Consider the following 53,505-nt stretch of genomic DNA (forward strand, 5'->3'; position numbering starts at 1 on the left):
GGCGAATTCCTGGCCGAGCTGGGCCTTGAGGAAACCGGCCTCGCCCGCGTGATCCGCGCCGGTTACAAGCTCCTCAACCTGCTGACCTTCTTCACCGTCGGCCCCAAGGAAGCCCGCGCCTGGACCGTGCATGCCGGGGCCACCGCGCCGAATGCCGCCGGCGAGATCCACAGCGATTTCGAGAAGGGCTTCATCCGCGCCGAGACGATCGCGTTCGACGATTTCGTCACGCTGGGCGGCGAGAGCAAGGCACGCGAGGCGGGCAAGCTGCGCGCCGAGGGCAAGGCCTATATCGTCCATGACGGCGACGTGATGCACTTCCTCCACAGCTAAGTAGTCACCCCCTAGCCGGGATAGGAGTTTGTTAGGTCCCACCGCCTAACAGGTTGCTTCTACAGAGGAATGTTACCCGATGTTGATGCGTATCTCAGCCGCGGGCCCCGCGGCTGACCCGATAGCCGTGCTTCAGGCCATCGTTTCCGAACATGGCGAGGCGATGGTCGCCAAATTCTACGAGACGCTGATGCGCGATGCGGATGCCGCGCAATTCCTGAGCAACGATGCGGTGCACGGCAGGCTGAGCACATCCTTGCTCGACTGGCTGCGCAGCCTGCTGGACGTCGAGGCGATCCAGGATTCGCCCGCGCTCCAGGAGAAGCAGCGCGTCGTTGGACAGGTGCATGCCCGCATCAAGATTCCCATCCATGTGGTGATGGAGGGCGCGATCATCCTGAAGAAGCAGATCTTCGAGCATCTGCGCGCGCGGGACGACGAAGGCGCGCTCGAGGTGGCCCAGCTTGCCGATGAGCGGATCGATCGCGCGATCATGCTGATGAGCCAGGCCTATGTGAAGGATACGACCGACGGCGCGCGGCTGGACGAGGCCTATCGGCTCTTCTCGCTCGATCAGGATCTGACGAGCGAGAAGGAGGCGCAGCGCGCGAGCCTGCTCGCCTGGAGCCAGAAGTCGCTGTTCGCCCTGCTGCGCGGCGAAGCGCTGGAAAAGGTGAGCGAATCGGAATTCGGCTTCTGGATCCGCCACCGCGCCGAGTTCATGTTCCAGAACTCGGCCCAGTTGCGCGACCTGCTGGCCGAGATCGAAACCATCGATACGACGCTGCTGCCGCAGCTCGCCGCAACGCCGGCCCGCAATACGGACCTGCTGGCCAGCCTGCAGGTTGCGATCGACCGGGTCGGGTTTCTGGTCAGCGAGCTTTTCCAGACGCTCAGCGCGATGGAAGTGGGCCGCGATCCGCTGACCCGCGCGCTCAACCGGCGCTTCCTGCCCGCGATCCTGGGGCGTGAGGTAACCTACGCCAACAGCCACCAGACGCCGCTGTCGATCATGCTGATCGATGTCGATCGCTTCAAAGCGATAAACGACACGCTTGGCCACCAGACCGGCGACGTCGTGCTGCGCCAGGTGGCGCAGGTCATCATGGACAATGTGCGCCCGAGCGATTTCGTGTTCCGCTATGGCGGCGAGGAGTTCCTGATCGTCTCAGCCGAAACCCCGCTTGAGGAAGCGCATGGCATCGCCGAACGCATCCGCGAAAGCGTCGCCGCCCAGCCCTATGACGTGGCGCAGGGCACCCCGCTGCGCGTGACCGCATCGATCGGGCTGGCGGCGCATAGCGGGCACCCCGACCAAAGCTATTTCATCAAGGCGGCGGACGACGCACTGTATCGCGCAAAGGCCAACGGGCGGAACCGGATCGAGATAGCCGGCTAGCCCCGGTCAGCTCTCGAACGCAGCGAGGATCGGGCAGGGCCCCGCCGCGCCGCCGCCGCATTCCTTCGCCAGCTTCCTCAGCGAATTGCGGGCGCGCTCCATCTCGGCAATGCGGGCGTCGAGCGCGGCGATACGCTCGGTCGCCAGTTCGCGGGCGCGGGCGCGGTCATCGGTGGAGTCGAGCGCGAGCAATTCGCCGATCTGCTCCAGCGTGAAGCCAGCCGCCTGGGCCGATCGGATGAAGCGCAGGCGCCGCAGATCGGGATCGCCATAGCGGCGGATCGCACCGAAACGCTCCGGCTCGTTCAGAAGCCCGCGCCGCTGATAATAGCGTATCGTCTCGACCCCCACCCCGCCCGCTTCGGCGAGCTTTCCGATCGTGAGTGCAGCCACGTCTTGACTCCGTACTATGGTACTGGGGCTATAGGATGGGCATGACATCCAAGGCAAAGCATCTGTTTTCCGCGCTCGCGCTGCTCGCACCCGGCATTGCCGCGGCGCAGGACCATTCGATGCACGGCATGCCCGCGTCGGCACCGACTCCCGCCCCGCCGCAGGATCATTCGATGCACGACATGGGCGCCCCCTCGCCCGCGCCTTCCGCTGCACCAGCGCCGCAGGATCATTCGATGCATGGCATGGCCGAAGGCAGCGCCGCCAAAGCTCCCGCGCCGCGCGCTACGCAGGGTTCGGGCACGTCGCTGCTGCCGGGCGCGGAAGGCGCGATGCATGGGCTGCATCTGGCGGCGGGCGACTGGATGGTGATGGCGCACGGGATGCTCAATCTGGTCGCCACCGATCAGGGCGGCCCGCGCGGCGACAGGATGACGTTCGTCGAGTCGATGGCGATGCTGAGCGCCACGCGCGCATTTGACGGCGGCCGGGTAGAGTTTCGCGCGATGGGGAGCCTTGAGCCCGCAATGGGCCAGCGGGGCTATCCCAATCTGTTCGCAACGGGCGAGACCGCGCATGGGCGGCCTTTGATCGACCGGCAGCATCCGCACGACCTGTTCATGGAATTGTCCGGGCGCGTGGAGCTGGACGTGGCGCGGGACACCAGCGTCTTTCTGTATGGCGGCCCGGTGGCGGAGCCCGCTTTGGGGCCGAGCGCATTCATGCACAGGCGCTCGGCGCGCTATCTGGCGCTCTCCCCGATCGCGCACCATTGGTTTGACAGCACGCACATCACCTATAGCGTGGTGACGGCGGGGGTGCGCGGCCCGCTCCTCCAGTTCGAGGCATCCGCGTTCAAGGGGCGCGAGCCCGATGAAAGGCGCTGGAATCTGGACACGCCGAAGCTGGATAGCTGGAGCCTGCGCGCGACGCTGACCCCCTCGCCCAACTGGGCGGTGCAGGTGAGCCATGGCCGGCTGGAATCGCCCGAGGCCGGGCATGCGGGGGCCGATGAGCAGCGCACCACCGCGAGCGTGCATTACGCGCGCGGCGGCTTCTCCGCGATGCTGGCGGCAGCGGCGAAGCGCCGCGTGCCCGGCGACACGCTCACCGCCTTTTCGGGCGAGGCGAACTGGGATCTGGGCGCGCATCACAGCCTGTTCGGACGGATCGAGAATGTCGCCAATGACGAACTGTTTCCCGATCATGCCGATCCGCTGCACGACCGCAAATTCCGCGTGACCCGGTTCGAGGGCGGCTATGCCTATCGCGTGCCGCTGGGCGATGCCGAGCTGGCGTTGGGCGGCAGCCTGGCGGCCTATGCCAAGCCCCGCGCGCTGGATACCACCTATGGACGGGCACCGGTGAGCGCGACGCTGTTCGCCCGCTTGTCTCTCGGGAATTGAGAGACTTTCGCGCGCAATAATCTGGTGCCAGAAGCACGCCATGCGCTGGACTTCCAAGATCGCCGCCGCGGCCCTTGCCGCCCTTCTTCCGCTTTGCGCGATCGCGGCGCTCCCGGCATCGGCGCAGACCGCCACCGTCGAGAAGAAGGCGCCAGTCACGATCCTGATTTCGATCGACGGGTTCCGGCCCGATTATCTCGACCGCGGCGTGACGCCCAACCTGTCGGCGCTGGCGGCGAAGGGCATCAGCGCATCGATGCGCCCGAGCTTCCCGTCCAAGACCTTCCCCAATCACTGGACGATCGTCACCGGGCTGCGCCCCGACCGCAACGGCATCGTCGCCAACAAGATGGAAGACGCCGCGCGGCCGAAGGAAGTCTTCACCATGGCGAGCGACGATCCCTTCTGGTGGAGCGCCGCCGATCCGATCTGGGTGGATGCCGAGAAAGCGGGCATCCGCACCGCGACGATGTTCTGGCCCGGCTCCAACGTGGCCGTGGGCGGCACCAGGGAGCAGGACTGGCCCTATACGATCACCGGCGGCACGCGGCCTTCGGACTGGGCACAGTTCAACCAGGTGATTTCGGACACCCAGCGCGTCAACGGCGTGCTCGACTGGCTGCGGCGGTCGGCCGGGATACGCCCGAAATTCATCACCACCTATTTCGATCTGGTCGACACGATCGGCCATACCTATGGCCCCGGCGACCAGCGCACGACCGATGCGGTGGCCGAGGTGGACGGGAAGATCGGCGAGCTCATCGCCGGGCTCGCCGCGCTGGACCAGCCGGCCAATCTGGTGATCGTCGCCGATCATGGCATGGCGCAGACCAGCAGCGAGCGCGTGGCCCTGCTCACCGATTATGTCGCCAAGGAGGACTTCCGGCTGGTCGAGGGCGGATCCTATGCCAGCCTCTATCCGGCCGAGGGCAAGGAGGCGGCGGTCGAGAAGGCGCTGCTGGGCAAGCACCCGCATTTCGAATGCTGGCGCAAGAGCGAAATCCCCGCGCGCTTCCATTATGGCAGCAACCCGCGCATCCCGGCGATCCTCTGCCTGGCCGAGCCCGGCTGGGAAGTGACCGATCGCGCGCCCAGAAGGGCGAGCGTGGGCGGCGGGCACGGCTATGACCATGAATCGCCCGAGATGGCGGCATTGTTCATCGCCAGCGGCCCCGCCTTCCGCCCCGCCAAGCTGCCGCCGTTCGACAATGTCGATGTCTATCCGCTGCTCCGCGACCTGCTGGGGCTACCCGCCGCTACGGACAAGGACGGCAGCGACGCGGTGTTCCGCGGAGTATTGATCCGGCGCTGATACCGGCTTGCCAAACTCCAGTTTTCATCCGAAACTTACTGCATGCTGTATCTCGAAGACATCTCCGTTGGCATGAAGCGCAGCTTCGGCCGTTACGAAGTCACGCGCGAAGAGGTGCTCGACTTCGCCCGCAAATATGATCCCCAGCCCTTCCACCTATCCGACGAGGCGGCGGCGCAGACCCATTTCAAGCGGCTCGCGGCGAGCGGCTGGCATACCTGCTCGATGACCATGGCGATGTTCGTGGCCGAGATGGAGGCCAATCCGCAGGCGAGCCTGGGCGCGGCGGGGATCGACGAGCTGCGCTGGCTGAGGCCGGTCTATCCGGGCGACGTGCTCCGCTGCGAGACCGAGGTGCTGGAAGTCACCCCGTCACGCAGCCGCCCGGAGATGGGCAGCGTGCGCAGCCAGATGCGGACCTTCAACCAGAATGACGAGCAGGTGCTTGGGTTTGTCTCGATCGGCCTGATCGGGCGGCGGCCCGCAGACCGCAGCTGATGGGTTGCCGGTCCGGCGATCGAGCTTCCTTCCTCCCTCGCTTTAGCGGGGGAGGTGGCAGGCCCGGGCTTGTCCGGGGCTGACGGAGGGGGGCGTAGCCGCGAGCGACACCGCGCGTGGAGAGGCCCCCTCCACCACTTCGTGGTCCCCCTCCCCCGCTGAAGCGAGGGAGGAAAAGTTTAAGAAAGAACCTGACGGGGTGGCTTTCCACACAGCGCCGCCACCCCGCCCGCACAAAGAAAAAGGCCGGGGTTTCCCCCGGCCTTTTCTGTTTCAGCCTGTGCGCGAAGCTCAGTGCTTCACTCCTTTCCAGACGGTCCGGTACGCGCCGAAGGCGAGTGCCGTTGCGAAGAGCAGGAACAGGATGACGGCGAAGCCCGCTGCCTTGCGGCTCTGGGCGTGCGGTTCGGCGGTCCAGACCAGGAACGCAGCTACGTCCTTCGACATCTGATCCACCGTGGCGCGCGTGCCGTCGGCATAGGTCACCTGGCCCTCGCCGGTCAGCGGAGCGGGCATCGAGAGGTTCAGGTTCGCGAAGTACGGGTTGAAGGCCATGCCCTCCGCCGGCTTCGCGAATTCCGGGAACTTCTTCAGCGCTTCGGCCGAAGGCTTCTCGTCATAGCCGGTCATTAGCGAATAGATATAGGCGCCGCCATTGTGGCGAGCCTTGGCCATCAGGCTGAGATCGGGCGGCGTGCCGGTGCCGGCATAATAGACCTTCGGGAAACGATCCGAGGGAAGATTGTCGCGCTCACCCCAGGTGCCGGCCTTATCGTCGAACACGGGCTGCTTGGTGGCCCAGTCCTTGGCGATCTTCTTTACCTCGGCTTCGGAATAGCCAAGCTGGCCGAGCTCGCGGAACGAGACCAGATTGAGCGAGTGGCAGACTGCGCAGACTTCCTTGTAAACCTGGAAGCCACGCTGGAGCTGCGCGTTGTCGAACTTGCCGAAGACGCCGTCCGAGGCGAGCTTCAGATCCTTCGGATGCTTGTGCATCGCGTGTTCGGCGGTCTCGGGCTCAGGCTCGGTGATGGCGGTCTTGACCGTGCCGAACAGCGCGAGGCCGAGCACGAAGACGAACGCGCCCCCGATGAGGAACTTGATCGAGCGGATGAAGAGCGGAAGCATTGTCCTGTTTTCCCCTTACGCGCTCAGCGCCGTCTCGGTGACCTGCGAGCCACCCTTTTTCGCCAGCACAGCCTCGGTGATCGAGTTGGGCAGCGGCTTGGGCTGTTCGAGGCGCGAGATGATCGGAACGATGATCAGGAAGTGCGCGAAATAATATGCGGATGCGAGCTGGCTGGTGATGACGATGCCGGGCGTTGCCGCCGAGCCGCCGCAATAGCCGAGGATCAGCACGTCGACGACGAGGACCCAGAAAGCGATGCGGTACATCGGACGATAGCTTGCCGAGCGCACCGGCGACTTATCGAGCCAGGGCAGGAAGAACAGGATCAGGATCGATCCGAACATCGCCACCACGCCCCACAGCTTCGCTGCGATGATGAAGTCCGCGGTGAAGGCGCGCAGGATCGCGTAGAACGGCCAGAAATACCATTCGGGCACGATGTGCGCGGGCGTCGAGAGCGGGTTGGCGGCGATATAGTTATCCGCATGGCCCAGATAATCCGGCGCGTAGAAGATCAGGATCGAGAAGACGATCATGAACACGCCGACGCCGAAGCCGTCCTTCGCGGTGTAATAAGGATGGAACGGAACGGTATCCTGCTCCCCCTTCACTTCCACGCCGGTCGGGTTGCCCGAGCCGGGGATGTGGAGCGCCCAGATGTGCAGGATGACTGCGCCCAGGATCACGAACGGCAGCAGATAGTGGAGCGAGAAGAAGCGGTTCAGCGTCGCGTCGTCCGGCGCATAGCCGCCGAGCAGCCACACCTGGACCCACTCGCCCACCACGGGAACCGCGGTGAAGAAGCCGGTGATGACCTGCGCACCCCAGAAGCTCATCTGCCCCCAGGGGAGCACATAGCCCATGAACGCGGTTGCCATGGTCAGCAGGAAGATGACCACGCCGAGCAGCCACACCATCTCGCGCGGCGCCTTGTACGAACCGTAATAAAGGCCACGGAACATGTGGATGTAGATGACCGTGAGGAACATCGAAGCGCCGTTGGCGTGCGCGAAGCGGAGGAACCAGCCTGCGTTCACGTCGCGCATGATGCCGACATTGACCGATTCGAAGGCGCCGGCGGCGCTCGAATGGAAGTGCATCGCCAGCACGATGCCGGTGACGATCTGGCAGACCAGTGCCACCCCGGCGAGCACGCCGAAGTTCCAGAAATAGTTCAGGTTGCGCGGCACCGGATAGCCCGCGCCGACCGCGTTATAGACGAAGCGCGGAAGCGGCAGCTTCTCGTCGAGCCACTTCATTAGCGGCTGCTTCGGTTCGTAATGCTTTGCCCAGGGGAAGCTCATGTCTCGCTACCTCAACCGACCACGACGACAGTGTCGGACGTGAATTCATATTCCGGAACGACCAGGTTCGTCGGGGCCGGACCCTGACGAATGCGGCCCGCAGTGTCATAGGCCGAGCCGTGGCACGGGCAGAAATATCCGCCGAACGGGCCGCGATTCTCGCCTTCGCCCGCGCCCAGCGGCACGCAGCCGAGATGGGTGCAGACGCCCATCGTGATCAGCCAGTTGCGCTTGCCTTCCTTGGTGCGGTCCTCAAGCGTCTGGGGATCGCGCAGCGAAGATGCGTCGACCTTGTCGGCCTCCGCGATTTCCGCAGCGGTAAGGTTGCGGACGAACAAAGGCTGCTTGCGGAAGCTGGCCTTGATCGCCTGACCCGGCTCGATCGCCGAGACGTCGATCTCGGTGCTCGAAAGCGCGAGCACATCGGCCGACGGGTTCATCGAATTGACCAGCGGCAGCACCACGACGCCCGCGCCCACGGCCGCGACCGAGACCGCAGCGTAGTTCAGATAATCGCGGCGGCGCGGATTCTCGAGGACATCGCCGCCCGGGGCGATCGTCATATCGGGGGGAACACCGTCTTGCATTGCCATGCTTGAGCCCTTGCACTTCGAAACTTGCCGCGACGGATGCGCGGATACGGACGTAGAGCCGCCCGGTTGCCCCCGGTGGCTTCGGGCGCTGATAGACGCGGGGGAAGCCGTTTGCCAACTCCATTTTGACGCTCTTGTTAGGCGGAGCGCGAGAGCGCTAGGGGACGGGGATGCGACTAGCCCTTTTCCAGCCCGAGATTGCGGGCAATGTCGGTGCCGTTCTGCGCCTTGCGGCATGCCTGGGCGCGGGGGTCGATCTGATCGAGCCGATGGGCTTTCCGTGGAGCGACAAGCGCCGCAAGCGATCGGCGATGGACTATGAAGATCATGTCGAAATCACCCGTCACGCCGATTGGGATGCCTTTTCGGCGCAGGTTCCGGGCAGGCTGATTCTGTTCAGCACCAAAGGGAATACGCCGCTGCATCAGGCGGGATTCGAGCCGGGCGACACCCTGCTCTTCGGTTCGGAGAGCGCGGGCGCGCCCGAACACGTCCATCAGCGTGCCGATCTGGTGGTGCGCATTCCGCTTCGCCCCGTGGTGCGCTCGCTCAATCTGGGCGTCTCGGCGGGAATCGCACTGTCGGAAGCGCTGCGCCAGACGAACGGCTGGCCCGAATGATCCTCCCCGGCACGGGTGGGACATTCTGTCCGCTCGACTTGGGGCCGCCCCAGCGGATAGGGACGCGGACATGAAACCGCTCGACACCCAGCAAGACGTCGCCCGCATCTGGTTCGAATCGCTGCGCGACCAGATCTGCGCCGAATTCGAGAAGATCGAGGCCGAGGCCGGATCGGACGCGAAGTTCGATTATCTGGCATGGGACCGCATCGATCCTTCGGGCGCGCCGGGCGGCGGCGGCGTGCGCGGCGTGATGAAGGGCAAGGTGTTCGAGAAGGTCGGCGTCAACGTATCGACCGTGGGCGGCACCTTCGAGGGCGATTTCGCCCGGACCATCCACGGCGCGGGCGAAGACCCCCATTTCTTTGCCACCGGCATCAGCCTGGTCGCGCACATGGCGAACCCGCACGTGCCCGCCGTGCATATGAACACGCGCTTCCTCGTCACCACGAAACGCTGGTTCGGCGGCGGCGCAGACCTCAATCCCCCGATTCCGTATGAAGAGGATACGGCCGAATTCCACGCGGCGTTCAAGGCCGCGTGCGATGCGCACGACCCCGATCATTATCCGCGCTTCAAGAAATGGGCGGACGATTATTTCTACATTCCCCACCGCAAGGTCCATCGCGGCGTGGGCGGCATCTTCTACGATCATGTCGAGGGCGATTGGGACGCGAACTTCGCCTTCACCCAGGATGTGGGCCGCACCTTCCTCGACATCTTCCCGCGCATCGTGCGACGGCGGATGGGCATGGAATTCACGGCCGCGGAAAAGCAGCAGCAGCTCGAATGGCGCGGCCGCTATGCCGAATTCAACCTGATCTATGACCGGGGCACGCTGTTCGGGCTGAAGACGGGCGGCAATATCGACGCCATCCTGATGAGCCTGCCGCCGGAAGCGACTTGGAGCTGAGGCGGCTCTCTTTGCGCCAGCCCCGCGAAACGGGGTTCGCCGCATGGGGCTGACGCCGGTTCCGGGCGATCAGCTCGCCGCGGTCAGCACCGCGATGGAGATGGTCGAGCGGCCGCGCCCCCGGCCCCTGCCCCCCTCGCCGTTCCGCCTGTCGCATTGGGTGGCACCGGAGAGCGAACCCTATCTGGCGCTGTTCCGCCGGGTCGGCGCACCCTGGCTATGGTATTCGCGGCTGGCGATGGACGATGCGCGACTGCGCGTGCTGCTCGATGATCCGAAGATAGAAATTTATGCCGCCGTCGATCGCGCAGGGATCGAAATCGGCATGATCGAGCTCGACTTCCGCGTCGAGGGGACGTGCGGGCTGGCTTATTTCGGGCTGGTGCCGGAACTGACCGGCAAGGGCCATGGCAATTGGCTGATGGCGCATGCGCTGGCCTTTGCGTGGCGCAAGCAGGTTCGGCGCGTGTGGGTGCATACGTGCACGCTGGACCACCCCAACGCCCTGCCCTTCTACCGCCGCCACGGCTTCGTGCCGACCAAACGCACGCTGGAAACCTTCCCCGATCCGCGCCTGCTGGGCTTGCTGCCGATGGACACGGCGCCTCAGATCCCGGTGCTCGGCTCCGTGCGTCGATAGGCAGAGACGCGGATCAGCACCAGCGTCACCCACGCAAAGCCGCCGAGCAGCGCGATCAGCACATAGCCAGCCATCTCGATGAACTGGTTGTCCCCCGCCGCCATCACCAGCAGGCCAAGCAGCAGGCGGCTGGCGAGCAGGATCGCGACCGCGGCCGTCAGCACCGTCATCGCCATTGCGGCAAGCAGCACCACCCAGCGGAACCCGAAGCTGCGCTGCCACCCCTGCCGAAAGGCGCCGAGGATGCCCTGATCCGGATTCGCCGCCAGCGCGGGCGCCGCGAGCCATGTCCGCCCGAAGACGAACAGCCCAGGCAGCACGAACAGCGAGAAACCGATCCCGAACAAGATCGAGCAAAGTACATCGATCACGACGAGGGGCAGCAGCCGCCGCAAGGCGAGCGTCATCGTCTCGCCCAGCGTCCGCGTGCCGGGCTGGAGGAACAGAATGAGGATCGTGAAGGTGCCGAAATCGATTAGGAGATTGGCGAGCAGGAACCACAGGAGATTGTCTTCGTAGAATTTTCGCACGGCTTCGTTGAGCTTCACCGGATCGGGATCGGTGGGCAATCCGCTCTGCGCCATCAGGAACAGGATGCCGAGCATCGGCACGACGAAGAACACGCCCGCAAGCGCGCTCAATATATCGCGTTGGCTGCGCCACATCGCTCCGGCGTCGGCGAACACGCCGGAAAGGGAGAGGGTCATGCGCGGGCCGGACTTTCGCCGAGGCCGGCAGCCGCGGTCAGCGCGAGATAGAGCTTCGACGTGAAAACCGGGATCAGCATGGTGAAGCCGGTCTGCACCGCAGCGACGACGATCGACGTCAGCACGCCAGAGAGCGTGACTCCGGCGCGGTCGCCCCCGGCGATCAGCGCGAACACGCTGCCGAACACGGTGTTCGCGGCGAGGATCGCGACCCAGGACAGCAGGGCGAAAAGGATGATCACCCCGATCACCCGCCAGGTGATGCCATGAGTGAGCTTCCACGACTGGCGCAGCGAGCCCAGCCATTTGCCCTCGCGCACGATCACCGGGGTAACGACGATCAGCCGCGCGCACAGCCACAGCGAGAAGCCGACGGCCAGGATCAGATAGATTGCGACGAAGCTGGCGACGCCCGAGGGCAGATCGAAATTGCGGCCCTCGGCAATCGCCATCACGTCAACGCCGCTGGCGCTCAGCACTGCGGGGATCGGTGCCATCAGCAGGAGCAGCCCGGCAAAGGTGACGAGCGTGACCACCAGCGCCGCCGGCAGCCGCTGGACCGCAACCCGGCCGGCATGATCGCTATCGGCATTTTCAAGCGCCATCGCGGTCAACGCCAGCATCCCCCAGACCGTGAGCACGCCAAATGCCAGCTGGATGAGCTGCAGCGACAGGATCAGCCCACGGCTCGCCCCCTCCATCACCGCGTGGAAATTGCCCTCGATCGAAGCCGGGACGAAGAAGGCCAGCAGCGCGATCGGCAGAATCGTCGCGATATTATCGGTCAGAAATTCCGCCGTCCGATCCCAGACTGTGCCCATCTTCACCATTGCCAGCCCTGTCCTCATCGTCTTCGCGAGCCGTGTTAGCCGCCGCGCAATCCCTTGCCAATGCTTGCGCATTGCCGTGCAACGGCGCAATCGGCGCGGCGATGGATACCGATATCGAATGGCGCGTCGAACGCGAGCGGATCGACTATGGCGAAGCACTGGCGGCAATGGAAGCGCGCGCAGCGGCGGTGACCGCGCATCAGGCGCGGGAGCTGATCTGGCTGCTGGAGCATCCGCCGGTCTATACCGCCGGCACCAGCGCCAATGACCCCGCCGAGCTGCTCGATCCCCGCTTCCCGGTGCACCGCACCGGGCGCGGCGGGCGCTACACCTATCATGGGCCCGGCCAGCGCATCGGCTATGTCGTGCTCGACCTGCGCGAGCGGAAGCGCGACGTGCGCTGTTATGTCCATGCGCTCGAAGGCTGGGTGATCGCGGCGCTGGGCACGTTCGGCATCCAGGCTTATCGTGCGCCGGGCCGGATCGGCATCTGGACGCTGGACGCCCAGGGCCAGGAGGCCAAGATCGGCGCGATCGGGGTGCGCATCCGCCAATGGGTGACGCTCCATGGTTTTGCCGTCAACCTGAACCCTGACTTGACCCATTTTGGCGGAATCGTGCCCTGCGGGATCGCTGAATTTCCCGTCACCAGCGCCGCCGCGCTGGGGCTGGACGTTACGGCATCCGCCTTTGACGACGCCCTTTCCGCCACTTTCCCGCCATTTTTGGACTCGTTGGGCGTCGAAATGTCAAAATCGTGACTTGAGGCTGGTGCGCGAACCGGTTAATGCCTATCACGGTTTGGGTTATTGACGCGTACTCGTCCTTTCCAAATCCATTATCTAGGGAGCTATTCAATGCGTGCAGTCATTTCCACGATCGTGATCGCCAGCGCGGCCCTCCTGGCCTCGGCTTGCACCAGCAACGAGACCACGAACGTCACGAACACCACCGAAGTCGTTCCGGTTGAGAACGTGACGGCCACCGACACGATGGTCACCAACATCGACGCGGCTGCTCCGGTCGAGAACGTCACCGTCGAGACGACCAACACCACTGGCAACGCCATGTAATCACGCGAAAGCGTGTGTTGGACAAAGGGCCGCCCGGGCAACCGGGCGGCCCTTTTTCTTTTGGAGCAAATCCCCGCTCCGCTCGCCGCATTCACGGGCAGGCGCCCCTGGTGTCCCGAAAAAAGGGGCTTGGGCGTCGAGTCGAAAACCCCTAGTCCGGGCCCACACAGTAGAAATAGAGGGCAAGATGCTCGTTTCGCGTACCCTATTTGCGCTGGCCGCAGGTGCCGGCCTGTTCGCAGCCGCCCCGGCCTCGGCGCAGTTCTTCCTCAAGCCGGCAACGCTGGCCGCTGAGCGTGTAAACGGTTCGGAGCCCGGCATGACTGGCCCCGCGCTGCCCGGCGCCACCGCGACCGAACTGCGCGCCGCACTGGTGTGGAACCTGCGCGCCGCGCTCAACGTCGCCGCGCTGCAATGCCAGTTCGAACCGACGCTGCTGACGCTCGATTACTATAACGCCACGCTGAAGGACCATGCGGCCGAGCTGCGCGATGCCTATTCGGTGCTGGAGAAATATTTCATCCGTTCGGCAAAGACCACCAAGGCGGGACAGACCGAGCTCGATAAGTTCGGCACGCGGGTCTATTCGGGCTTTTCCACCGTGGGCGGCCAGCTTTCCTTCTGCCAGACCGCCGGATCGATCGGCCGCGACGCGCTGTTCACGCGCCCCGGAAAATTCGGCGAACTCGCCGAAAATCGCATGCGTGAGCTGCGCGACAGCCTCCGCCCCTGGGGCGAACAATATCGCCCCGGCGCCCAACGCCCCCCGGTCTTCCGCGTAACCAGCAAGCTTCCGCCCTTCGGCAACGAAAAATGCTGGAAGAAGAACGCTTATGTCGTGAAGAAGTGCGGCCCGCTGCCGCCCCGCGACAGCTAAAGGCGCTTTTCGGCAGAGCGCAATCCGCACCAGTCCGCTCTCCCGCCCGGCCCCGTTGGAATATACTTCCGCCGGATGGCCGGATGGGGACAGGGCTGGTGCCGCATGGCTGAACGCTAGCGCAGCCCCAGCAATTTGTGGGTCTGGAGCGACAGGCGCCACCTGGGCCGCTCCATCGCCAGCGCGAGCGCCGCCTGAACATTCGCCTGCCCCCGGGCATCGTCCATCGGCTGGATGAGGAAATGGGCGAAATCCCAGGTCTCAACATCGTCGATATCGGTGCCGGGCTGCGGCCATACCAGCTTGAGTTCGTCGCCCGACCGCTGGACCACCTCGCTCCCCGCCTTTGGGCTGATGCACACCCAGTCGATGCCGGGATGCACGGGTAGGGTGCCATTGCTCTCGATCGCGATGCGGAAGCCGCGGGCGTGGAGCGCATCGATCAGCGCATCATCGACCTGGAGCATCGGCTCGCCGCCGGTGAGCACCACGAAGCGCCGTTCGTCCCCCTCGCCCCAGTGCCGCCCGGCCGCATCAGCCAGCGCTGCGGCATTGCCGAACTTGCCCCCGCCCAGCCCATCGGTCCCGACAAAATCGGTGTCGCAGAACTGGCAGACTGCCGTCCCGCGATCCTGCTCGCGGCCCGACCACAGATTGCATCCGGCGAAGCGCACGAACACCGCCCGCGCGCCGGCATTCACCCCCTCGCCCTGAAGCGTGAGGAACATCTCCTTGACCGCATAACCCATCGTCAAACCGCCTGGGCGTATCGCGTGGGATCGGCGATCCCGGCGTCCTCAAACCCCTTTGCGCGCAGGCGGCAGCTATCGCACTGGCCGCAATGCAGGCCGCCCGGAGCGGGATCGTAACAAGACCAGCTAAGGCCCGCATCGAGCCCGAGCCGCGCGGCTTCGCGCACGATATCGGCCTTGCTCATATGCTGGAGCGGCGCCTGGATATGGAAGCGCCGGCCCTCGACACCCGCCTTGGTCGCCACCTCGGCCATATCCTCGAACGCCTTGATGAATTCGGGGCGGCAATCGGGATAGCCCGAATAATCCAGCGCATTGACGCCGATATAGATGTCACGCGCGCCCGCCGCTTCGGCCCAGCCGAGTGCGAGGCTCAGGAAGATGGTGTTGCGCGCGGGCACATAGGTGACCGGGATATCGTCGCCCACCCCCTCTTTCGGCACGTCGATATCGTCCGTGAGCGCGGATCCGCCAAACGCGCGCAGATCGAGCGGCATCACGACATGGCGTTCGGCGCCCAGCATCGCCGAAATCCGCCGCGCCGCAGCCAGCTCCACCTGATGGCGCTGATTATAGTCGATCGAGAGCGCGAGCAGCCGATGGCCGTCCTCCTTCGCGCGCGCGGCGCTCACCATCGAATCGAGTCCGCCGGAAACCAGGGCGATCGCAACGCTTTGTGTCATGAAAGGCTCGCTAGACGGCTTTTGCGCCAAAAACAAAATGGCGAATCAAAACGGGCCGCCCGTAAGCGGCCCAAGGTTCAGGGAAAAACCATGCCAGAGAGGAAAGCCCCGGAAAGGGCCACCTTCACCATAGCCCAAGACGCGTGAAGAAAACGTGAAGCTCAGCAGTTGCCGGCCCAACGTCCTTCATATTGATCCGAGAAGGGTGCCCCGTCGAGCACGCCCTGGGTATCGATGGTGATCAGCCTAGGCGTTTCCAGCGTGATCGTAGTGCGGCCATTGCCCCGGCCCGCGCAGGTATAGCGAATGGTCGCCGAGCGTGGGCCGTTGTCCATCAGGACATGCTGGCACTGCGCTGCGCCGTGCTGGATCTGGAGGAGCTTGGCGGGCTCGGTCAGGCACAGCTTGCGCGCGGAGCCCTCCAGTTCCTTGAGAACCCACTGGCCGGGCTGTATCGCGCGCACAACCACCATCTGATCGCTGCGCTGCGCGGATGCGCCGCCACCGCCGAACAAGAGCAAGCCGCCGGCAATGGCCGGACGCATCATACGTCTGACACTCATTTTCCAACTCCCGCCCCCGGGGTAAAACGGCACGGCATTGCGGCCGAATCATCGGCGTACATGCCATAAAGTCCCGCGAATCGCGAATTACAACGGCGGCGAAACGAAGTCAGCAGCCGGAACGGGGTATTGCCGCGAGCAGAAAGCGCAATCGACCGAGATCACGCCATTCTCATCAGCCATCGTTGCGCGGTCGGCTTCGGGGAACTTCGCCAGTACCTGCCGGATATATTCGCCGTCGCAGCGGCACCCGCGCGAGAGCGCGACGCCCGGCAGCACGCGGACTTCGGATTCCTCGTTGAACAGGCGCCAGACCAGCGTTTCGAGCGGAAGGGCCACATCCGCCAGTTCGTCGGCACCCATGGTCGAGGCGAGCGCCGCGACATGCTCCCATTCGGGATGGTCGAGTCGCGCGTGCAGCCGCTCGCGGCCTACCTCACCCTCAGGCAGATGCTGGAGGAAGATGCCGCCGGCAATGCGCTGGCCGTCCGCGTCGCGGCCCAGGCCGATGCGCACCAGGCTGGGGATCTGTTCCGACTGGAAGAAGTAATTCTCCGCCGCCTGCGCGATCGTATCGCCATCCAGCGGCACGATGCCCTGATAGCGCTCCTTGGTCGCCTCCTGGTCGAAGGTGATCGCGAGATAGCCCTTGTTGAACAACGCATAGACCGACGGGTTCTTGCCGAGCTGGGCAAGCCGCTCCGCATCGAACTGCACATAGCCGCGCAACTCGCCATTCCGGTAGTCGCACACCAGCAGGCTGACGATGCCGCCCTTGGTCTGCGCCTGCAGTGTCATCTGGCCGCCCTCCTGCTTGAGCGTGGAACCCAGCAAGGCAGTAAGCGTGAGCGCTTCCGAGAGCAGACGCTCGATCGGATCGGGATAATTGTGCGCGGATAGAATCTGGTTGAGCACCGGCCCCAGCCGCACGATGCGGCCGCGGGCATGGCGCTCCGGCAGGGTGAAACCCACGGTACGATCGAGATCGGTTGCGGGTGCAATGTCGGTCATGTTTTCGTCACCCGGCCAGAGCCAGGTGTCCCTTGCCGCGCGCGGCACATATTGTTGGAAGTTGCCTGAAATGTAGGCGCTCACGCCGCCGAAACAACTCAGGCGCGCCACCCGACCTTTGCCCCCCTCCAAATGCGCGGCTGCTCGGTCCTCAGCCGATCTGGCCGAAACACCAGCGCAGCACCGATTTCTGGGCATGGAGCCGGTTTTCCGCCTCCTGCCAGATCAGCGATTGCGGGCCATCGATCACCGCGTCCACCACTTCCTCGCCGCGATGCGCGGGCAGGCAGTGGAGGAACGCCGCGCCCGGCTTGGCCAGCGCCATCAGCGCCTCGTCCACCTGATAGGGCATCATCGCCGCGAGCTTGGTCTCGGCATGCGCCTGACCCATCGAGATCCAGGTATCGGTGACGATCACGTCCGCACCCTCCGCCGCCTCGCGCGCGCTGGCAACCACATGGGCGCGGCCCTTGCCACGCGCCACATCTGCCTCGCTCGGCTGGAACCCCTGCGGACAGGCCGCGACGACATCGAAGTGCATCAGCCCGGCGGCTTCCATGATCGACGCCAGCACATTGTTGCCATCGCCGAGCCACGCGACCTTCAGCCCGGGGAGCGCCCGGTCGCTTTCGATGATCGTCAGCAGGTCCGCCATGATCTGGCAGGGATGCGAGGCATCCGTGAGGCCGTTGATTACCGGCACGCTGGCATATTGTGCCATGTCGATCACCTTCTGGTGATCATCCGTCCGGATCATGATCGCGTCGCAATAGCCGCTCAGCACGCGCGCGGTGTCTGCGATCGGCTCGCCCCGCCCGAGCTGCATCGAGCTGGCGTCCATCACGATGCTGGTGCCGCCCAGCTGGCGGATCGCCATGTCGAACGAGACGCGGGTGCGGGTGGAATTCTTCTCGAACACCATCGCGAGCACGCGGCCCGCGAGCGGAGCGTCGCTATCGGGCTTGCCCTTGGGCCATCCGGCGCGGGCAGCCTTGCGATCGATCGCATCGGCCAGCATCGCGGCAACGCCGTCAGGGCCGGCATCGGACAGGTCGAGAAAGTGGCGCATATTCACCTCAAATCCTCCCCCGGAGGGGGAGGGGGACCAGCGAAGCTGGTGGAGGGGTAGTCTCCACAAGCGAGAAGCCAGCCTCTGCGGAGATTACCCCTCCGTCATGCTTCGCATGCCACCTCCCCCTCCGGGGGAGGACTGTCGCAAACTCAGTCATCGCTGGGCGGAGCGAAGCTGCGCGCACCCGCGCTCAGCCGCTCGATGCATTCGGCGATGTGATCCTCGTTGATCACCAGCGGCGGCAGCACGCGGAACACATTCTCGCCCGCCGCCACGGTCAGCAGCCCGTGATTGTCGCGCAGGTGCGCCACGAAATCGCGGCTGACGACCGTGTCCTTCATCTTGATGCCGAGCATCAGTCCCTTGCCGCGAATCTCCTCGAACAGGTGATCGTGATTGGGAATGAGCTGCTCGAAGGCCGCGCGCAGCCGCTCGCCCATCTTCACGACATGCGGCAGGAAATCGGGCTCGAGCATCACGTCGAGCACCGCCTGCCCAGCCGCCATCGCCAGCGGGTTGCCGCCATAAGTGGAGCCGTGCGTGCCGATCACCATGCCCTTGGCGGCTTCCTCGGTCGCCAGGCACGCGCCGAGCGGGAAGCCCCCGCCAATGCCCTTGGCTGCGGTCATGATATCCGGCGTGATGCCGTAATGCTCATAGGCCCACATCTTGCCGGTGCGGCCATAGCCGCACTGGATCTCGTCGAGGATCAGCAGCAGTCCGTGCTCGTCGCACGCCTTGCGCAGGCCCTGGATGAATTCGAGCGTGCCAGCGGTCATTCCGCCCTCGCCCTGCACCGTCTCGACCAGGAAGCCCGCCGTCTCACCGTCGATCTTGGCGAGCGCGCCCTCCAGATCGTTGAACTTCACATAATCGAAGCCCGGCAGCAGCGGCTCGAAGCCGTCGCGCATTTTGGCCTGATCGGTCGCCGAGATCGCGCCGATCGAACGGCCGTGAAAGGCGTTCTTGAAGGTGATCAGCTTGTGCCGCTCAGGGTTGCCGTTGACGTAGTGATAGCGGCGCGCGGTCTTGATCGCGCACTCGATCGCCTCGACGCCCGAATTGGTGAAGAACACCGTATCGGCGAAGCTGTTGTCAACAATGCGCTGCGCCAGCGCCTCGCCCTGCGGCGATCCGTACAGGTTCGACACGTGCATCAGCGTCGCGACCTGCTCCTGCAGCTTCTTGGTCAGATGCGGATGGCCATGGCCGAGCGCGTTGACGGCGATGCCGGCGGCAAAATCGAGATACTGCTCACCCTGCTCGCCATAGAGATAGACTCCCTCGCCTCGCACCGGTCGCACACCGCACCGCGGGTAAACGGGCATGAGCGCAGGTGTAGGCACGTCGCATCTCCTCAAACGAAAAAAGCGGCCTTCGGGGCCGCCGAAGCGCGCTTTTACGGGGTGGCGAAGGTGAGCGCAACACCGCTGCCGCGCGGATCGTTTCGCAGGGCATGCGCATCGGGCAAGGCCCCCGGCGCGCGCCTAGCTCTTGATCTTCCAGCCGCTGCGGAGAAGCCAGTAGCAGAACAGACCCAGCGCGATATCGAGCCCCAGGATCACCGCGCTGCCCAGCAGGATCGGCGAGTCGGCGACGCCCAGAAAGCCGTAGCGAAAGCCCGAGATGATGTAGAAAAACGGGTTGAGATGGCTGATCGTCTGAAAAAGCGGCGAGAGCTTCTCGACCGAATAGAAGGTGCCCGAGAGCAGCGACAGCGGCGCGACGACGAAATTGGTCACCGCGGCTGCGTGATCGAACTTCTCGGCCCAGATCGACGTCAGCACGCCGAGCAATGCAAGGAACGCCGCGCCGAGCAGGCCGAACCACAGGATCGCCCACAAATGATGCGGCGTCACATGCACGCCCGGCCACAAAGCCATTGCGAGCCACACCGTGGCGCCGACGCAAAATGCGCGCGTCACCGATCCAGCGACCAGCGCGAACAGCAATTCCGCAGTAGATAGCGGCGGCATCAGATAATCGACGATGGTGCCCTGGATCTTGCCGACGAGCAGCGAGAAGCTGGCATTGGCAAACGCATTTTGCAGCATCCCCATCACGATCAGGCCCGGCGCGATGAAATCGGCGAAGTGAATCTCCTGCCCCTGCAGCGTCACCATTCGCCCGCCGCCGCCCAAGGCGACCGTAAAAATCACCAGGAACAGCAAGGTCGTGACCGCAGGGGCCCACACCGTCTGGAGCTGCACCTTGAAGAATCGGCGCACCTCCTTGATATAGAGGGTCCGAAGACCTCCCCAATTTACGTTGCGGATAACCGGAACGCCGGGCTCGGGGAGGTTTTGACCGATTTCAGGCTGGCTGGACATTGTGGTTCGCGTACTCCGTGGCCCAAGGTTGAGCAAGGTGGCTGGCCACAGGACGAAGGAAGACGCGTGAGCTGGACCGACGAGCGTATCGATACGCTGAAGAAGATGTGGGACTCAGGCCTGACCGCCACCCAGATCGCCGAGGAGCTGGGCGGAGTGAGCCGCAACGCCGTGATCGGCAAGGCGCATCGCCTGGGCCTGCCCGCGCGCCCTTCGCCGGTAAAGCCCAACGAGGCCAAGGCTGCCGCCAAAGCCGCTGCGCCCAAGCCCGCCCCGGCCCCGGCAGCAGAGCCGCCGCGCGCGCCCGCGCCGCCCGAGTCGCCGCCCGAGCCCGCGCCGCGTTCAGCCGCGACGATTTCCACGCCGAGCGCGACGGGTGAGCTCGCCAACGCGCCCAAGGCGCCCGAAGTCCATGTGATGCGCTCGGTCGGTCCCGGCGGCTTCCTGCGCCAGAATCCCGGCGAGCAGTCCGCCCCGAGCACGCCCGCCCCGCCGCGCCGTCTGGTTCCTGCCAAGCCGAGCGAGGCGATCGCGGGCAAGACCACCTTGCTCGATCTCAACGATCGCGTCTGCAAATGGCCGCTCGGCCATCCCGGCGAGCCCGATTTCCATTTCTGCGGTGACAAGGTGAACCCCGGATTCCCCTATTGCGTCGAGCATTGCGGCCACGCCTACCAGGCGCAGCTACCGCGCCGTGATCGCCGCCCGCCGCCTCCGCTGCCCTTTGGCGGTCCGCGCGTTCGCTAAAATCACGGAGCCGGCGGAGCGATCCGCCGGCTCAATTTCTGTGTCGCCTCTGGGATTGGAGTTGCCCGATTGCCCGCATGCTCCTTTGCCGCCTGACCTGCCTTTGCTGAGACCAAGAAGCCCGGGCGGCGCTAGGTGCTTTTGGGCGGCGCCGAGCGCTTGACCACCGCGGGCGCGAATACGACTTCGCCATTCGGCGAGACCATGAAGCGATACGCCTCGTTCATGCCTTCCTTGCCCGAGTGCGTCAGCGCGAGCACGCGCATTCCGTCGGTACGGATATGGACGATGCCGAAATTGGTTCGCTCGAACGCGACGAACTTCTTGCCCCCCGCATCGGTCGCCTCGCCCCTATAGGCAAAGAAGGCGGCCAGTTCGGTGATGAAGATCACGGCGGGCGTCCCGCGCGATGCCTTGCCGAGCGCGGCCATCAGCGTGGCGCGCGGATGGATATATTCCTTGGCCTTGCTCTCGTCGCCTGAGGAGATCATCGACACAACGGGCCCGACTTCCTTGAGCATCTCCATGTCGAAGTCGGCGGAGCCATGGTGCGGCGCCTTCAATATCTCCGCGCGCAGCGACGCGCCGGGCAAGGCCTCGCGGAGCCGCTGCCCCGCTTCCTGATTCATGTCCCCGGTCAGCAGGAAGCGGACATTGCCGTAGCGCAGCCGGAACGCGATCGAATGCCCGTTGATGGTATGGCTGGCAGACCAGCTCCCGCCGCTCGCCTGGATCGTGCCGAGCATCAGCGATGCGTCGTCGGGCGGATCCTTCAGGAACCGCAGGCCGGGTCCCGCAGGTGTTTCCTCAGCGATCGGCCCGAGCATCTCGATAGTGACCCCGTCTTCGGCGAGGAAATCGAAGGCATCGCCACTGCGGTGATCGATGCGGCGGCGCTCGATCGGGCTGCCGGTCAGCAACTGCACGCGCGGCTCCCACGCGGCCAGCGTTTCGGTCCATTTGGTAAACGGGCCGTTGCGCTCCCCGGGCGGCAACGCTGCGGGATCGTCGACCAGGCCGGTGACCAGCGGCACGCCGCCCACTTTTGTCGTGGGGCCAAGCATCTCGAGCTCGGGCCGCGTGCTGCCGCCGGGCTTCTTCCCCGGCCTCTTGACGATGCCATTATGGTAATAGCGCTTCGGCGCGACGAACACGCGCTTGCTCGCACGTGTATCGGTCTCCGATTTGCGCAGTTCGTTCAGCCCCTCGAAATGGTCGGCGTCGCCATGCGTGACCAGCATCAGATCGACGAGCAACGGCTTGACGGCCGTCGTGCCGCGAAACCGCGCGGCCACGTGGCGGGCGAAGAGTTTGTTGTCCCCGCCGTCGATAAAGATCCGTTTGCCGCCCGGCGTCTCCAGGATCATCCCGTCGCCCTGCTGCACATCGACCATCGAGAGGCGGAGCAGCGCATCGTCCCGGAACTTCGCATCCTTGCGGACGCGCCCTTCGTCGAGCGGTCCGTTCAACCCGATGATGCGGATGCGGACGCCCTGGGCGTCCTGTGCGACGATCTCGACCTCGTCGCCCCAATAATATTGGCGCGTGGTGCCGTCGTCCCGGCGCAGGTCCACGATATCGTCGTCGAGATACGGCATGCCGGCCCCTCGGGATAGCTTCCAATCGCTGCAGGCTATCTCCGCATGCCGATTCTCCACAGCGCAGATGCGTCCACTATGGCACCCTTGCGCCCCTGACTCCCCACCACCTATACGTTCCGCATGTCCGACAAAGACGATCTGTTCGCTTCCCCAAATCCCGCGCCCGGCACCTATGACGCATCCTCGATCGAGGTTCTGGAGGGGCTTGAGCCGGTCCGCCGCCGCCCGGGCATGTATATCGGCGGCACCGACGAGCGCGCGCTCCACCATCTCGCCGCCGAGATTCTGGACAATGCGATGGACGAAGCGGTCGCGGGCCATGCGACGCGGATCGAGATCACGCTCGATGCCGGCAACCGGATCACGATCACCGACAATGGCCGCGGCATGCCGGTCGATCCGCATCCCAAATTCCCGGACAAGTCCGCGCTCGAAGTGATCATGTCGACGCTGCATGCGGGCGGCAAATTCTCGGGCAAGGCCTATGCCACCTCAGGCGGCCTGCACGGCGTGGGCAGCAGCGTGGTCAACGCGCTGTCGATCGACACCGTGGTAGAAGTCGCGCGCGACCGGCAGCTTTATCGCCAGCGCTTCAGCCAGGGAAGGACTCTGGGTCCGCTGGAGCATCTGGGCGGCACGCCGAACCGGCGCGGCACCAGCGTGTCCTTCACGCCCGATCCCGAAATTTTCGGCCCGGAAATGCACTTCAAGCCCGCCCGGCTCTACAAATTGGCGCGGTCCAAGGCGTATCTGTTCGCGGGCGTCGAGATCCGCTGGAAGTGCGATCCCGCGCTGGCGGGCGAGGAAATTCCGCCCGAGGCGACGTTCCAGTTTCCCGGCGGCCTGGCCGATCACCTGAAGGAGCAGATCGCCAACCGCGAATGCGCGACCGCCGATTTCTTCTCGGGCGCGCAGGATTTCCCGGGCGAATCGAATGGCCGAGTCGAATGGGCGGTCGCGTGGCCGCTGTGGAGCGACGGTTCCTACAGCTGGTACTGCAACACGATCCCGACCCCCGATGGCGGCACCCACGAACAGGGGCTGCGCGCCGCGATCACCAAGGGCATCCGCGCGTTCGGCGATCTGGTGGGCAACAAGAAGGCCAAGGACATCACCGCCGAGGACGTGATGACCGGATCCGAGCTGATGCTCTCGGTGTTCATCCGCGATCCGCAATTCCAGTCGCAGACCAAGGACCGGCTCACCTCGCCCGAGGCCGCGAGCCTCGTCGAAAAGGCGGTGCGCGACCATTTCGATCATTTCCTCGCCGACAATATGGACCGCGGCAAGGCGCTGCTCGGCTATGTGCTGGAGCGGATGGACGATCGCCTGCGCCGCAAGCAGGAGCGCGAGGTAAAGCGCAAGACCGCGACCAGCGCTCGCAAGCTGCGCCTGCCGGGCAAGCTCACCGATTGCTCGGCCGACGATCCCGCCGGCACCGAGCTGTTCATCGTCGAAGGCGATTCCGCCGGCGGATCGGCCAAGCAGGCGCGCGACCGAAAGACCCAGGCGATCCTGCCGATCCGCGGCAAGATCCTCAACGTCGCCAGCGCCACCAGCGCGAAGATCCTCGCCAACCAGGAAATCGCCGATCTGATCCTCGCCATGGGCTGCGGCACCCGCAAGGACTGCGTGCCCGACAATCTGCGCTACGAGCGCATCATCATCATGACGGACGCAGACGTGGACGGCGCGCATATCGCCACGCTGCTGATGACCTTCTTCTTCCAGGAAATGCCCGAGCTGGTCCGCCGCGGGCATCTCTATCTCGCCCAGCCGCCGCTCTACCGGCTGACGGTCGGCGCCAAGTCACTCTACGCCCGCGACGATGCGCACCGCGCCGAGATCGAGGCGACCGCATTCAAGGGCAAGAAGGTCGAAGTCAGCCGGTTCAAGGGTCTCGGCGAGATGAACCCCACCCAGCTCAAGGAAACCACGATGGACCCCGCAACGCGCAGCCTGCTGCGCGTCACGCTGCCGCAGGAATATGAGGAGCGGATGGGGGTAAAGGACCTGGTCGACAGGCTGATGGGCACCAACCCGGCGCACCGCTTCGCCTTCATCCAGGAAAATGCCGCGCGGCTCGAGGAAGGCGCGATCGACGCGTAAATCTTGATATCATAATTTTCTGCGACTAGGATGCGACCGGCGTGCTTGCCCGTCGCTCCACGGCGCGTAAGAGCCTCATGCAACGATTACATCTGTAAGCGAGGTTTCCGATGCGCCATCTGATCGCTCTCTCCGCGCTCCTGCTCGCCGCACCCGGCGTGGCCCGGACCCCGCCTGCGCACATCCAGACCGCCCCTGTGCAGGCGGATCCCGCCTTCACTGCCCGTGCGCAGGAACTTCTGTCGGTTATCTCCGGCACCAGCAGCTATGAGAGCTATTTCAGCCCCGGCTTCCAGGCGGCAGTGCCCAAGGCGAAGTTCGCTCCGGTCAATGTCCAGATCGCCGCGATGGGCGGCAAGCTGCTCGCCGTCGAGGAGGTGAAGCTCATCACGCCGTTCTCGGGCACCGTCCGAGTGCGCGCCGAAAAGGGCATTCTCGTCTTCCAGCTCGTTGTCGATCCGGCCGAACCGCATCAGGTCTCGGGCCTGCGCTTCACCGGGCTGGAGCCGCAGGAAAAGACGCTGGCCGAAGTGACGGGCGCGATCGGCAAGCTGCACGGCACGACCGGCTATGCCTTTGCCCGGCTGGGCAGCGGCAAGCCCGAGCTGACGCTGTCGCACAATCCCGATCAGCGACTCGCGGTGGGTTCGGCGTTCAAGCTCGTCATCCTCGCCGAGCTGATCCGCGTGACCAACAAGGGCGAGCGTAAGTGGGACGATCTCGTCACCCTCGACGGCCGCCCGCTTCCCGGAGGCGGCTACACCGCCAAGCCCAAGGGGGCCCAGGTGAGCTTGCGCGAGCTGGCCACCCAGATGATCTCGGTGAGCGACAATAGCGCCACCGACATCCTGCTCGCCACACTGGGCCGCGAAAAGGTCGAGGCGATGATGCGCACGGTCGGGGTGGCCCATGATCCGCGCAACGTGCCCTTCCTCGGCACGCTCGAAGCCTTCAAGCTCAAATGGCTGCAGGAAGGGGCGCTGGCCGACAAATATGAAGCGCTCGACGACAAGGCGCAGCGCAAGATGCTCGCGGGGGAAATCGCGAGCGCTGACATGGCGCCGCTGCTCCGGATGGCGGGCGTCCCGCGCCTGCCCAGCCGGATCGGCACGATCGAATGGTTCTTCTCCAGCAGCGATCTAATCCGCGTGATGGACTGGCTACGCCGCAATACCGAGGGCGAGCGGGGCAAGGACGCGCGCGCCGTGCTCTCGAAGAACAGCGGCATCGCCGTCGACAAGGCGCAATATCCATGGGTGGGGTTCAAAGGCGGATCGGAACCCGGCGTGATCAATCTAACGCTGCTGCTCCAGGGCAAGGACGGCGCATGGTACGCCGCCGCCGCAAGCTGGAACGACACCGCTGCGCCGGTAGAGGACATGCGCTTCGCCAGCCTGATAGCGGCGCTTGTGAAGTTCGCCGGTCCCGCCAACTGATCCCGCGCGGGCCCCGGCCCAGCCTCGGACTTAGTCCCGCATCCTGAGCGCGTGATAGCGCGTACGCGCCGCGATGCCGGTGATCATCAGCATCGCCCCCAGCCCCACCATGCCAGCGGCAAGCCACAAGGGTATATCGGGCCATTGGAAGCGCCGCGCGACCAGCACCAGCGCGCCCGATGCGGCCAGCCATAACCCCGCCAGCCGCACGCCTCGAGCGACGCCGTGCAATTCGCGGGCATACGCGGCCCGTTGCACCGGGTCCTTCAGATCAGGCGGTGCCACTGCGCCATTCCTCGCGAAGCAGGCCGTACAGGGTCGTGTCGCGCACGCCGATATGGGTTTCCCATTCGGCGCGCAGATAGCCTTCGAGCTTGAAGCCCAGCCGCTCCAGCAGCGCGCGCGAGGCGGTATTTTCCGGATCGGTATCGGCGAAGACGCGGCGCTGTCCCTCGGCGAAGATCTGATCGATCATCCGCGTCACCGCCTCCGCCGCCAGCCCGACGCCCCAATGCTCGCGCGCCAGCGCATAGCCGATCTCCGTGACGTTGCCCTGCCGCTTCTCGCCCGCCGCGACGAATCCGATCGCCGTATCGTCGCCCTGCCGGGTGATCGACCAGCAGCGCCAGTCAGGCGACTTGTCCGCCATGCGGGTGCGCGTCTCATCGAGCGTCGTATGGGGGCCGTGCGACCACCAGTGCATCAGGTCCGCGTCCGAATAGATTTCGTGAAGTGCTTCGGCGTCGTCGGGGCGTCGCGGCCGCAGCACGAGCCGCTCGGTTTCCAGTACGGGCATGTCGCGGGCGCTCAACGATTGCCCTGGATAATGTCACCCAGCGGCCCCAGCGCCGATCCTTCACCACGGTTCTGCGGCACCATCGCGACGATGCGCCCGGCGAGCCTTCCGAACGGCAGCGACTGGATCCAGACCTTGCCCGGTCCGGTCAGCCGCGCGAAGAACACGCCTTCGCCGCCAAACACCATGTTCTTGACGCCGCCCGCGGTTTCCAGATCGAAGGTGCAGCTCGGCGTATAGGCCGCCAGGCAGCCGGTATCGATATGGAGCTGCTCGCCGGGCCGCAGCGTCTTCTCGACGATGGCACCACCGAACTGGACGAATACCCAGCCATCGCCCTCCAGCTTCTGCATGATGAAGCCTTCGCCGCCGAACAGCCCGGTCATCACCTTGCGCTGAAACTGGATGCCGATCGAAACGCCCTTGGCCGCTGCAAGGAATGCATCCTTCTGGCAAATCAGCGCACCGCCCAGTTCCGAAAGCTTGAGTGGCACGATCGCCCCGGGAACCGGGGCCGAAAACGCCACGCGTGCCTTGCCTGATCCTTCGTGCGTGAAGACCGTGGTGAACAGGCTCTCGCCCGTGATCAGCCGCTTTCCCGCGCCCAGCAGCTTGCCCATGAAGCCGCCACCCTGATTGGCGCTGCCATCGCCGAATACGGTGGTCATCCCGACGCTCGCGTCCTTCCAGACCAAGGCTCCCGCCTCGGCCACCGCGCTTTCGCCCGGATCGAGCTCGATCTCGACGAACTGGAGCTCCTGCCCCTTGATCTCGAAATCGATATCGTCGGCCACGCCGGCCTGTGCGCGATGATGGGCCCAGGGGCTCTCTGGCATGGTAAAACGCTCCTCTTGATGGGATATGCTCTACACGGCCCAAGCGCATATGCCAGACCAGAACGAGCGACAGGCAACGGCGAATCGTGGAGAAGCAGCCCACCGCTCGTGACCGACAATTTCCGTCGCGCGCAAGTTCAGCGTGAGAAGTGGGCAGCTAAGACCCTTAGGAGGCCAGCGCGTCCACGAGCAGCTTCACCTTCTTCTGCCGCCACTGGGGCAGCGGGGCGACCAGCCAATAGCCCATGCGCGAGGCCTTGGGCTCGCCGACCACGGCCAGGCGTCCAGCGGCGATATCGGCACGGGCGAGCAGTTCGGGCACGGTCGCCCGGCCCAGCCCCTCCGCCGCCGCATCGAGCGCCAGTCCCGCGTCTGACACACGCACCGGTGACACCGCATCTTCGGTCAGACAGCCCGGCCAGCAGATCTTGACGTCCTGCCCACCGCCGGGTCGCTCGACGGTCACCATGCCGTCGCTCTCCAGCGCCTCGCCCTCATGCTCCCCCGGCCCTTCGCCCCAGCGGATCGCGAGATCGAGATTGGCTTCGGTGAAATCGATCGTGTCGTCGGCCGGCACCAGCACGAAGCGCAGCTCGCCATCGGTGCGCGCGATCTCGGCGAGGCGCGGCATCAGCCATTTGGTGGTCAGGTCACGCGGCGCGGCGATGGTCAGCGACTTGGACGATTGCCCCGCCTGCATCGCGCGGACGCTTTCCTCGAACTGGAGGAAACCGGCGCGCAGCGCGGCGAGGCCGGCTTCGCCTTCCTGCGTAAGTTCAAGGCCCTTGGTGGTGCGGCGGAAAAGGACCACACCGAGCGTATCTTCGAGCGCGCGGATCTGCTGGCCCACGGCAGCGGGCGTTACGGCCAGTTCGTCCGCCGCGCGGGTGAAGCTCAGGTGCCGCGCCGCGGCATCGAGCACGCGCAGGCCGTTCAGGGGAAGATGCGTCCGCTTCATTGCGTCACCGCCGGTGCCAGCAGCATGAATTTGGGTATCGCCACGTCAAAGGTCGATCCGTCCTCTCCGATCATCCGATAGCTGCCCTGCATATGGCCGGTGGGCGTCGCGAGCGGGCATCCCGAGACATAATCGAAGCTTCCCCCCTGCGCGATCAGCGGCTGCTCGCCCACCACGCCCTCGCCTTCCACCACGTGCCGACCGCCGCGCCCGTCGGTGATGATCCAATGGCGCGTCAGCAGTTGCACCGTCCTCGGCGAACCATTCTCGATGCGGATATGATAGGCCCAGAACCAGCGGCCGCGATCCGGCTCCGACTGTTCGGGAAGATAGCTGACCGAAACGCGCACCGTGATGCCGCGCGTCTCTGCTTCCTCCTTGAACAGCGCCTTCATGATCATAAGCCGGCAGCCCTCAGCGCCTGATCCAGATCGGCGATCAGGTCGTCCGGATCCTCAAGGCCCACATTGAGGCGCAGCATGCCTTCGTTCACGCCCATCTCGATCCGCTTTTCCTCGGCGACGCCCGAATGGGTGGTGGACGACGGATGCGTCATCAGCGAGCGCGAGTCGCCGATATTGTTCGAGATATCGATGAGCTGCAGCGCGTCGAGCAGCGCATGCGCCTGCTTGCGCCCGCCATCCACCTCCAGCGAGAAGATCGGCCCCGCCGCCTTCATCTGGCGCATCGCCAGATTGTGCTGCGAATGGCTGGGCAAGCCGGGGAAATTGACCCGCGGCACCCGGCCTTCCAGGAATCGCGCAACCTTCAGCGCATTCTCGCTCTGGCGCATGATGCGCAGGTCCAGCGTCTCCAGCCCCTTGAGCACCACCCAGGCGTTGAACGGGCTGAGCGTCGGCCCGGTATTGCGCGTGAAGGGCAGCAGCACATCGTTGATGAAGGCCGCGCTGCCGGTCACGGCGCCGGCCAGCACGCGACCCTGGCCGTCCATCATCTTGGTGGCGGAATAGGCGACCACGTCCGCGCCGAAATCGAGCGGGCGCTGGAGCACCGGCGTCGCGAAGGCATTGTCGACCACGGTGACGATGCCATGCTTCTTCGCGATGGCGCACACCGCTTCCAGATCGACCACGTCCATCGTCGGATTGGCGGGCGTCTCGAAGAAGAAGACCTTGGTGTTGGGGCGGACCGCATCCTCGAACTGCTGCGGGTCGCGCGCGTCGATGATCGTCGCGTTGATCCCAAATTTCGGGAGCAAAGTATCGGTGAGCCAGCGGCACGATCCGAACGCGGCGCGGCCCGCCACGAGGTGGTCGCCCGCCTCAAGCTGGCAGAGCAAGGCCGCGGTCATCGCCGCCATGCCGCTCGCCATGGTGCGGCACGCCTCGGCACCCTCCAGCAGTGCGATCCGCTCTTCGAGCATCTGCACCGTCGGGTTCTGCAGCCGCGAATAGGTCATGCCCACCTGCTCGCCGGCAAAGCGCGCCGCCGCATCACCGGCGCAATCATAGGCATAGCCGGAGGTGAGGAAGAGCGCCTCGCTCGTCTCGCCGAATTCGGAACGCATCGTGCCCCCGCGGATCGCCTGCGTCGCGGGCTTCCAGTTCTGGGTGACGTTGCGGTCCTGGCCGGTATTGCGCTTCATGATATGCGCTTTGCCGGGCGGGAGCGCCTCGCGTCAACCAACTCCCGCATGACGGGCGCGAAATGATCGTTTATCAAAGCGCAATGCTCGATCGCATCAAGGCCCTTGGCAACCGCCCCTGGATCGTCGCGTTGCTGATCGGCCTCGCCGCGCAGCTACTCTTCACCGTCCATCTCGACCGGCCCGGCCGGATCATGTTCGACGAGGTGCATTATGTGCCCGCCGCGCAGGCGATCCTAGACCTTTCGGGCCCGCGCAACATCGAGCATCCGATGGTAGGCAAGGAGTTGATCGCGGCGGGAATGGTGCTTTTCGGCGACAATCCGATCGGCTGGCGGATCATGCCCAGCTTCGCGGGCACCGCGACCGTGCTGGGGGTCTTCGCCTTTTTGTGGCTGCTGCTCGGCACGATGCGCCCCGCGCTCATCGGCGCAGCGCTTGCGGCGCTGAACCAGACGATCTTCGTCCAGGCGCGCACGGCGATGCTCGATATCTTCCTGGGCGCGTTCATCGTCTGGGGCATGGTGCTGATGCTCTGGGCGATGAAGGGCCAGGGCCGACAGGTGTGGTGGCGCTGGATCGCCGCGAGTGCGCTGCTCGGCCTGGCGACCGGCGTCAAATGGTCGGCCATCCCCTATATCGCGCTCGCCGCAGCCGCCTTCCTCGTCATCCGCGCCCGCGATGCGCGCATTGCGGGCAGGCCGCTAGTGTCCGCGCTATCGGGGAAGGACCAGCCGCACTGGCGCGGGCTGCCGGCGCTCCCCGCACTGGCGCTGCTCGGCGCGGTCAGCATCACGGTCTATTTCCTCAGCTTCTTCCCCGCATTCCTCTACGCCAGCCAGCCGCTCACTCTGTCGGGCCTCTTTGCCCAGCAATGGGAGATGCTCTCGCTCCAGACCCAGGTGCTCCGACCGCATACCTATCAATCGGACTGGTGGAGCTGGCCGCTGCTGATCCGGCCGATCTGGTATTTCTATGAATGGGATGATGGCGCGCAACGCGGGGTGCTGCTGATCGGCAATCCGGTGGTGATGTGGGGCGGTCTGCTGGCGGTGCTGGCCTGCTATTGGGCCTGGTTCCGCGCCAGGGCGATCCGTCCGCTCGCGGTCGCCCTGCTATGGACGGCGAGCGTGGCGATCTATGTCGTGATCCCCAAGTCGCTGGGTTTCTATTATTACTATCATCTCTCGGGCATCTTCCTCTGCCTCGTGCTCGCGACGGCATTCCACTATTTCGATCGGGGCAGGAATCGCGGCTGGGAGGAATGGTTCGCCGCCACCTCGCTGGTCGCGTTCGTCTATTTCTACCCGATCATCGCCGCCTCGCCGCTCAGCAGCGATCAGGGCTTCCGTCACTGGATGTGGTTCCCAAGCTGGGCGTAATCCCTCTCCCTTTGGGAGAGGGAGGGAGCAGCGAAGCTGCGGAAGGGTGAGGACCAAAGGCATGGGCTGCCCTCACCCTTCCCCCTCGCTTCGCGAGCGGGCCCCTTCCCTCTCCCGACGGGAGAGGGAGTTTAGTACCGCCCCCAGGTGAAGCGCGACGACAGCGCGAAATTCCATACGGCGGCCACCATGATCCCCGCTAGCGCGGACAGGCGCCAGTCGCCGTGCTGCACATTATGCAGGAACGCCGCGACGCCGACATTTGCAGCGGCACCCACCGAGCAGACGATACAGAAGCTTACCCAGCCGCCCCATAATTCCTTCGCCCCCTTCAGCCGCTGGCCGCGATAGGTCAGCGCGTTGTTGAGGAAGAAGTTGAAGGTCATCGCCGCCACCGTCGCGACGATCGTCGCGGCGACGAAGGGCAGCAGCATGCCGCGATAGAGCACCGCAAGGATCAGGAAATGGATCCCCGCCCCCAGCGCGCCGATCGCGGAGAACATCGCGAAGCGCACCGGCACGACCTTACCGAACATCCGGTCGTACAAGGCGATCAGATATTCCATCGCCACGACGTGATCGAGCTTGCTCTCGCCCTCGGTGCGGGTGCGGAAGACATAGGGCACTTCGCGGAACTTCAGCGGATACGGCGCGGCGGTCATGATATCGAGCAGGATCTTGAAGCCGATGCCCGAAAGCGTCGGCACCAGATCGCGCACGATCTGGGTGCGGATCATGAAGAAGCCGCTCATCGGATCGGTCAGGTCGGCCTTGAGCACCTTGCGCGAAAGCTTGGTCGCCAGCGCGGATTTCGCAACGCGGTCGCTGTCCCACTCGCCGGTGCATCCGCCCTCGCAGAAGCGCGATCCGATCACGACCTCGAGGCTGTCGTCGCCCTCCAGCGCATCGAGCATCTCGGCGAGCTTGGTCTCGTCATGCTGCATGTCGCCGTCGATCACCGCGACGATCGGCGCCGCGGTCGCGCACATCCCCTCGATGCACGCGGTAGATAGCCCGCGCCGGCCGATCCGCTGGATCACCCGCACTCTTTTGTCGAGCCGGCCCAGGTCGCGCACGGCCTGGGCCGTGCCGTCCGGGCTGTCGTCATCGACGAAGATCGCTTCCCAATTGCGTTCGGCCAGCGCCGCATCCAGCTTCGCGACGAGCGTCGCAACATTGCCCCGCTCGTTGAACGTCGGGATGACAACCGCAAGCTCGAGCAGATCGGGAATCACGTCAGTGCTGAGAGCACCGCGTCGCCCATCTCGGACGTCGTCAGGCTGCCGCCCAGATCCGGGGTTCGCGCCCCCGCCTCCAGCGCCTTCGCTACAGCCGCTTCGATCCGCAAGGCGCAAGCTTCTTCCCCCAAAGAATGCCGGAGCAACATGGCCGCAGAAAGGATGGCAGCGCAAGGGTTTGCCTTGCCCTGACCGGCGATATCGGGCGCACTGCCGTGAATCGGTTCATACATGCCATTGGCGCCGCTCCAGTCGGCCAAAGACGCGGAGGGCAGCATGCCGATCGAGCCGGCGCACATGCTCGCCTGATCGGAAAGAATGTCGCCGAACAGATTGCCGGTGACGATCACGTCGAAATCGGCCGGGCGGCGGACAAGCTGCATCGCGGCGTTATCGACATACATGTGGGTCAGCGCGACCTCCGGATAGCGCACCGCGACTTCGTTCACCACGTCGCGCCAGAGCTGCGAAGTCTCCAGCACATTGGCCTTGTCGACCGAGCAGAGCTTGCGCTTGCGGCGCTTCGCCATCTCGAAGCCGACGATCGCGATCCGCTCGACCTCGGCTTCGTCGTACGACATCCAGTCATAGCCCTGGCGCAGGCCTTCCTGGGTGGTACGGCGGCCCTTCTCGCCGAAATAGACGTCGCCGATCAGCTCGCGGACGATGACGATATCGAGCCCGTCGACCACTTCGGGCTTGAGCGGCGAAGCGTCTTCGAGGCCGGGAAACAGCGTCGCCGGGCGCAGATTGACGAACAGCCCCAGCTCGCGGCGGAGCGCCAGCAACGCGGCCTCCGGGCGAAGGCGACGCTCCAGCGCCTCGAAACGGGGATCGCCCACCGCGCCGAACAGCACGCCATCCGCGCGCTTGGCGAGCGCCAGCGTCTCGGGCGGCAGCGGCACGCCCGAGGCGAGATAGCCCGCGCCGCCAACCGGCGCTTCCTCGAACTGCAGATCGAGATTCAGCGCTTCGAGCACCCGCCGCGCCTGCGTGGTGACTTCCGGGCCGATCCCATCGCCCGGCAACACTGCTATTAGTGGCATTCCCGCCCCCTTATGATTCCGCAGGGCGCTTTGCCGATCCCTTTCGCCTTACGCAACCGCCCGCTTGAGCCGATCGACCAGCCGTGAGCGCGCCGCGATCACTTCCGCGCTTTTTCCGTGAAGCAGGTCGCGCTCCAGGAAATGTCCGGTAAGCTTGAGGCCGTCGAAGATATCGACCCACTCCGCCGGCCCGCCCAGCGTCAGGAAGGGGGAGAGCCGCAGCAGCCGGCTCTCATATCCTGCCGCACCCATCCGGCTCACCGCGGTCCCGCTCTTTGGGCTGACAAAGTGCAATTCCTGCGTGCTCCCTGTCGCGGCGCATCGCTCCAGATCCAGCCCGAAGCCCAGCTCGGCGAGCAGAAGCAATTCGTAGCGGACCAACGCCACTGCCCAGCCGCGCGCCGCCGGTGCCGCCTCGATCGCACCGAGCACGCCCTCCAGCGCGGCATGGACTCGAGGGTAAGGCTGGCCCTCGGGCAGGATCGACGCGGTCAGCGCAGTCGCCCATTCGAACGCCGCGGCGGGGAGCGCCTCGCCGAACATCGGCGCGCGGCTGTGGATCAGCTCGACCGTCAGCCCCGGCAATTGCTCCTCGGTACGCGCGCGCCATTCGCCGAGCACGAGGTTCGCCTGCTGCAACACCGGCCGCATCGCGCGCGACCTGCCGCCGCGCACATAGCCCGCCTGCAGCCCATGCTCCTCGGTCAGCGCACGCACCACCGCCCCATGCTCGCCATGGGCGCGGACGCTCAGGATGATGGCTTCGGCGCGAAGATGCATGGACCCGGCCTAGCCGATCCTCCCCCGGAGCGGGAGGGGGACTAGCCGCCCCGCCGCACCTTCTTCGCCAGCTTGCCCAGCCCCGCTTTCTCCACGCCGCGCTTCACCAGCGCGACGCTGCGGTTGAACCCGCTCAGCGCCGCCATGGTCACGCGGTTCGCCAGGCTTGGCCGGAGCAGCAACAGGTCGATGCAGGGCACGCCGCCTGTCGCGAACTGGCGCTTGTGCTGGCCTTCGCCCTCGGTGAAGTCGAAGCGCGCGAAGCGGTTTTCGTCGAACAGGTCGCGCATCGCCTCGAGCTGGAGCACAGCGCCCGGCGACAGATCGTTGAACGCAGGATCATGGCCGACATAGGCGTAGATCACATTGTCGCCGTCGATCGGGCAGTAGAGATAGGCGGCCGGCTCGCCCGCAATGTAGAGCAGCCAGGCGCGCACCCGGTCCTGCGCCGACATCGCCACCATCTCGCGGAGGAATTCCGGCGTGTCGGGCAGGCCCGAGCCCAGCAGCCTTTCCTGATAGGTGCGCAGCGAGATCCTGCGCGCCACGTCGTGAAATTCGTCGAGCTCGCTCGGCCGGGTGAAGCTGCGCACGTCCAGGTCGCCGCCGCTCTCGGCCGCGATCTTCTTCGCCTTGCGCCGCAGCCCCTGCCGCGCGTTGGAGGACAGGCCGTTCCACCATCCTTCGAAGCCGACCTCGAAATCGATGAAATAGCGCGTGTAGCGCTGCCGCACGAAGGGCAGCATGTCCCCCGAAGCCGCGACGACCAGCGCCTGCAGCTTTTCGGGCAGCGACGTGATCGCATAGCCATGCGCCTCGCGCTCCAGCGCGGGAAGCTCGGGCAGCATGCCCGCGCGCGCATCGTCCAGGCTCAGCGGGATGCGTACCAGCGATCGCTGGATCGCCATCAGCGTGCGGGCGCCCACTTCGAACTTGAGCTGGATCGGCCGCGCGGGGCCTGGATGGGCAGTGATATCGCTCATCGCATTCACGCGGCGCGCTCCTCGATCAGGTTGGACCAGAGCTGTTCCGCCTGACGCAGCCGGGTGCGGAGCACGCTCGGCCCCAGCGGCCTGTCATCCCCGCCCAGCGCCATCGCCGGGCGGTCGCCAAAAAATTCCGTCACCAATTTCCCCCGGCGCTCGGCCAGCATCGCGCACAGCGCCTCGAAGCGCCGCACATGCACATGGTTAGGCCGCGTACCGGCCCGATTTGCAAGTTCGAAGCCATGGCTCACGATCGTGATCGCGGCATGATCGTGCCGGATCGCGTGATCCAGCGCCGCCCGCATCTCGCCTGTAGAAAGCGCGCAGATCTGGAAATGGCGCAAATGGCCCTTCTTGTCCTCGATCAGCGTGACCGGCACTTCGATCATCCCGCGATGCGCGATCGGCGCGATCTGCGTGACCGGCAACGAGATCGCGCTCGGCCAGGGATGTTCGGAGCCGTTGTGGCTGCTGTCATATTCGAAGCCGAGCATCGCCAATGCGCCCAGCGTATCATCGCTCGCCGAATAGCTGCCCGCGCGGAACGCGATCGGCTCCGGCGCGCCTGCCGCGACCAGCATGTCGGAAGCGCCGCGCAGCAATTCCACCTGCTCGTCAAAGCCATAGTCGATCAGCTCGAACGGCCCCGAAGCCGCGCCCCTGTCGTCCTTTCGCGCGCCGGTCCAGTTCGGGTGGAGGTGCAATTGCACTTCCTGCCCCGCCTCCAGGATCGCGGCGACCACGCGCTTGACCGGATCGAGCCCATAGACGAGCGCAGGCATCGGATCGACGAAGAAGCATGCCTTCAGGTCATGCGCCTTCAATCGCTCCAGTTGCCAGCCCACGCCCACCCCGGCCGGTTCCAGCGAACGCTGGACGATATCGTTCGTATCGAGCCCCGCGACATGGTGCCGCCACATGAGCTCGGTATCGATGGTGATGAAGACGCGCGTCGCCATGCTGCGACCCTTAACGCCCCCGGGTGAAGAAACTCCAAATCCTGGCGACGGGGCACCCCACCCTTACGGCTTGATCCCCCAACGCGCATATTCCGCGTCGGCGACGGGCCAGAGCAGGCGCGCTGTGGCGAGATCCTTGTCCCCGCTTTTGGTATCTCCCATGCGGCGGCGAACCACGCCCCGCATGAACAGGCTGGCGCTCTGATCCGGCACAACCTCCAGTGCGGCGTTCAGATCGGCAAGCGCCTCTGCCATCTTGCCCATCCGGTAATAGACCATCGCCCGGCTGTCATAGATGTGCGCGGGGCTCCCCGCGATCTCTATGCCTTTCGCGCAATCGCTGAGCGCGCCTTCCAGATCCAGATTGTTCGTTCCCTTGAACCAGCAACGGTTGTTGAGCCGGTTGGCATCGGACGGGCGTTCGGCCACGAGCTTGTCGAGCACCGCCAGCCCCTCGGACGCGCGACCGCTCTTGGCGAGCAGCTCGGCCTGCAGGGTCTGATAGCCCTCCGCGCCGCTGCCGCCCTCGGCGATCTGCGCCTCGAGCATCGAAAGCGCCGTGTCCCGGTCACCCTTTTCGAAACGCAGGCGCGCGACGCGGCTCACCGCCGTGGCGTTGCCCGGCTCCAGCGCATAAGCCTCTTCGGCATCGGCAAGCGCACCGGCATCGTCGCCCAGCGCCTCGCGCGTCACGCTGCGCGCAAGATAGGTGCGGACGTCGGCCTGCAACGCGATCGCTTTGTCCTGATCGGCCAGCGCGCGGCGCCACTCATAAATGCCCAGGAAGAAATTGGCGCGATTCAGATACCATTTCACCTCTTCGGGTTCTTCCGCAATCATCTTGGCATAGACCGCCAGCACCGGATCGAAGATTTTCGATGCCTTCCCCGCCGCCACCACTTCGTAATGAGGCGGGTAGCTCACGGGAGCCAGCACGGTCAGCAGCCGCTTCTTCGCGAGCGTCACCTGCGTCCGCGCGGCCGCCACATCGGCGGGCGCGATCTCGGCCCCGACCGGCATGAAGCGATCCTCAACCGTGGCCCAGCCATCCGCCAGGCTAGCCGTGCGCATCATCGGCACGCCTGCCAGTACCGGCGGCAGCGTCTGGTTGCCCTCCAGCACGAAGCCCTTGCCATTGTCGGGCAGCCGCACGCGCAGACGATAGGTGCCGGTCGCATCCGGGGCTACCGCTACCGGAATGTCCCGCCATGCCGCACGGGCGCGATCGGGTGCGAAGTCTATATCGTTCACGGTGCGGTCGAGCACCATCTTGTAGCGGCGGTTTTCGCGCTCGAAGCCCGATCCGATCACGCCGGATGCGGTGATCGTCGCGGTCGCCGTCTCCGGATCGTAGCGCAGCGCCTGATCGCCCAAGGCGGCGTTGACGAGCACAGTGCCCACCATCTTCTCGACAAAGTCCCTGAGCTGATCCTTGGTTGCCTGGGTCGAGACCGCCTGCAGCATAGCCGCCAAGGGGCCCCGCGCCACCGATGAATAGCTGAATGTCGCCGGTATGGTCAGCCCGGCGCGCTGATCGAGCTCCACCGAGATTTCCATCGTCGGGCGGCCCGGTGGGCGCATGACGATCGGCAGCAGCTCGGCTCCCGCCATGCGAAGCGGCAATACCGTGCGGAACGGCGGCGTGTCTTCCATATCCTCGATCCGGTCGCCGGCGCTCGTCCCATCCAGCCACAGCGTCTTGCCCGCCACCGTGGCGCGCACCAACACATGATCGAACGCGGCGGGCGCGGCCAGACGCGCCGGAACCAGTTCGCCCATCGATGAGCTGGCGATCACCGGCTCCGCCTCGATTCCCAGTTCGCGCAAAATCGCCAGCAGCAGCAGCGTCTTCGCCTTGCAATCGCCGTAGCGCAGCGACCAGGTCGCGGTCGGAGACTGCGGAATGTAATTCCCGCCGTCCATCGCGTTCAGGAGATAGCGGACCTCGTCCTGCACCAGCCGCAGGGCCATCGCGGTCCGCACGCGCGGATCGGTCGATGCCTTGGCAATCTTCGCCACTTCCGCCGCGAGCGGGCTGCCCGCCGCGATCAGGCCGTCGGCCTTGTACAAGGGCGCCATGGACTTCGACACCGCTGCCCAGTCCGCGAAGCTCGTCGCCTCCAGCATCGCCAATTTGGTGTAGCGGCCCGGCGCGTCGTTCGGCATTTCGGGCTGCTTGGGAAGCGGCATCGGAATTTCCACGGTCTCGAAACCGCCCGCACTCGTGATCTTCGGCGTCACGCCTTCCGAATAGAGCTTCCATTTCACCGGCGCGCCTTTGGGCCAGGAGAGCATCAAGCGGGCAAATCGCGCGCGCACATTCTCCGGCAGCAACGGCGCCACCGTCTGGACATTGCCGGCCAGCGCGCGATCCTTGCGCGTGATCGAATAGCGAAAGATCAAGGTGTCTCCGACGCGCAACCCCTCGACTGCCATGGTCGCGGTCAGCGTCCCGCTGATCTGGCTCTTCTCCAGTTGCTCCTCGCGCTGAAGCACCTTGAGCGGTTCACCCTTTGCCAGCAGGTCGATCCGCTCGGCGCCGCGCACGATCTGCGCCACATGGACGATCAGGTCGCCCTGATCCGGCTGCCATGGCAACTGGATCGTTCCCACCTGGCTGAGCACCTGGGGCGATACGACCCGCAGCGCCTGGCTCATATAGATCCAAACCTGCCCGTTCTCGATCCGCTGCTGCTGATCGAACAGCACGAGCATCGGGTCCCGGTCAGTCAGCTTGGAGAAGTCGATCTCCGGCGCGGGCGTCACCCAGGTCGGCGCGGCGGCGTATAGCGGCTTGTCCCCCGCATAGGCGGTGCCACAGGCAAAAGCCGCCAGGATCGCAATCAGCGCGCGCACGAACATTCGGAAAGCCCCTCCAATTTCCGGCGAGCCTAGCGCCCTTCCTCGCGCCCGCAAGCGCCCTTTCTCCGTCATGCGTTCCAATAGGCTACGAAAAATGGAGGCAAGCGCATCCGTCTCTCGAGAAATGCGCTGGTCCGGCAAATATTGATGTCATTTCGGTTGGATTATGTTCATCGGCAATTCAGGATGAAAGGACGACTTTCATTGCTGCGACAAGGGGATATGGGGCAATGCGGACGTCGGCTCTGGCACTGATCTGCTCGTCTTTATTCGTCGCCGGCATGGCTCCCGCCGCGGCGGCGCAAGATAGCGCCCCCAACACGCCCACGCCGGCAATGCCGCCCCCCGGCCCACAGCCGGGCAATTACGACATCACCGTAAGCGGCCAGTTCGACGCGATGCCGATGAACACACCGCTCCCTCCTCAGGGTGCGCGCGCCAGCCGCACGGCCAATACGAATTCGCGCATGTTCGTGCGCTGCATCCGCCATGCGCCGCCGGAGCTGCTGCGGCCGATCGTGGAGGGCCATGCGCGCGACGGCAAGACCCAGGACGCGCTGGACCGCGTCATCCGCACCAATACCGGCTGCTATCGCGATTTCTCGGGAGTGCCGACACCCAATTATTTCGGCGATTGCAATCCCGTGGTGATCGGCACCTATACGATGTGCCGGGCGATCTATGATCGCGGCGCGCTGATCGAGGATGCGTTCAATACCTACGCGCCCCACTTCATGCTGATGCCGGGCGATACGCTCGACAAGTCGGCGATTGCCCGTTTCCGGGCGCGGGAAGAAGCGCGGGGCAAGTTCCGCTCGCCCGTCGATCGGCGCTTTTACGATGCCGTGGCCTGCATGGTTCAGCTTGAGCCCCAGCGCTCGGTCCGCCTGTTGCGCGCCGAGCCGGGATTGGAGCGCGAGGCGCGGCTGCGGATGCAGATCATCTCCCGTACGCCGCTCTGCACGGGCAATGCGAAAACCGTGAAGGTCGATCCCTATCAGTTCCGCATTTATCTGGCCGATGCCGTCTATCACTGGACCCTGGCGGCGAAGAATGTGGAGACGCTCATTCCGCCGGGCTAACGGGACGGCCCCGATCCGCCGGAAGGCCGGGGAAATACCGCAACACCCTTTTCGAAGACATGCTAGGCGCGTTGCCGAAATTACGTGCGACAAAGGATTTGTCATGTTGGCGTTGGTACGATCGTTGTTCTTCGCGGCGGCGCTGGCGGGTGCCGCTACCGCTGCATCCGCTCAGGATCACCCGGATGAGCCGCTGTCCTCCGGCAACGATATCGTCGTCACCGGCAAGCTGGAGGAAGAAGCGCCACGCCGCCCCCTGCAGCCGGAAACCGCGCGCACCAGCAAGGCCTTCGCGTCCGACGGCGGCATCTTCGCGCGCTGCCTCAACGATTCGTCGCTCGATCTGCAGCGAACCGTTGTGGAAGGCCATGTTCGCGACAGAAAAACGCAATATGCGCTCGATCGGCTGATCCGCTCCCACCGGGGATGCTATCCCCGCATGCATCGTCCCAATCGCACCAGCATCGGCTATTTCGGCAGGTGCAACCCGGAAATGGCCGGCGCAACCAGCGGATATACCGACGCGATCTCGGGAAAGGCCGATTTCCAGTCCGAGGCTGTCGTGTGTCGCGCGCCTTATGACCGGATGGCGTTGGTGGAGGAGGTGTACCGCATCTACGCGCCGCATTTCATGCTCACGCCCGCCGATACGCTGAACCGCGACGTGATCGCACGCTTCCGCGCGCGCGAGGCGGTTCGCGGCAAATATCGCAGCCCGATGGATCGCCGCTTCTACGATACCGTCAGTTGCATGGTGCAGCTCGCGCCCGAGGAATCGGTGCGGCTCCTGCGCGCACCGAGCAGCTCCGCGCGGGAGACCCAGCTGCGCCAGGCGATCATCGCAAAGAGCGCCTATTGCACCGGCAACGCGGAGAATGTGTCGGTCGATCCACCGCAATTCCGCGGCTATGTTGCGGACGCCCTGTATCACTGGACGATTGCCGCGAAAAATGTGGAGACGTTGATACCCGGGGGGTGAGCCCCGGGAACGGGCCGCAACGCAGGAAACAGGCGATTTTTCGCGCTTTCAGCAGAGGATGGACGATGCGTATTGTGACGGGATCACTGCTTCTGGCCGGCTTGCTGGCGTGCACCACCGCGATCCACGCGCAGGACCAGGGCAAGGCCGCCAAGCGGGGCAAGGACGACATCCTGGTCACCGGGAAGAAGGGCGACGAGCCGCGGCACAACCCGATGCCGCCCGCCAGCGCACGCTTCAGCCGCAGCGTCGCCGCCGACGCGGGCATGTTCGCGCGCTGCCTGAAGGACGATTCGCTCGACCTGCAACGCATTGTCGTCGAGGGGCATGTCCGCAACCGGGCGACGCAAAAGGCGCTCGACCGCCTGATCCGCTCGAACGCCGGCTGCTATCCCCGCTTCCGCAAGACCGTGCAGACCGGCATCGGCCATTACGGCACCTGCAATTCCGAATTTTCCGGCGCGACGCAGGGAAACACCAATCCCAATGTGAGGCTCATCGGGACGCCCGCCGTTCCCAAGACCCAGCCATCCGACTTCGCATCGGAATTCAAGATCTGCCGCGCACCCTATGACCGGCTCGCTGTGGTCGAAGAGGTGTTCCGCACCTATGCCCCGCATTTCATGCTCACCAAGGGCGACACGCTCAACAAGGAAACCATCGCGCGCTTCCGGGCGCGTGAGGAAGTTCGCGGCAGCGATCGCGGACCCATGGACCGCAGATTCTACACGACGATCGCCTGCATGGTGCAGCTCGCGCCCGAGGAATCGGTGCGGCTGATCCGCACCAACCCGGGCTCCGCCGACGAGACGTGGCTGCGCGAAACGATCCTCGCCAAGGCCAACTATTGCGTCGGGGGGATCAATGACGTGTCGGTCGATCCGCCACAGTTCCGCGGCTATCTGGCAGACGCGCTCTATCACTGGACGATCGCGGCAAAGAATGTCGAAACGCTGATTCCGGCGAGCTGAGCCGCGCTCAGCCCGCGTGGAAGTAATCGTGGAGCTGCTGGGCCATCGCCTTGCTGACCCCCGGTGCCTTTTGCAGATCTTCCAGGCTCGCGCCACGCACCGCGCGCGCCGTGCCGAAATGCATCAATAGCGCCTTCTTTCGCGCCGGGCCGATGCCGGGAACGTCATCCAGGGGCGACGCACCGATCGCCTTCGCACGCTTGGTGCGGTGCGCGCCGATCGCGAAACGGTGCGCCTCGTCGCGCAGCCGCTGGATGAAGAAGAGCGTCGGCGAATTGACCGGCAGCATAAGCTCGCGCCCGTCCATCAGGTGGAACACTTCGCGCCCCTCGCGACCGTGATGCGGCCCCTTGGCCACGCCGACCATACAGACATCCTCGATGCCCAGATCCTCCAGCACGCCGACCGCCGCGTTTAGCTGGCCGCGCCCGCCATCGATCAGCACCAGATCGGGCCAGTCGCCCTGCGTCCTGTCCGGATCCTCATTCTGCGCGCGCGCGAAACGGCGTGACAGCATCTCGCGCATCATCCCGTAATCGTCACCAGCGATCGTCTCGGGACGCTTCATGTTGAACTTGCGATACTGGCCCTTGCGGAACCCCTCCGGCCCCGCGACGACCATCGCGCCAACCGCGTTGGTGCCCTGGATATGGCTGTTGTCGTAAATCTCTATGCGGTCCGGGCTGTCGGGCAGCTCGAACACATCGGCGATTTCGGCGAGGAGCTTCGCCTGGGTCGTGCTCTCCGCCATGCGCCGGTCGAGCGCCTCCACGGCGTTGCGCGTCGCCTGTTCCATCAGCCGCCGCCTCGGGCCCCGCTGCGGCACGCTGAGCGCCACCTTGTGCCCCGCGCGCTCCGCCATCGCCTCCGCCAGCAGCTCCGCTTCGGCCAGCTCGCGATCGACGAACACATTGCGCGGCGGCGGCACCTCTTCATAGAATTGCATCAGGAAGGCGCTGAGCACCTCATCCTCCGGCACGTCATTGGTGTGCGCCGGGAAGAAGCTGCGATGCCCCCAATTCTGGCCGCCGCGAATGAAGAAGGCCTGGATGCCCATCACCCCGCTCTTGCAGGCCAGCGCGAAGATATCCGCGTCGCCGACGCCCTCGGCGTTGATCGCCTGGCTGCCCTGGATGAAGGTGAGCGCCTTCAGCCGGTCGCGCAGCACGGCCGCCTGCTCGAAGTCCATCCGCTCGGCGGCGGCCTGCATCGCCTCGCCCAGCTTGGCCTGAACCTTGGTCGATTTGCCCTGCAGGAAATCCCTCGCGTCCTGCATCAGCTCGGCATAACCCGCTTCGTCGATCCGCCCGACGCACGGCGCGGAGCAGCGGCGGATCTGGTAGAGCAGGCACGGTCGGTCGCGCGTCGCGAAGAAGCCGTCGGTGCAGCTTCGGAGCAGGAACAGCTTCTGGAGCGCGTTGAGCGTCTTGCGCACCTGCCCCGCCCCGGCGAACGGCCCGAAATAATCGCCCTTCGCCCGCCGCGCGCCGCGATGAAGCTGGACTCGCGGAAAGGCGTGATCGGCGCGCAGCAGGATGAAGGGAAAGCTCTTATCGTCGCGCAGCAGGACGTTATAGGGCGGGCGGTAGCGCTTGATCAGCTGCGCCTCGAGCAGCAGCGCCTCCGCTTCGTTATTGGTCGTCACGATCGTCATCGACCGCGTCTGCGCAACCATCCGCTGCAGCCGCTTCGAAAGCCGCGAAACCTGGGTGTAATTGGTCACCCGGTTCTTGAGCGCCCGCGCCTTGCCGACATACAAAACGTCGCCGCGCGCATCCTGCATCCGGTACACGCCGGGCCGCGCCGGCAGCGTCTTCACGACATTGCGAATCGCCGCCACCCCCGTTTCCAGATCGGGCGCCTCGGCGCCGCGAACGGCATAGGTCGCCTTTTCCTCATTGAAGCGATTGGGAGAATTGGGATCGGACATGCTGCGGATGATCTAGGGACGCGGCGGACTCCCGGCAACTTGATCCCGCGCGCGACAGGTTCATAATCCCGCATAGATACCGGGAGAGACTCGCCATGAAGCTGCTCGCCGCCGCCACCCTGCTCGCTTTCGCCTCGCCGGCCGCCCACGCCCAGAGCGTGCCGCCCGCAATCACCGCAGCGCTCGCCGATCCCGCGCGCCCGGCGGACCAGCGCGCTCGCGATGCCGCACGGCATCCGGGCGAAGTCCTGGCGTTCGCGGGCATCAAGCCCGGCGACAAGGTCGCGGATTTCTTGATGGGCGGCGGTTACTGGACGCGGATCCTGTCGCCGCTGGTCGGCCCCAAGGGGCATGTCTATGCCTATGAGGCGGCCGAGTTCATCGCATACCGCAAGGAATATGCGACCGAGCAGGACGAGGCGGTGAAGGGCTATGCCAATGTCACCGCGGTGCGGACGGGCCTGGGCTCGGTGGCGTTCGCGGAGCCGCTCGACGCGATCGTCACGATCCAGAACTATCACGACCTGCACCTGAAAGCCTCACCGCCGGGTGCCGCCGCCTATATTGCCGGGCGGCTATATGCGGCGCTGAAGCCCGGCGGCGTGCTGGTGCTGGTCGATCACGCCGCCAACACCGATCCCGGCTTCGCGGCCCCCGATACGCTCCACCGCATCGATCCCGCGGCGACGCGCAAGGAGCTGGAAGGCGTGGGCTTCAAGTTCGAGGGCGAAAGCGCGGTGCTGCGCAATCCGGCGGATCCGCGCACCGCCAACGTCTTCACCCCCGAGATCAGGGGCAAGACCGACCAGTTCTTCCATCTCTATCGCAAGCCCGGATAGGCCGGATCACTGTGCGGCGTTGCGCTCCAGCTCGGCGGCGCGCGCCTCGATACGATTGATCTCGGCGGCGGTACGGGCGCGGATTTCCTCCGCACTTGGCGGAAGCGGATGCGCGCTGCGCCAGGCGGCGAACGCCATGAACAGGATCGCCGCGCCGGTCAGCACCGCAGCGAAATCGAGCCATCTACGCGTGGACATACCCTATTCTTAGCATTGACGTCTCACCCGGCGCCATGCTGATTGCAGGGGCGGGCTGTATGTACATTCCGAGTCGCGCTGAACGACCCGGAAAAATTGAGGGGAAAATCATGCGTTTCGTATATGGAGCGGCAGCCGTGATGCTTGCCGTGCTTCCAGCGCAGGCCTTCGCCCAGGATTGGTACCGAGCCGGCGGCAATGCCAACAATATGAGCTATGTCGATCTGGCCAGCATCCAGCCGGCCGGCGGCAAGATCCTGGCCACCACCAAGAGCGTGTATCGCGAGCAGTTGAGCGGCGATACCGGGATCTACGCCACGCAGATTCGTGCGGAATATGATTGCGCGGGCAATTATTTTCGTACGCTGGAATACACCTATTTCGACGCTTCGAATAAGCTGATGCGCACCGAAAAGTCGCTCAGCATCGACGAGCACAAGGTGCCGGCCAAGGGCAGCATCAACGAAGCGATGATGAATTTCATCTGCTATCGCAAGGGCGGCACGCAGGTGACCGATCACTTCACCGACGCCAAGATCCAAATGTCGAAAATGTGACGCAAGGGCGGGCGCGGCAGGTGCTGCGCCCCTCCGTTTCGGGAGTGCGTGGATTGGGCGAAATCGCCGGCAGGCTGATCGCCGTCGCGGCGCGCGAGTGGGAGTTCTTCCGCCGCACGACGCGCCACATCGACGATCATTGGGATCTGGGTGCCAATCTGGACGATCCGCCGCATACGGCACGGATCGGCGAATATTGGGCTGCCGTCGGGCGGCCCGATTGGGACGGGCTGACTCCCGAACCATGGTCTGCCGCGTTCATCAGCTGGTGCTTCCGCGAAGCAGGAGCCGGTGCCGCCTTTTGGGGCGACGAGACGCATTCGGTCTATGTCGACCGAATCCGGCGGCATGACGGGATGAGCGATAAGCTCGTTCTCCATGACCCGGCTCTGGCCCGCCCAAGGGTCGGCGATCTGATCTGGAATGCGCGCGGCGAACGCGATCCGCCGCAAACCTATCTGGCGGCGCTCGCCCAGCTCGACGCGGGCCGCTTCTTCGACTCGCATGTCGATGTCGTGGTCGCGGTTCAGGACGGCGTGTGCAGCAGCATCGGCGGAAATGTCTGGCACCAGAAAGTGGGCGGATCGGTGACCCGTTCGGACTGGCGGCTCGACGCGGACGGACGGCTGGTGGACCCGCGCAAGGTCTGGATCGGCGTGATCGGCAATGATCTGTGAGCCCGCACCCGCAACCCCGGAACAACCACCAATCTATGCACCATCGCAAGCATGCACTATCACGTTCCACACCATATGAAGGGGGAAATCACATGAGAAAATTGGCAATCGCGGCAGCTCTGGCGCTCGTCGTATTCCCTGCGACCGCATCGGCCGAGGCATGGTATCGCGTCGGCGGCAACAAAAAGACGATCAGCTATGTCGATCTGGACAGCCTGCGCAACATCGCCGGCAAGATCATCGTGGTGACGCGCAGCATCTATGCCGAGCCGCTTAGCGGCGAGATCTACGGTGCGGCCATCCGATCGGAATATGATTGCGCCAACAAGAATTTCCGCACGCTGGAATATAGCTATTATACCAAGACCGGCGCGCTGATCTCGACCGAGCCGTCGCAGACCATCAACGAACTCAAGGTGCCTGCACCTGGCAGCATCAACGAGGCGATGATGGACTTCATCTGCTTCCGCAAGGGCGGCACGCTGGTCACCAATCCCGTTACGGATGCCGAGGCCAAGTTCCCGACGATGTAATCCCCGGATTTCCACATGGCTCCCGGCGGGAGTCATGTGGAACCGCCAGCCGGCCAAAATGAAGAAGCCCCGGCGCGATGGCCGGGGCTTCTTCATTTCAGCGATGGGTCCAGGCTCAGTTGGGTCGGCCGAGACCCGCGATGGTCTTGTCGACCAGCGCCTTGTCAGCGCCCGCATCATGCTTTTGCGCGATGATGGCGGCGGCAGCCTTGGTGGCGGCTTCGGCGGTCTTGGCGCGGATCTGCGCGATCGCGGCGCGCTCGGCGGCGGCGATCTTGTCCTCGGCCATCTTGGCGCGGCGCTTGGTCAGGTCCTTGGCGTCGGCCTCGGCCTTGGCCAGCACGCTCTTCGCCTCTTCATCGGCATGCGCGATCATCGCGGCAGCCTCTGCCTCGGCACCGGCGATCTTCTTGGCATATTCGTCGCGCAGCGCCTCTGCCTCGGCGCGAAGCTGCTTGGCTTCTTCCAGACGGGTGCGGATCGCGGCGATCTGGTTGTCCAGCCCGCGCGTTATCAGCGACGGCACCTTCTTCCAGAACAGGATGGCGATGAACACCGCCATCGCGATCGAGACCCAGACGGTTGCGTTGAGCACGCCGAACAGCGCCGGATCGGGCGCATGCTCTGCGCCGCCATGCGCTTCGGTGGTGGCGGTCAGCCCCTCCGCGCCGGTGTGCGGAACGGCCATGCCTTCGCCATGCTTGGCTTCCGAAAGATTGTGCGCCACTTCCGCGCTCGCTGCCGAATGATTAGCCATTGAGCGCCGCCTTCACTGCAGTCTTGGCCTCTGCCGCGCTCACCTTGGCACCCGAGATGCGCGCAACGATGTCCGTTGCGGCCTCGGCTGCAACCGCTTCGATCTCGCCCATCGCGGCCTTGGTCGCCTCGGCGATGCGCGCTTCGGCTTCCGCCAGCTTCGCATCGTTCTTGGCATTGCCGGCCGCGAGCGTCGTCTCGCTCTTGGCCGCACCCTTGGCGCGCGCCTCGGCGACGCGCTTCTGGGCGGCTTCGCGCGCAGCATTCTCCTGGACCCGCCAATTTTCCTCGGCCTGGTCCGCCGCGGCGCGCGCGGCTTCCGCCGCCGCGAGATCGCTCGCGACCGACTGGTCACGCGCGTCGACGGTCGACAGCACCTTGGGCAGCATCATCTTGCCGACCACGAAGAAGACGAAACCGAACGTCAGCAGCAGCCAGAAAATCTGGGATGCGAACGTCTCGGCGAGTTGGGAGATCTGAGGCATCTTAATCCTGTCCGGTTGCGGGCCGGCTCGTCACCGGCCCGAACTGGAGAAATTTACGCGACGAAGATCAGGATCATCGCAACGACGAACGCGAGCAGGCCGAGAAGCTCGGCGGCCGCGAAGCCGATGAACAGGCGGCCCTGCTGGCCGTCAGCCGCACCCGGATTGCGCAGCGCGCCTTCGAGGAACGAACCGAACACGTTGCCCACACCGATGGCGGCCATGCCGGCGCCGATGGCGGCCAGACCTGCACCGATCAGCTTTGCTGCTTCTGCGTCCATTTTAAAAACTCCTGCTTGGTATCTGTAGGTTGGTACGAAAAACTCAGTGCAGATGCTCTGCGTCGTGGATGTACAGCGACGTGAGCAGTGCAAAGACATAGGCCTGGATGCCGGCAACCAGCACTTCGAGTGCGGACACGCCGATCATCAGCACGAAGCTGGGCACGCCCACCACGCCGCCCCAGAGCGGGCTGGCATTGGCGGCATTGATCACGAAGCCCGCGAGCACCTTCAGCAGAATGTGCCCGGCGATCATCGCAACGAAGAGTCGCAGGCCGAGGCTGAAGGGGCGGAACAGGAACGAGACCAGCTCGATGGGGAAGATCACCAGCACCATCGGCAGCGGCGTGCCGTGCGGGATGAACAGGCTGAAGAACTTGATGCCATGCTTCCAGAAGCCGACGATCAGCACGATCGCGAAGCTCATGATCGCCAGCACGCCGGTCACCGTGAAGTGGCTGGTGAAGGTGAAGGGGTGCAGGCCAACGAGACCCAGCGGAAGCAGGCCCAGCAGGTTGGCGAACAGGATGAACATGAACAGCGAGAAGATGTAGGGGACGTATTTGCGCCCGCCATGGCCGATATTGTCATCGACCAGCTTGGTGATGAAACCGGTGAAATTCTCGACCAGCATCTGCCCGCGCGTCGGGATCACCTGGCGCTTCATGCCGAGCAGCATGAACGCCCACAGCGCCACTGCCGCCGCCAGCATCCACACCGCCGAATTGGTGAGAGCGATCGGATGCCCTGCGATGCTGAACAACGGGTCCCCGATCTCCTGGATCTGGAACTGGTGCATCGGGTCGATCTTGCCTGATTCAGCCGCCACGCTTGTTCGTCCGCCTCATTAGCCAAAGCGCCCGAAGAATCTCACTTCGAGCGCTTGTTCGAAATCCGAATGATGTTCCTGAACGCCGATACAATGCCCATGAAGAGCATGACGAGCAGGAGCCAGGGGGAAGTGCCCAGAAACCGATCGAGCAGCCACCCGATCAGCGCACCTCCGGCCATACCGCCGATCAGTTCGGCCAGCACGCGATTGCCCAGGTTGTAATCCCCCTGGCCCTTCCCGCCGCTGCCGTTCCTGATCGCCTCTTCCGATTTCGCCCGCTGCAATCGCTCATCGAGCGAATTCAGGCGTGCATCCTCGGGCAAGGGGTCCAGTCCGGGCTCTTCTTCGGCCAAATCGCTTCTCCCAGTCGCCGTTTCCGGCAGGGCCAAGCGCTTGTGCCCAAAGGCGAGCCCGCCAAGGCAGGGGCGCTTTAGCAGGGTGCCGGGTCGAGTCAACTCCGGTGCCGCACCGCACCAAGGAAGAGCCGGGAAAAGCGAGCGATTGCGCGGCCGCGATACTGCCGATACCCCTTGGCCCCATGTCCGACGCGCCCGACAATTCCGGCCATCGCGAGCGCCTGCGCCAGCGGCTGTTTGATGGCGGCGCGGATGCGCTGCTCGATCACGAGCTGGTCGAATATATCCTCGCCCTCGCCATCCCGCGCCGCGACACCAAGCCGCTGGCCAAGGCCCTGCTGCGCGAATTCGGCGGTATCGAAGGCGTGTTCACTGCCGATTCCAAAGACCTGTTGCGGGTGAAAGGTATGGGCGAAATCTCTGCCGCCGCGATCAAGATCGCCCATGCCAGCGCGCTCCGCCTGCTGCGGGAGCAGGTGGCGGCAAAACCTGTGCTGGCGAACTGGCAGGCACTTCTCGATTATCTGCGCGCCGACATGGCGCACCACGGCATCGAGCGGTTCCGCGTGCTCCATCTCAATTCAAAGAACATCCTGATCCGCGACGAGGTGATGAGCGAAGGCTCGATCGACGAAGCCGCCGTCCATGTCCGCGAGGTGATCCGCCGCGCAATGGAGCTCAAATCCGCAGCCCTGATCCTCGTCCACAATCATCCCTCGGGAGACCCCTCCCCCAGCCGCGCCGATATCGAGATCACCCGCAACGTTGCCGAAGCGGGCAAGCGGCTGAACATCGCCGTGCACGATCACATCATCATCGGCGCGCAGGGGCATACCAGCCTGCGCGCGCAGGGTCTGATCTAGGCTCGCATTGGGGCCACCGAACAGCCCACGCAAGCAAACGCCCGCCGGAGGCAAGTCCGGCGGGCGTCGGGAGTGGCGCCATGCGTACGGCGCCGAGGGATTTGTTACGAGCTCTTCGGCGTCAGGAACGCGGTAAGCTCCTGCTTGTTCACCGAAGCACTCTTGTCGGCATCGGCCGAATTGAATGCCTGGTCGGCCCAACTCTTCGCCTCGGGCGAATCCGGCGCGAAGGTCGGTTCGGCGGCCTTGCGCAGCGTGCCCATCCAGGCGGCGAATTCGGTCGCGTTCAACGTGCCATCCGCGTCCGTATCATAGGTGCCGAAATCACGGCCAACAGCCTGGGCAACCTGTTCCTGGCTGGTGGCGGGCTGCGCCGCCGGAGCGGTCGCCTCCGGAGCGGTCGCCGCCGTGCTGTCGGCGGGCGGCGTTGCCGCAGGCTGGGCAGCCTGATCCGTGGCCGACTCAGCCGTGGTCGCGGGAGCCGCAGGCACATCCTGCGCAGACTGCGCCTCCGCGGGCTGCGATTCGGCAGGCTTGGGCACGTCCTGCGCAAATGCAGGCGCAGCAATAAGCATGGACGTAGCAAGAAAAACTGATTTAATCATCTCTATTCTCTCCTTATATACGCCGGAACAACAAAAAGCGTTCATCAGCGCTTCGTCGAATGTCTTGCCTTAACAACCATCAATGTGGAGGGCTTGTTCCGCATTTCATCGGCGTTAGCCTCGCTTCACCCCTGACAAATCCCCGTTCATCGCATTTCATTTGCCCTGTGTCGCCGATGCAACGCCGGCGCGGGTCGCGATAGCGCTGGAAGCATAAGAGCGCGCTTGCTAGGGGCGCGGGCGACTCCCCATCCCCGGAAAGGCCCCCCGATGGTTCCGCGCTATTCCCGCCCCGAAATGACTGCGATCTGGTCTCCCGAGACTCGTCTCGGCATCTGGTTCGAGATCGAGGCGCACGCGACCGAGGCGCTGGCCGATCTGGGCGTGGTGCCCAAGGCCGCTGCGGACGCGCTGTGGAAATGGTGGGCGACCAAGCCCGTGATCGATGTCGCCGCGATCGATGCGATCGAGGCCGTCACCAAGCATGACGTGATCGCCTTCCTCACCTGGGTGGCCGAGCAGGTCGGCGACGAAGCCCGCTACATGCATCAGGGTATGACCAGCTCGGACGTGCTCGACACGGCCCTAGCGGTCCAGCTTGCCCGCGCCAGCGACATCCTGATCGCCGATCTCGACAAATTGCTCGAAGTGCTCAAGCGCCGCGCCTATGAACACAAGCTGACCCCGACGATCGGCCGCAGCCACGGCATTCATGCGGAACCCGTCACCTTTGGCCTGAAGATGGCCGAGGCCTATGCCGAGTTCAGCCGCGCCAAGACACGCCTGATCGCCGCCCGCGAAGATATCGCCACCTGCGCGATCTCCGGTGCCGTCGGCACCTTCGCCAATATCGATCCGCGCGTCGAACAGCATGTTGCGGAAAAGCTCGGCCTCAGCGTCGAGCCGGTCTCCACCCAGGTGATCCCGCGCGATCGTCACGCGATGTTCTTCGCGACGCTCGGCGTCATCGCATCCTCGATCGAGCGCCTCGCCACCGAGATCCGCCACCTCCAGCGCACCGAAGTGCTGGAAGCCGAGGAATATTTCTCGCCGGGCCAGAAGGGCTCGTCGGCAATGCCGCACAAGCGCAATCCGGTGCTCACCGAGAACCTCACCGGCCTTGCCCGCATGGTCCGCAGCGCCACCATCCCGGCGATGGAGAATGTGGCGCTCTGGCACGAACGCGACATCAGCCACTCGTCGGTCGAGCGCTATATCGGCCCCGATGCCACCATCACGCTCGATTTCGCGCTAGGCCGCCTCACCGGGGTGATCGACAAATTGCTCGTCTATCCCGCGCGCATGCAGAAGAATCTCGATCGCATGGGCGGCCTCGTCCACTCGCAGCGCGTGCTGCTCGCGCTCACCCAGGCGGGTGTCAGCCGCGAGGACAGCTATCGCCTCGTCCAGCGCAACGCGATGAAGGTGTGGGAATCGGACGGTGAACTCTCGCTGCTCGAACTGCTCAAGGCCGATCCCGAGGTCACCGCGGCACTCAGCACCGAAGAGCTCGAGGACAAGTTCGACCTTGGCTATCACTACAAGCAGGTCGACACGATCTTCGCCCGCGTATTCGGCGAAGCTTAGGTCGTGAATCTATAAACGACCGCTTCGGCAATAAGGCTGAACGGCCGGGATAGGGCGAGGAGCCGACATTCCGCACGTCCACACCCGTCATCCCGGACGTGTTCCGGGATCCACCCTGCGGCACTCGATGGACAAGGGGCTCCAGTCGAGAATCGACCGCCACCCTCAACCGCACGCCCTGCCCCCGGAGACCT

General features: G+C 65.0%; 58 protein-coding genes (1 of these 58 only partly in view). 24 read left to right on the top strand and 34 right to left on the bottom strand.

Features of this window, described 5'->3' with window-relative positions:
* Together ychF and SSO01S_RS12160 are read left to right on the top strand one after the other, a co-directional pair.
* Positions 1–333, top strand: partial view of a redox-regulated ATPase YchF gene (gene ychF / locus SSO01S_RS12155; protein WP_066799064.1) — the final stretch only. 765 nt of this gene lie to the left of the window's left edge; 333 of the gene's 1,098 nt are visible here — the last part of the coding sequence; the start codon falls outside the window, past its left edge; its stop codon occupies positions 331–333.
* A 127-nt stretch (positions 334–460) separates the two neighbouring features.
* Positions 461–1,732, top strand: coding sequence for a GGDEF domain-containing protein (locus SSO01S_RS12160; RefSeq protein WP_218000368.1), 1,272 nt, complete (start codon positions 461–463; stop codon positions 1,730–1,732).
* Positions 1,733–1,738: 6 nt separating this feature from the next.
* On the opposite strand, the gene SSO01S_RS12165 is transcribed toward SSO01S_RS12160, so the two are convergent.
* Positions 1,739–2,173 (bottom strand): MerR family transcriptional regulator, encoded by a 435-nt coding sequence (locus tag SSO01S_RS12165; RefSeq protein ID WP_066799068.1) that lies wholly within the window; start codon positions 2,171–2,173, stop codon positions 1,739–1,741.
* Between SSO01S_RS12165 and SSO01S_RS12170 the strand changes: the two genes are divergently transcribed.
* Genes SSO01S_RS12170 through SSO01S_RS12180 form a run of 3 tightly spaced genes read left to right on the top strand, consistent with a single transcriptional unit; the run spans position 2,167 to position 5,341 of the window.
* A complete protein-coding gene (locus SSO01S_RS12170; RefSeq protein WP_245646750.1) occupies positions 2,167–3,531 on the top strand; it encodes a hypothetical protein in 1,365 nt (454 codons plus the stop codon). The two genes, SSO01S_RS12165 and SSO01S_RS12170, sit on opposite strands and share 7 nt — an antisense overlap.
* A gap of 40 nt (positions 3,532–3,571) precedes the next feature.
* Positions 3,572–4,843 carry an alkaline phosphatase family protein gene (locus SSO01S_RS12175; protein WP_066799070.1) on the top strand — a complete coding sequence of 424 codons (1,272 nt, stop codon included), beginning with the start codon at positions 3,572–3,574 and terminating at the stop codon, positions 4,841–4,843.
* A gap of 42 nt (positions 4,844–4,885) precedes the next feature.
* Entirely contained in the window at positions 4,886–5,341 is a 456-nt protein-coding gene (locus SSO01S_RS12180) for a MaoC family dehydratase (protein ID WP_066799072.1), read from the top strand.
* A gap of 291 nt (positions 5,342–5,632) precedes the next feature.
* Here the strand turns inward: SSO01S_RS12180 and SSO01S_RS12185 are convergent, their stop codons facing one another.
* The 3 genes from SSO01S_RS12185 to petA are packed head-to-tail and all read right to left on the bottom strand — an operon-like array spanning position 5,633 to position 8,337.
* On the bottom strand, positions 5,633–6,469 hold the full coding sequence (locus tag SSO01S_RS12185) for a cytochrome c1 (RefSeq protein WP_066799074.1): 837 nt from the start codon (positions 6,467–6,469) through the stop codon (positions 5,633–5,635).
* A 15-nt stretch (positions 6,470–6,484) separates the two neighbouring features.
* Positions 6,485–7,774, bottom strand: a complete 1,290-nt coding sequence (locus SSO01S_RS12190) for a cytochrome b (RefSeq protein WP_066799076.1) — start codon at positions 7,772–7,774, stop codon at positions 6,485–6,487.
* An 11-nt stretch (positions 7,775–7,785) separates the two neighbouring features.
* Positions 7,786–8,337 (bottom strand): ubiquinol-cytochrome c reductase iron-sulfur subunit, encoded by a 552-nt coding sequence (petA, locus tag SSO01S_RS12195; RefSeq protein WP_066799078.1) that lies wholly within the window; start codon positions 8,335–8,337, stop codon positions 7,786–7,788.
* A 200-nt stretch (positions 8,338–8,537) separates the two neighbouring features.
* On the opposite strand from petA, the gene SSO01S_RS12200 reads away from it, so the two are divergent.
* The 3 genes from SSO01S_RS12200 (at position 8,538) to SSO01S_RS12210 (ending at position 10,540) form a co-directional block, all read left to right on the top strand.
* The gene (locus SSO01S_RS12200; protein ID WP_066799080.1) at positions 8,538–8,987 is read left to right on the top strand and encodes a tRNA (cytidine(34)-2'-O)-methyltransferase; all 450 of its coding nucleotides are present in this window, start codon (positions 8,538–8,540) and stop codon (positions 8,985–8,987) included.
* Positions 8,988–9,057: 70 nt separating this feature from the next.
* The gene (hemF, locus tag SSO01S_RS12205; RefSeq protein WP_066799083.1) at positions 9,058–9,900 is read left to right on the top strand and encodes an oxygen-dependent coproporphyrinogen oxidase; all 843 of its coding nucleotides are present in this window, start codon (positions 9,058–9,060) and stop codon (positions 9,898–9,900) included.
* Between the two features lie 43 nt (positions 9,901–9,943).
* On the top strand, positions 9,944–10,540 hold the full coding sequence (locus SSO01S_RS12210) for a GNAT family N-acetyltransferase (RefSeq protein WP_066799084.1): 597 nt from the start codon (positions 9,944–9,946) through the stop codon (positions 10,538–10,540).
* On the opposite strand, the gene SSO01S_RS12215 is transcribed toward SSO01S_RS12210, so the two are convergent.
* Both SSO01S_RS12215 and SSO01S_RS12220 read right to left on the bottom strand, forming a co-directional pair.
* Positions 10,507–11,247: a hypothetical protein gene (locus SSO01S_RS12215; protein ID WP_066799086.1), complete on the bottom strand. Its 741-nt coding sequence runs from the start codon at positions 11,245–11,247 to the stop codon at positions 10,507–10,509. The two genes, SSO01S_RS12210 and SSO01S_RS12215, sit on opposite strands and share 34 nt — an antisense overlap.
* Positions 11,244–12,095, bottom strand: a complete 852-nt coding sequence (locus SSO01S_RS12220) for a hypothetical protein (RefSeq protein WP_157073761.1) — start codon at positions 12,093–12,095, stop codon at positions 11,244–11,246. The genes SSO01S_RS12215 and SSO01S_RS12220 overlap by 4 nt, the downstream gene beginning before the upstream one ends.
* 83 nt (positions 12,096–12,178) lie before the next feature.
* Between SSO01S_RS12220 and lipB the strand changes: the two genes are divergently transcribed.
* The 3 genes from lipB (at position 12,179) to SSO01S_RS12235 (ending at position 14,027) form a co-directional block, all read left to right on the top strand.
* Positions 12,179–12,838, top strand: a complete 660-nt coding sequence (lipB, locus tag SSO01S_RS12225) for a lipoyl(octanoyl) transferase LipB (RefSeq protein ID WP_066799192.1) — start codon at positions 12,179–12,181, stop codon at positions 12,836–12,838.
* A gap of 96 nt (positions 12,839–12,934) precedes the next feature.
* Positions 12,935–13,150 (top strand): hypothetical protein, encoded by a 216-nt coding sequence (locus tag SSO01S_RS12230; protein ID WP_066799090.1) that lies wholly within the window; start codon positions 12,935–12,937, stop codon positions 13,148–13,150.
* Positions 13,151–13,337: 187 nt separating this feature from the next.
* Positions 13,338–14,027 carry a hypothetical protein gene (locus SSO01S_RS12235; RefSeq protein ID WP_066799092.1) on the top strand — a complete coding sequence of 230 codons (690 nt, stop codon included), beginning with the start codon at positions 13,338–13,340 and terminating at the stop codon, positions 14,025–14,027.
* A 116-nt stretch (positions 14,028–14,143) separates the two neighbouring features.
* Here SSO01S_RS12235 and queE read toward each other — a convergent pair whose 3' ends face one another.
* The 7 genes from queE to SSO01S_RS12270 form a co-directional block, all read right to left on the bottom strand.
* A complete protein-coding gene (gene queE, locus SSO01S_RS12240; protein ID WP_066799098.1) occupies positions 14,144–14,776 on the bottom strand; it encodes a 7-carboxy-7-deazaguanine synthase in 633 nt (210 codons plus the stop codon).
* 2 nt (positions 14,777–14,778) lie between these two features.
* Positions 14,779–15,462, bottom strand: a complete 684-nt coding sequence (gene queC, locus SSO01S_RS12245; protein WP_066799100.1) for a 7-cyano-7-deazaguanine synthase QueC — start codon at positions 15,460–15,462, stop codon at positions 14,779–14,781.
* Positions 15,463–15,623: 161 nt separating this feature from the next.
* Positions 15,624–16,025 carry a DUF3617 domain-containing protein gene (locus SSO01S_RS12250; RefSeq protein ID WP_157073762.1) on the bottom strand — a complete coding sequence of 134 codons (402 nt, stop codon included), beginning with the start codon at positions 16,023–16,025 and terminating at the stop codon, positions 15,624–15,626.
* A gap of 87 nt (positions 16,026–16,112) precedes the next feature.
* Positions 16,113–17,036, bottom strand: a complete 924-nt coding sequence (hslO, locus tag SSO01S_RS12255; RefSeq protein ID WP_066799194.1) for an Hsp33 family molecular chaperone HslO — start codon at positions 17,034–17,036, stop codon at positions 16,113–16,115.
* A 151-nt stretch (positions 17,037–17,187) separates the two neighbouring features.
* The gene (gene argF, locus SSO01S_RS12260) at positions 17,188–18,105 is read right to left on the bottom strand and encodes an ornithine carbamoyltransferase (RefSeq protein ID WP_066799104.1); all 918 of its coding nucleotides are present in this window, start codon (positions 18,103–18,105) and stop codon (positions 17,188–17,190) included.
* Positions 18,106–18,257: 152 nt separating this feature from the next.
* Positions 18,258–19,436 carry an aspartate aminotransferase family protein gene (locus SSO01S_RS12265; protein ID WP_083943005.1) on the bottom strand — a complete coding sequence of 393 codons (1,179 nt, stop codon included), beginning with the start codon at positions 19,434–19,436 and terminating at the stop codon, positions 18,258–18,260.
* 159 nt (positions 19,437–19,595) lie between these two features.
* Positions 19,596–20,438, bottom strand: a complete 843-nt coding sequence (locus SSO01S_RS12270; RefSeq protein ID WP_066799108.1) for an ABC transporter permease — start codon at positions 20,436–20,438, stop codon at positions 19,596–19,598.
* 66 nt (positions 20,439–20,504) lie between these two features.
* Here SSO01S_RS12270 and SSO01S_RS12275 point away from each other — a divergent pair, with 66 nt between their 5' ends.
* Positions 20,505–21,185, top strand: a complete 681-nt coding sequence (locus SSO01S_RS12275) for a GcrA family cell cycle regulator (RefSeq protein WP_066799110.1) — start codon at positions 20,505–20,507, stop codon at positions 21,183–21,185.
* A 131-nt stretch (positions 21,186–21,316) separates the two neighbouring features.
* On the opposite strand, the gene SSO01S_RS12280 is transcribed toward SSO01S_RS12275, so the two are convergent.
* Positions 21,317–22,783, bottom strand: a complete 1,467-nt coding sequence (locus tag SSO01S_RS12280) for a ComEC/Rec2 family competence protein (protein ID WP_066799117.1) — start codon at positions 22,781–22,783, stop codon at positions 21,317–21,319.
* 123 nt (positions 22,784–22,906) lie between these two features.
* Here SSO01S_RS12280 and parE point away from each other — a divergent pair, with 123 nt between their 5' ends.
* Complete coding sequence (gene parE, locus SSO01S_RS12285) at positions 22,907–24,895, top strand: DNA topoisomerase IV subunit B (protein WP_066799119.1); 1,989 nt, start codon at positions 22,907–22,909, stop codon at positions 24,893–24,895.
* A 110-nt stretch (positions 24,896–25,005) separates the two neighbouring features.
* Positions 25,006–26,331, top strand: a complete 1,326-nt coding sequence (locus SSO01S_RS12290; protein ID WP_066799121.1) for a serine hydrolase — start codon at positions 25,006–25,008, stop codon at positions 26,329–26,331.
* Between the two features lie 30 nt (positions 26,332–26,361).
* Here SSO01S_RS12290 and SSO01S_RS12295 read toward each other — a convergent pair whose 3' ends face one another.
* The 6 genes from SSO01S_RS12295 to SSO01S_RS12320 form a co-directional block, all read right to left on the bottom strand.
* Positions 26,362–26,616, bottom strand: a complete 255-nt coding sequence (locus tag SSO01S_RS12295) for a hypothetical protein (RefSeq protein ID WP_066799123.1) — start codon at positions 26,614–26,616, stop codon at positions 26,362–26,364.
* Positions 26,603–27,127, bottom strand: a complete 525-nt coding sequence (locus SSO01S_RS12300; protein WP_066799125.1) for a GNAT family N-acetyltransferase — start codon at positions 27,125–27,127, stop codon at positions 26,603–26,605. Before SSO01S_RS12300 ends, SSO01S_RS12295 begins: the two co-directional genes overlap by 14 nt.
* An 11-nt stretch (positions 27,128–27,138) precedes the next feature.
* Positions 27,139–27,963, bottom strand: coding sequence for a TIGR00266 family protein (locus SSO01S_RS12305; RefSeq protein WP_066799127.1), 825 nt, complete (start codon positions 27,961–27,963; stop codon positions 27,139–27,141).
* Positions 27,964–28,129: 166 nt separating this feature from the next.
* Positions 28,130–28,921 (bottom strand): LysR family transcriptional regulator, encoded by a 792-nt coding sequence (locus tag SSO01S_RS12310; protein WP_066799129.1) that lies wholly within the window; start codon positions 28,919–28,921, stop codon positions 28,130–28,132.
* On the bottom strand, positions 28,918–29,316 hold the full coding sequence (gene apaG / locus SSO01S_RS12315) for a Co2+/Mg2+ efflux facilitator ApaG/CorD (protein WP_066799131.1): 399 nt from the start codon (positions 29,314–29,316) through the stop codon (positions 28,918–28,920). The genes SSO01S_RS12310 and apaG overlap by 4 nt, the downstream gene beginning before the upstream one ends.
* Before the next feature lie 2 nt (positions 29,317–29,318).
* Positions 29,319–30,527: a trans-sulfuration enzyme family protein gene (locus tag SSO01S_RS12320; RefSeq protein WP_066799133.1), complete on the bottom strand. Its 1,209-nt coding sequence runs from the start codon at positions 30,525–30,527 to the stop codon at positions 29,319–29,321.
* A gap of 62 nt (positions 30,528–30,589) precedes the next feature.
* On the opposite strand from SSO01S_RS12320, the gene SSO01S_RS12325 reads away from it, so the two are divergent.
* Positions 30,590–31,909 carry a phospholipid carrier-dependent glycosyltransferase gene (locus SSO01S_RS12325; protein WP_245646759.1) on the top strand — a complete coding sequence of 440 codons (1,320 nt, stop codon included), beginning with the start codon at positions 30,590–30,592 and terminating at the stop codon, positions 31,907–31,909.
* Between the two features lie 131 nt (positions 31,910–32,040).
* On the opposite strand, the gene SSO01S_RS12330 is transcribed toward SSO01S_RS12325, so the two are convergent.
* From SSO01S_RS12330 to SSO01S_RS12355, 6 genes are all read right to left on the bottom strand, one after another.
* Positions 32,041–33,141, bottom strand: a complete 1,101-nt coding sequence (locus SSO01S_RS12330) for a glycosyltransferase family 2 protein (RefSeq protein WP_066799198.1) — start codon at positions 33,139–33,141, stop codon at positions 32,041–32,043.
* Positions 33,141–34,193, bottom strand: a complete 1,053-nt coding sequence (gene leuB / locus SSO01S_RS12335) for a 3-isopropylmalate dehydrogenase (protein ID WP_066799135.1) — start codon at positions 34,191–34,193, stop codon at positions 33,141–33,143. The genes SSO01S_RS12330 and leuB overlap by 1 nt, the downstream gene beginning before the upstream one ends.
* Positions 34,194–34,241: 48 nt before the next feature.
* Positions 34,242–34,973: a DNA repair protein RecO gene (gene recO, locus SSO01S_RS12340; RefSeq protein WP_066799136.1), complete on the bottom strand. Its 732-nt coding sequence runs from the start codon at positions 34,971–34,973 to the stop codon at positions 34,242–34,244.
* Positions 34,974–35,014: 41 nt separating this feature from the next.
* Positions 35,015–35,956 (bottom strand): GNAT family N-acetyltransferase, encoded by a 942-nt coding sequence (locus SSO01S_RS12345; protein WP_083943007.1) that lies wholly within the window; start codon positions 35,954–35,956, stop codon positions 35,015–35,017.
* Between the two features lie 5 nt (positions 35,957–35,961).
* Complete coding sequence (locus tag SSO01S_RS12350; RefSeq protein ID WP_066799138.1) at positions 35,962–36,918, bottom strand: polysaccharide deacetylase family protein; 957 nt, start codon at positions 36,916–36,918, stop codon at positions 35,962–35,964.
* A gap of 63 nt (positions 36,919–36,981) precedes the next feature.
* A complete protein-coding gene (locus SSO01S_RS12355) occupies positions 36,982–39,780 on the bottom strand; it encodes a DUF3857 domain-containing protein (RefSeq protein ID WP_066799139.1) in 2,799 nt (932 codons plus the stop codon).
* A gap of 230 nt (positions 39,781–40,010) precedes the next feature.
* On the opposite strand from SSO01S_RS12355, the gene SSO01S_RS12360 reads away from it, so the two are divergent.
* From SSO01S_RS12360 to SSO01S_RS12370, 3 genes are all read left to right on the top strand, one after another.
* Positions 40,011–40,862 (top strand): hypothetical protein, encoded by an 852-nt coding sequence (locus tag SSO01S_RS12360; protein ID WP_157073763.1) that lies wholly within the window; start codon positions 40,011–40,013, stop codon positions 40,860–40,862.
* A gap of 103 nt (positions 40,863–40,965) precedes the next feature.
* The gene (locus SSO01S_RS12365; RefSeq protein WP_157073764.1) at positions 40,966–41,841 is read left to right on the top strand and encodes a hypothetical protein; all 876 of its coding nucleotides are present in this window, start codon (positions 40,966–40,968) and stop codon (positions 41,839–41,841) included.
* Positions 41,842–41,906: 65 nt separating this feature from the next.
* Positions 41,907–42,812, top strand: a complete 906-nt coding sequence (locus SSO01S_RS12370; protein ID WP_066799149.1) for a hypothetical protein — start codon at positions 41,907–41,909, stop codon at positions 42,810–42,812.
* 7 nt (positions 42,813–42,819) lie between these two features.
* Here the strand turns inward: SSO01S_RS12370 and uvrC are convergent, their stop codons facing one another.
* Positions 42,820–44,742: an excinuclease ABC subunit UvrC gene (gene uvrC, locus SSO01S_RS12375; protein WP_066799150.1), complete on the bottom strand. Its 1,923-nt coding sequence runs from the start codon at positions 44,740–44,742 to the stop codon at positions 42,820–42,822.
* A 95-nt stretch (positions 44,743–44,837) separates the two neighbouring features.
* Between uvrC and SSO01S_RS12380 the strand changes: the two genes are divergently transcribed.
* Positions 44,838–45,581 (top strand): class I SAM-dependent methyltransferase, encoded by a 744-nt coding sequence (locus SSO01S_RS12380; RefSeq protein WP_066799152.1) that lies wholly within the window; start codon positions 44,838–44,840, stop codon positions 45,579–45,581.
* A 6-nt stretch (positions 45,582–45,587) separates the two neighbouring features.
* Here SSO01S_RS12380 and SSO01S_RS12385 read toward each other — a convergent pair whose 3' ends face one another.
* Positions 45,588–45,779 carry a hypothetical protein gene (locus SSO01S_RS12385; protein ID WP_066799154.1) on the bottom strand — a complete coding sequence of 64 codons (192 nt, stop codon included), beginning with the start codon at positions 45,777–45,779 and terminating at the stop codon, positions 45,588–45,590.
* Positions 45,780–45,889: 110 nt separating this feature from the next.
* Between SSO01S_RS12385 and SSO01S_RS12390 the strand changes: the two genes are divergently transcribed.
* The 3 genes from SSO01S_RS12390 (at position 45,890) to SSO01S_RS12400 (ending at position 47,546) form a co-directional block, all read left to right on the top strand.
* Positions 45,890–46,336 carry a surface-adhesin E family protein gene (locus SSO01S_RS12390; protein ID WP_066799156.1) on the top strand — a complete coding sequence of 149 codons (447 nt, stop codon included), beginning with the start codon at positions 45,890–45,892 and terminating at the stop codon, positions 46,334–46,336.
* Between the two features lie 53 nt (positions 46,337–46,389).
* Positions 46,390–47,013, top strand: a complete 624-nt coding sequence (locus tag SSO01S_RS12395) for a DUF2272 domain-containing protein (RefSeq protein ID WP_066799158.1) — start codon at positions 46,390–46,392, stop codon at positions 47,011–47,013.
* 92 nt (positions 47,014–47,105) lie between these two features.
* Positions 47,106–47,546, top strand: coding sequence for a surface-adhesin E family protein (locus SSO01S_RS12400; RefSeq protein ID WP_157073765.1), 441 nt, complete (start codon positions 47,106–47,108; stop codon positions 47,544–47,546).
* A gap of 115 nt (positions 47,547–47,661) precedes the next feature.
* Here SSO01S_RS12400 and SSO01S_RS12405 read toward each other — a convergent pair whose 3' ends face one another.
* The 5 genes from SSO01S_RS12405 to SSO01S_RS12425 are packed head-to-tail and all read right to left on the bottom strand — an operon-like array spanning position 47,662 to position 50,253.
* Positions 47,662–48,303: a F0F1 ATP synthase subunit B family protein gene (locus SSO01S_RS12405; RefSeq protein WP_066799162.1), complete on the bottom strand. Its 642-nt coding sequence runs from the start codon at positions 48,301–48,303 to the stop codon at positions 47,662–47,664.
* Positions 48,296–48,787 carry a F0F1 ATP synthase subunit B family protein gene (locus SSO01S_RS12410; protein ID WP_066799164.1) on the bottom strand — a complete coding sequence of 164 codons (492 nt, stop codon included), beginning with the start codon at positions 48,785–48,787 and terminating at the stop codon, positions 48,296–48,298. Before SSO01S_RS12410 ends, SSO01S_RS12405 begins: the two co-directional genes overlap by 8 nt.
* A 53-nt stretch (positions 48,788–48,840) precedes the next feature.
* Positions 48,841–49,068 (bottom strand): F0F1 ATP synthase subunit C, encoded by a 228-nt coding sequence (locus SSO01S_RS12415; RefSeq protein WP_044330387.1) that lies wholly within the window; start codon positions 49,066–49,068, stop codon positions 48,841–48,843.
* A 43-nt stretch (positions 49,069–49,111) separates the two neighbouring features.
* Entirely contained in the window at positions 49,112–49,897 is a 786-nt protein-coding gene (locus SSO01S_RS12420; protein WP_066799167.1) for a F0F1 ATP synthase subunit A, read from the bottom strand.
* A gap of 41 nt (positions 49,898–49,938) precedes the next feature.
* Positions 49,939–50,253 carry an AtpZ/AtpI family protein gene (locus SSO01S_RS12425; RefSeq protein WP_066799169.1) on the bottom strand — a complete coding sequence of 105 codons (315 nt, stop codon included), beginning with the start codon at positions 50,251–50,253 and terminating at the stop codon, positions 49,939–49,941.
* A 185-nt stretch (positions 50,254–50,438) separates the two neighbouring features.
* On the opposite strand from SSO01S_RS12425, the gene radC reads away from it, so the two are divergent.
* Positions 50,439–51,119: a RadC family protein gene (radC, locus tag SSO01S_RS12430; RefSeq protein WP_066799171.1), complete on the top strand. Its 681-nt coding sequence runs from the start codon at positions 50,439–50,441 to the stop codon at positions 51,117–51,119.
* Positions 51,120–51,223: 104 nt separating this feature from the next.
* On the opposite strand, the gene SSO01S_RS12435 is transcribed toward radC, so the two are convergent.
* Positions 51,224–51,694: an EF-hand domain-containing protein gene (locus SSO01S_RS12435; RefSeq protein WP_066799173.1), complete on the bottom strand. Its 471-nt coding sequence runs from the start codon at positions 51,692–51,694 to the stop codon at positions 51,224–51,226.
* 300 nt (positions 51,695–51,994) lie between these two features.
* Here SSO01S_RS12435 and purB point away from each other — a divergent pair, with 300 nt between their 5' ends.
* Positions 51,995–53,311: an adenylosuccinate lyase gene (gene purB, locus SSO01S_RS12440; protein ID WP_066799175.1), complete on the top strand. Its 1,317-nt coding sequence runs from the start codon at positions 51,995–51,997 to the stop codon at positions 53,309–53,311.
* Positions 53,312–53,505: the final 194 nt, after the last annotated feature.

The sequence above is a fragment of the Sphingomonas soli NBRC 100801 genome, assembly GCF_001591025.1.
GTDB lineage: Bacteria > Pseudomonadota > Alphaproteobacteria > Sphingomonadales > Sphingomonadaceae > Sphingomonas > Sphingomonas soli.

What these genes read in the sequence shown, in the direction of transcription:
- SSO01S_RS12170 (WP_245646750.1), top strand. Translation starts at nt 2,167, where the DNA reads ATGACATCCAAGGCAAAGCATCTGTTTTCCGCGCTCGCGCTGCTCGCA.
- SSO01S_RS12165 (WP_066799068.1), bottom strand. Translation starts at nt 2,173, where the DNA reads ATGTCATGCCCATCCTATAGCCCCAGTACCATAGTACGGAGTCAAGAC.
- SSO01S_RS12175 (WP_066799070.1), top strand. Translation starts at nt 3,572, where the DNA reads ATGCGCTGGACTTCCAAGATCGCCGCCGCGGCCCTTGCCGCCCTTCTT.
- SSO01S_RS12180 (WP_066799072.1), top strand. Translation starts at nt 4,886, where the DNA reads ATGCTGTATCTCGAAGACATCTCCGTTGGCATGAAGCGCAGCTTCGGC.
- SSO01S_RS12185 (WP_066799074.1), bottom strand. Translation starts at nt 6,469, where the DNA reads ATGCTTCCGCTCTTCATCCGCTCGATCAAGTTCCTCATCGGGGGCGCG.
- SSO01S_RS12190 (WP_066799076.1), bottom strand. Translation starts at nt 7,774, where the DNA reads ATGAGCTTCCCCTGGGCAAAGCATTACGAACCGAAGCAGCCGCTAATG.
- petA (WP_066799078.1), bottom strand. Translation starts at nt 8,337, where the DNA reads ATGACGATCGCCCCGGGCGGCGATGTCCTCGAGAATCCGCGCCGCCGC.
- SSO01S_RS12200 (WP_066799080.1), top strand. Translation starts at nt 8,538, where the DNA reads ATGCGACTAGCCCTTTTCCAGCCCGAGATTGCGGGCAATGTCGGTGCC.
- hemF (WP_066799083.1), top strand. Translation starts at nt 9,058, where the DNA reads ATGAAACCGCTCGACACCCAGCAAGACGTCGCCCGCATCTGGTTCGAA.
- SSO01S_RS12210 (WP_066799084.1), top strand. Translation starts at nt 9,944, where the DNA reads ATGGGGCTGACGCCGGTTCCGGGCGATCAGCTCGCCGCGGTCAGCACC.
- SSO01S_RS12215 (WP_066799086.1), bottom strand. Translation starts at nt 11,247, where the DNA reads ATGACCCTCTCCCTTTCCGGCGTGTTCGCCGACGCCGGAGCGATGTGG.
- SSO01S_RS12220 (WP_157073761.1), bottom strand. Translation starts at nt 12,095, where the DNA reads ATGAGGACAGGGCTGGCAATGGTGAAGATGGGCACAGTCTGGGATCGG.
- lipB (WP_066799192.1), top strand. Translation starts at nt 12,179, where the DNA reads ATGGATACCGATATCGAATGGCGCGTCGAACGCGAGCGGATCGACTAT.
- SSO01S_RS12230 (WP_066799090.1), top strand. Translation starts at nt 12,935, where the DNA reads ATGCGTGCAGTCATTTCCACGATCGTGATCGCCAGCGCGGCCCTCCTG.
- SSO01S_RS12235 (WP_066799092.1), top strand. Translation starts at nt 13,338, where the DNA reads ATGCTCGTTTCGCGTACCCTATTTGCGCTGGCCGCAGGTGCCGGCCTG.
- queE (WP_066799098.1), bottom strand. Translation starts at nt 14,776, where the DNA reads ATGGGTTATGCGGTCAAGGAGATGTTCCTCACGCTTCAGGGCGAGGGG.
- queC (WP_066799100.1), bottom strand. Translation starts at nt 15,462, where the DNA reads ATGACACAAAGCGTTGCGATCGCCCTGGTTTCCGGCGGACTCGATTCG.
- SSO01S_RS12250 (WP_157073762.1), bottom strand. Translation starts at nt 16,025, where the DNA reads ATGAGTGTCAGACGTATGATGCGTCCGGCCATTGCCGGCGGCTTGCTC.
- hslO (WP_066799194.1), bottom strand. Translation starts at nt 17,036, where the DNA reads ATGACCGACATTGCACCCGCAACCGATCTCGATCGTACCGTGGGTTTC.
- argF (WP_066799104.1), bottom strand. Translation starts at nt 18,105, where the DNA reads ATGCGCCACTTTCTCGACCTGTCCGATGCCGGCCCTGACGGCGTTGCC.
- SSO01S_RS12265 (WP_083943005.1), bottom strand. Translation starts at nt 19,436, where the DNA reads ATGCCCGTTTACCCGCGGTGCGGTGTGCGACCGGTGCGAGGCGAGGGA.
- SSO01S_RS12270 (WP_066799108.1), bottom strand. Translation starts at nt 20,438, where the DNA reads ATGTCCAGCCAGCCTGAAATCGGTCAAAACCTCCCCGAGCCCGGCGTT.
- SSO01S_RS12280 (WP_066799117.1), bottom strand. Translation starts at nt 22,783, where the DNA reads ATGCCGTATCTCGACGACGATATCGTGGACCTGCGCCGGGACGACGGC.
- parE (WP_066799119.1), top strand. Translation starts at nt 22,907, where the DNA reads ATGTCCGACAAAGACGATCTGTTCGCTTCCCCAAATCCCGCGCCCGGC.
- SSO01S_RS12290 (WP_066799121.1), top strand. Translation starts at nt 25,006, where the DNA reads ATGCGCCATCTGATCGCTCTCTCCGCGCTCCTGCTCGCCGCACCCGGC.
- SSO01S_RS12300 (WP_066799125.1), bottom strand. Translation starts at nt 27,127, where the DNA reads ATGCCCGTACTGGAAACCGAGCGGCTCGTGCTGCGGCCGCGACGCCCC.
- SSO01S_RS12305 (WP_066799127.1), bottom strand. Translation starts at nt 27,963, where the DNA reads ATGCCAGAGAGCCCCTGGGCCCATCATCGCGCACAGGCCGGCGTGGCC.
- SSO01S_RS12310 (WP_066799129.1), bottom strand. Translation starts at nt 28,921, where the DNA reads ATGAAGCGGACGCATCTTCCCCTGAACGGCCTGCGCGTGCTCGATGCC.
- apaG (WP_066799131.1), bottom strand. Translation starts at nt 29,316, where the DNA reads ATGAAGGCGCTGTTCAAGGAGGAAGCAGAGACGCGCGGCATCACGGTG.
- SSO01S_RS12320 (WP_066799133.1), bottom strand. Translation starts at nt 30,527, where the DNA reads ATGAAGCGCAATACCGGCCAGGACCGCAACGTCACCCAGAACTGGAAG.
- SSO01S_RS12325 (WP_245646759.1), top strand. Translation starts at nt 30,590, where the DNA reads ATGATCGTTTATCAAAGCGCAATGCTCGATCGCATCAAGGCCCTTGGC.
- leuB (WP_066799135.1), bottom strand. Translation starts at nt 34,193, where the DNA reads ATGCCACTAATAGCAGTGTTGCCGGGCGATGGGATCGGCCCGGAAGTC.
- recO (WP_066799136.1), bottom strand. Translation starts at nt 34,973, where the DNA reads ATGCATCTTCGCGCCGAAGCCATCATCCTGAGCGTCCGCGCCCATGGC.
- SSO01S_RS12345 (WP_083943007.1), bottom strand. Translation starts at nt 35,956, where the DNA reads ATGAGCGATATCACTGCCCATCCAGGCCCCGCGCGGCCGATCCAGCTC.
- SSO01S_RS12350 (WP_066799138.1), bottom strand. Translation starts at nt 36,918, where the DNA reads ATGGCGACGCGCGTCTTCATCACCATCGATACCGAGCTCATGTGGCGG.
- SSO01S_RS12355 (WP_066799139.1), bottom strand. Translation starts at nt 39,780, where the DNA reads ATGTTCGTGCGCGCGCTGATTGCGATCCTGGCGGCTTTTGCCTGTGGC.
- SSO01S_RS12360 (WP_157073763.1), top strand. Translation starts at nt 40,011, where the DNA reads ATGCGGACGTCGGCTCTGGCACTGATCTGCTCGTCTTTATTCGTCGCC.
- SSO01S_RS12365 (WP_157073764.1), top strand. Translation starts at nt 40,966, where the DNA reads ATGTTGGCGTTGGTACGATCGTTGTTCTTCGCGGCGGCGCTGGCGGGT.
- SSO01S_RS12370 (WP_066799149.1), top strand. Translation starts at nt 41,907, where the DNA reads ATGCGTATTGTGACGGGATCACTGCTTCTGGCCGGCTTGCTGGCGTGC.
- uvrC (WP_066799150.1), bottom strand. Translation starts at nt 44,742, where the DNA reads ATGTCCGATCCCAATTCTCCCAATCGCTTCAATGAGGAAAAGGCGACC.
- SSO01S_RS12380 (WP_066799152.1), top strand. Translation starts at nt 44,838, where the DNA reads ATGAAGCTGCTCGCCGCCGCCACCCTGCTCGCTTTCGCCTCGCCGGCC.
- SSO01S_RS12385 (WP_066799154.1), bottom strand. Translation starts at nt 45,779, where the DNA reads ATGTCCACGCGTAGATGGCTCGATTTCGCTGCGGTGCTGACCGGCGCG.
- SSO01S_RS12390 (WP_066799156.1), top strand. Translation starts at nt 45,890, where the DNA reads ATGCGTTTCGTATATGGAGCGGCAGCCGTGATGCTTGCCGTGCTTCCA.
- SSO01S_RS12400 (WP_157073765.1), top strand. Translation starts at nt 47,106, where the DNA reads ATGAGAAAATTGGCAATCGCGGCAGCTCTGGCGCTCGTCGTATTCCCT.
- SSO01S_RS12405 (WP_066799162.1), bottom strand. Translation starts at nt 48,303, where the DNA reads ATGGCTAATCATTCGGCAGCGAGCGCGGAAGTGGCGCACAATCTTTCG.
- SSO01S_RS12410 (WP_066799164.1), bottom strand. Translation starts at nt 48,787, where the DNA reads ATGCCTCAGATCTCCCAACTCGCCGAGACGTTCGCATCCCAGATTTTC.
- SSO01S_RS12415 (WP_044330387.1), bottom strand. Translation starts at nt 49,068, where the DNA reads ATGGACGCAGAAGCAGCAAAGCTGATCGGTGCAGGTCTGGCCGCCATC.
- radC (WP_066799171.1), top strand. Translation starts at nt 50,439, where the DNA reads ATGTCCGACGCGCCCGACAATTCCGGCCATCGCGAGCGCCTGCGCCAG.
- SSO01S_RS12435 (WP_066799173.1), bottom strand. Translation starts at nt 51,694, where the DNA reads ATGCTTATTGCTGCGCCTGCATTTGCGCAGGACGTGCCCAAGCCTGCC.
- purB (WP_066799175.1), top strand. Translation starts at nt 51,995, where the DNA reads ATGGTTCCGCGCTATTCCCGCCCCGAAATGACTGCGATCTGGTCTCCC.